This window comes from Microbacterium sp. X-17 (genome assembly GCF_039615055.1).
Genome location: NZ_JBDHNI010000001.1, coordinates 954,404 through 1,010,337, shown reverse-complemented (window position 1 = coordinate 1,010,337; position 55,934 = coordinate 954,404). Strand labels below are relative to the sequence as shown.

Genomic DNA, 55,934 nt, shown 5'->3' with positions numbered 1-55,934 from the left:
GGCCAGCGGTGGCGGATGAGGACGTCCTTGAACGGCACCAGCAGCGCGGCGAGGAGCACCGCCACCAGCACGGGGACGACGATCAGCCGGAGCTGGACGATGAGGAAGACGACGACCGCGATCACCGCGCCGATGACGAGCAGGCGCCACGACCAGGCCCCGGCCAGGCGCACGCCGCGCGGCAGGGACGCGTCGACCGGTGCGGCCTCCTCGACCCGGGCCGCGAGGTCGCGCCGGCGCTTCAGGAAGCGCGCCCGGGCCGGCGGGACGGACGGGTTCTGCGGTGCCGGAGCGTCGCTGTCTGCCATGCCCGTCAGTCTAGGTGCGCGGCCCGGCGCATCCTGAAGGATCGCTCAGGATCGTTCAAGTGGCCGGGCCGCGTCACGGATCAGGGCTCGAACACCAGCGGCGGGTGCTCGATGGAGGTCGAGAACCACTGCCAGGCAGGCCCGGAGGACGTCTGCTGGATCGAGGCGTAGGTCACCTGACCCGGCGGGACGTTGTTGAGTCCGACCGAGACCGACACATTGCCGTTCACGGTCTTCGCGCCGGCGCCGGTCACGCTGCCCGCGCCCGCGTACCCGCCGACCGTGAGCGACACCGGCCCGCTCGTGGCGATGAGGAACTCCACGACGTAGCTCGCGACCGCGGTGGCCCCGTACGCTCCCGGGTCGAAGTGGACGGAGACGCCCGGGCCGCCGGACGGGACCTGGCGGAAGCTGAACGACGCGTACGGCGTGCCGGTCGTGTCGGTCTGCATGATGTCCGACGCGATCAGCGTCAGGTTGGTGCGGCCTTTGCCGACCGTGTGGGTCGGGCTGATGGTGTCGATGGGGAAGAAGAAGGGCGGCCACCAGTGGATGTCGCCCGGACGGATCCGAGTGACCAGGTCACTCGGCGAGAGGGTCTTCACGAAGGTTGAGGGGTCGATGGCGTCCGAGTACTCGGCGTCCGCCCCCGGGACGATACCAGACATGAGAATTACTCTAGAACGCCGTCCGGCCTCGCACACCCGTGCCTCCACTGATCTCGAGGGGCACGTAGACGCCCCTAAAACGGCGTTTTAGGGGCGTCTACGTGCCCTTCGGCGGGCGGCGGGGCGGGTTACGGGGCGGGAGTGACGGTGAGGGGGGTGCCGGCGAGGGCCAGGTGGATGCGCTCGCCAGCGACGGGGAGGTCGCGGGCGGCGTGCTGGACGGCCACCTCGGAGCCGTCCGCGAGCCGCACCCGGGTGCGCCGCAGCGCGCCGAGGAAGCTCGTGGTGAGCACCTCGGCCGGGACGCCGTCGGTTGCCAGCAGCAGGTCCTCGGGGCGCACGTACGCCACCACCGGCCCGTCGGGCGCGGGCGACGCGAGCGGCGCCGTCTGCCCGAGGACGCGCAGGACGCCGTCCGCGACTGTGCCGGGCATCCGGTTGGTCAGGCCCACGAACTCGGCCACGAACGCGGTCGCCGGGCGGTGGTACAGCTCCTCCGGGGTGCCGATCTGCTCGATCGCACCCGCGCGCATGACCGCGACACGGTCGGCGACGGCGAGCGCCTCCTCCTGGTCGTGCGTCACGAAGAAGGTCGTGATCCCGAGCTCGGTCTGGATGCGGCGGATCTCCTCGCGGAGCTGCACCCGCACCTTCGCGTCGAGCGCGGAGAGCGGCTCGTCGAGCAGGAGGACGCGCGGCTCGGTGACCAGCGCGCGGGCGAGTGCCACGCGCTGCTGCTGCCCGCCGGAGAGCTGGTGGGCGTAGCGGTCGGCGTGGTGGTCGAGCCCGACCAGGTCGAGGGCCTCCGCCGCCCGACGTCGCCGCTCGGCGCCCGCGACCTTGCGCATCCGCAGCCCGAACTCCACGTTCTGGCCGGAGGTCAGGTGCGGAAACAGCGAGTACGACTGGAACACCATCCCGAGGTCGCGCCGGTTCGTCGGCTCGTCGGTGACGTCCCGGCCGTCGATGAGGACGCGGCCGGAGTCGACGCGCTCCAGTCCGGCGAGCGCGCGCAGCGCGGTGGTCTTGCCGCAGCCGGACGGCCCGAGCAGGGCGATGAACTCCCCCGGGCTCGCCGCTAGCGAGAACCCGGCGAGGCCGGCGCCGCCGCCGAAGTCGCGCACGACCCCGTCCAGCTCGACGGTGGAGCCGACGCGGGCGCCGGCGACGGTGGATTCGAGGACGGTCATGGAGTGCCTTTCACAGGACGCCGCGCACGGCGGCGGGCGCCGACGACGCGGTCGACGACGACGAGGAGGACGAACGCGAACACCAGCGCCAGCAGCGCGAAGATGACCGCGACGAACGGGTCGGACTGGGAGACCAGCAGCAGCGAGGTCTGCAGGTTCACCCGGCTGAGCAGGGACGCGATCGTGAACTCGCCGAGCACGACCGCGATCGAGAGCGCGGAGGCGGCGAGGATGCCGCGGCGCAGATTCGGCGTGAGCACGCGCCAGAACACCGTGCCCCAGCCCGCGCCGAGCGACCGGGCGGCCTCGCTCAGCGTCACCATGTCCACGGCGGCGACGTTGCTCTGGAGGGCGCGGTACGCGTACGGGAGCACCGTGATGCCGTAGGCGAACGCGAGCGTCCACGCCCCCGATCCGAAGACGCCGGTCACGACCGCGTAGGTCGGCGCCAGCCCCACCACCATCACGATCGCCGGGATCATGACCGGGAGCAGGCAGACGGCCTCCAGCAGGCGGCGCAGCTTCGCGAAGCGCAGCTCCACCAGCACGATCGTCGGCAGCAGCACCAGCAGCACGATCGCCACCGTCACGGCGGCGAGCACGAGCGAGTTGCCGAGGCCCTGGTACACGCGGTCGTAGCGCGTGGTCCCGCCGCCGAAGACGGCGATCCAGCGGTCGACGCTGTAGACGCCGGGCTTCGCGGTGCGCAGGGTGAACTCCAGCATCGAGAGCAGCGGGATGAGGAAGAACGCGCCGAGGACCACCCAGATGACGGTGCGGACGACCGGGCCGGGCCCGAGCCGCAGCGGAGCGCCCCCGCTCATCGCTGCCACCGCGCGGTCCGGCGCACGAGCGCCGAGTAGGCCAGCATCACGACGATCATCACCACGAGCATCCCGAGCGCCATCGAGCCGGCCAGGTTCGCGCGGCCGAGCACGGTCTCCGAGATGAGCGCCTGGCGGATCTGCAGCGACACGATGTTGTTGGCCTGGCCGACCAGGGCGGCGGCGGTCGCGTACGACGAGAAGGCGTTGGCGAACAGCAGCAGCAGGCTCCCGAGGAACGACGGCAGCAGGATCGGGCCGCCGACGCGGGTCCAGTAGGTCCAGCGCGTGCCGCCGAGCGTGGCGGTCGCCTCCAGCCACTGCGGGCGCAGGCCCTCCAGCGCGGGGAGGAAGGTGATGACCATGAGCGGGATCTGGAAGTAGAGGTACGGGAGGATGAGTCCGGGCACCGTGTAGAGCCAGACGCCGTTCGCGTAGATGTTGACGTGGAAGGCGTTGCGGAGCAGGACGGTGACGAGTCCCTGCGCGCCGATGGTCGCGATGAAGGCGAACGCGAGCATGACGCCGCCGAACTGGGCGAGCACGCTGCTGGCGGAGCCGACGAGCGAGCGCGTGACGCCGCCCGGGCGGGCGCCCAGCATCGCGAAGCAGAGCGCGGCCCCGGCCACGGCGCCGACGATGGCGGTCACTGCGGACAGCCAGAAGGCGCCGAAGAACGAGCCGGCGATGGCGGGCTCCGTGAGCCCGGTGAGGTTGGACACCGTGAAGCGGCCTTCGCCGTCCACGAAGCCGCTGCCCACCGCGACGAGCGTGGGGACGGCGAGGAAGATCACGACGTAGAGGGCGAACGGGGTGAGGCCGAGTGCGGCGGCGAGGCCACGCGGTCGGCGTCGGCTCCCGGCTCCGGACGGGGAAGCCGACGACGGCTGCCGCCGGGAGTCGCGCGAAGCGATCCCGGCGGCAGCGTCGGCCGCGGGTGCGGCGATGGTCTCGGTCATCAGCCGACCGCGTTGGCCCACTTGGCGTTGAGGAGCGTGCCGGCGTCGGTGGCCTGCTTGTCCGTCATCACGGCCACCTTGTCGAGCTTGCCCGGGAACTCCTTGGTGTCGAGCGTCCCGGCCTTCTGCATCGCGTCGACGCGCGCCGGGTAGGCGCCACCCTTCAGCCAGGCGTTCTGCGCGGCGTCGCTGTAGAGGTACTCCTCCCACAGGCGCGCGGCCGCGGGGTGCGGGGCGTCCTTGTTGATGGCCTGGTTGTAGTAGCCGACGTACGCGGTGCCGGGGAGCACGGTGTACTTCCAGTTCACGCCGCCCGACTTGATGGTGTCGGAGGTGGTGTAGCCCTTCTGGTTGAACGACCAGTCGAGCAGGACCGGGGTCTCGCCCGAGGCGATGGTGTTCGGCTTGCCGTCGGCGGCGTCCCAGTTGCCCGCGGCCTTCAGCTTGGTGAACCAGTCGATGCCCTTGGTCAGGTCGTCGAGCGTGCCGCCGTTCTGCAGGTCGGCGTACGCGACGGCGCCCGCGGCGGCCGCGGCCTGGGTCGGGTTGCCGTTGAGCGCGACGGCGCCCTTGAACTCCGGCTTCAGCAGGTCGGAGAACGACTTCGGCGCGGTCTTGATCTTGTTCGCGTCGTAGCCGACCGACATGACGCCGTAGTAGCCGACCTTCCAGAGGCCGTCCTTCTCCTTCTGCGCGGCCGGGATGTCGGCGAAGCCGGTGGGCTTGTACGGCGCGAAGTACTGGGTGTTCGCGAGCGCGACGGACGAGCCGATGTCGAAGGTGTCGGGAGCGGTGTCCTGGCCCTTCAGCTTCTTGGCGGCGTCGATCTCCTCCTGGCTGGAGGCGCTGTCCTGGCTCGGGTTGATCGTGATGCCGTACTTCTTGGTGAAGCCGTCGAAGATCTCCTGGTAGTTGGCCCAGTCGCCGGGCGTCGCGATGATGTTGAGGCTGCCCTCCTTCTTCGCGGCGGCGACGAGAGCGGCCATGCCGCCGGCGGAGGCGACGTCGGTGGCCGTGGCGGCCGAGGTGCTCGCGGTGGGGCTGCTGGCGTCGGCGCCGCCGGAGCAGGCGGCGAGCGAGAGGGCGACGACGGTCGCCGCGGCGGCGAGTCCGGCGATGCGGGCGCGCGTGTTGATCACGGAATGTCCTCCAGGTCGGGTTGACAGCCGGGCTGTGCGAACCGGCTCGTCGCCACGCTAGGGAGGCCGGGATACCAGTGGGCCAGCGGGAAGTGTCCACTCGGTGAACGTGCAGTGTCGGACCTTGCCGCTAAGGTCGATCCGTGGTCGAACAGCTCTCCCCCGCCCTCGCGCGCCGCATCGCGCTCGCCGCCCAGGGCTTCGGGCGCCCGCGCCCGGCGGTGGTGGGCACGCGTCAGCTCAACGGGCTGATCGACCGCATCAACCTGCTGCAGATCGACTCGGTCAACGTGTTCGAGCGCAGCCACTACCTCCCGGCGTTCGCCCGGCTCGGCGCCTACGACCGCACCCTGCTCGACCGGCTGACCTTCGACGCGCGCGGACCGCACACCGAGTACTGGGCGCACGAGGCCGCCTTCGTGCGCAAGGAGGACTGGTCGCTGTTCCGCTGGCGGATGCGCCAGTACCGCGAGCGCTACGGCACCGGCAACGCGTGGTTCGCCGCGCACGACTCCACACTGTCCTGGCTGCGCAGCGAGCTCGCCGCCAAGGGTCCGCTCGCGGCGAGCGAGATCGAGCACGACGCCAATCGCCGCTCCGGGCCGTGGTGGGGCTGGTCGGAGGTCAAGCGGGCGCTGGAGCGGATGTTCCTGTTCGGGGAGGTCGCCATCGCCGGGCGCACGCGCTTCCAGCGCCGGTACGGGCTGGTGGACGACGTCCTCCCATCGAGCGTGCTCGACCGCACAGTGAGCGACGCCGACGCCATCCGCGAGCTGATGCGCCGCTCGGCCGTCGCCCACGGCATCGGCACGCTCCGCGACTTCGCCGACTACTACCGGCTCAAGGGCCCGGCCGTCGCCGTCGCGATGCAGGAGCTGGAGGACGCGGGCGAGGTCGTCCCGGTGCAGGTGGCGGGCTGGACCGGGGCCGGCGACCGCCCGGTCAAGGCCTGGCTGCACCGCGACGCGCGCCGGCCGCGCACCATCGACGCCGCCGCTCTGCTGTCGCCGTTCGACCCGGTGGTCTGGTTCCGCGACCGGGCGCTGCGGACGTTCGGCTTCCACTACCGCATCGAGATCTACACGCCCGCCCCGCAGCGGGTGTACGGCTACTACTCGCTGCCCATCCTGCTGGACGACGAGCTGGTCGGCCGCATCGACCTGAAGAGCGACCGCCAGGCCGGCGTTCTCCGGGTGCAGTCCGCGTGGACGGAGGCCGGCGACGGCGGACGGGTGGCTGAGCGGCTGGTCCCGCTGCTTGGCGAGACCGCGGCCTGGCAGGGCCTGGGCGGCGTGGAGGTGGCGGAGGGCGCACGCGGCGACCTCGCGCCCATGCTCGCTGCGGAGCTCGCCCTGGCCGCGCCCACAGCCTTCTGACGCCGCCCTCGCGGCAGCGCGGGGTGCGGGGGTAAGGTGCGGGACATGAGTTCACCGCTGGAGTATCTGGACGCCGACGGGGCCGACGAGGCCGACTACGAACAGCCCATGCGCGAGCTCTTCGCGTACCGCGACGGCGAACGCTGGCTCGACGGCATCGTGACGGGTGTGAAACGGGGACCGGACGGCCGCGCGCACGTGCAGTTCGACAACCGCATGTGGGTGACGACGGACGACGTGCGCGAGTCGAGCCACTACATCGCCGTGCTGCTCAACCCGGACTCCACGGTCTACGCGGAGGTCATCACGGGCTACCGCGACGGCGCCCCCGCCGACCTCATCCGCGACATCGACGTGGTCGACGGCGCGAACAACGCCGGCACCGAGTGGCGCCCGCTGGACGAGCGCGCCGTCGGCACGCGCGTCCGCTACCGCTACACCGGCACCGCCGAACTGGAGGCCGCCGAGGCGTAGCCGCGCCTAGAAGGTGGAGCCCATCTTCTCGAGGCGGTCGACGCGCTCGGGGATGGGCGGGTGCGTCGAGAACAGCCGGCTCATCAGGCTGGGCCGGAGCGGCTCCGCGATCCACAGGTGCGCCATGCTGCTGTTCTGGCGGCGCATCGGCCGGCCGTAGTCCTGCAGCTTGAGCAGCGCGCTCGCGAGCGCGTCCGGGTGCCTCGTCGTCATCGCCCCGGTGGCGTCGGCGAGGTACTCGCGCTGGCGGGAGACCGCGAGCTGCACGAGCGTCGCGACCAGCGGCGCGATGATCGCGGCCACGAGTCCGAACACCAGCACGATCGGGTTGCCACCGCCGCCGTTGTTGTTGTTGCGGTTGTTGCCGCCGAAGAACGCCATCCGCACGAAGATGTCGGCGATGAGCCCGATCGCGACGGTCAGCCCGAACACGATCATCGACAGCCGGATGTCGTAGTTGCGCACGTGACCGAGCTCGTGCGCCATGACGCCCTCCAGCTCGGCGTCGTTCATGATGTCGAGCAGGCCGGTGGTCGCGGCGACGGAGGCGTGCTGCGGGTCGCGACCGGTGGCGAACGCGTTGGGCGCCGGGTCGTTGATGATGTAGACCGCCGGCATGGGCGTCCCGGTCGTGATCGAGAGGTTCTCCACGACGTTCCAGAGCCGCGGGTTGTCGGCCTTGGTGATCGGCACGGCCCCGGACATGCTGAGCGCCTGGCTGGAGGCCATGAAGTACTGGAACACGGCGTAGACGATCGCGCCGATCCCGACCCAGGCCAGGATCGCCCAGCTGTTGTAGATGACCGAGAACAGCCAGCCGAGCGCACCGATGAGGATCAGGAACAGCAGGATGATGAAGACGGTGTTGCGCTTGTTCCTGGCGATTGCCCTGTACATCGACGCCCTAGAACTGAACGCGCGGCGGCTCGGCGATCGCCGCCAGGTTGTCGACCTCGAAGAACTCGCGCTCGCTGAAGCCGAGACGGCGGGCGAACAGGTTGTTCGGGAACACCCGGATCTTGGTGTTGAACTCGCGCACGCCGCCGTTGTAGAACCGGCGCGAGGCCTGGATCTTGTCCTCGGTGTCGACCAGGTCGGCCTGCAGGCGCAGGAAGTTCTGGCTCGCCTGCAGCTGCGGGTAGGCCTCCGCCACGGCGAAGATGCTCTTCAGCGCGGTCTGCATGTGCCCCTCGGCCACGGACGCGTCGCCCGGCGTCTGCGCCGACAGCGTCTCGGCGCGGGCCTTGGTCACCGACTCGAAGACCCCGCGCTCGTGCGCGGCGTAGCCCTTGACCGTCTCGATCAGGTTCGGGATGAGGTCGGCACGACGTTTGAGCTGCACCGTGATGTCGCTCCACGCCTCGTCCACCCGCACCTTGAGCGTGATGAGCGAGTTGTACGTTGCCCAGAAGTAGATTCCGATGATCGCGACGAGCACGACGACGATGATGACCGGAATGAGCCATTCCATTGCGGGAACTCCTAAGCGTGTATGCGCCGATCGACTGCGCTGAACAGCATCCTAACCGGGACGGATGCGCCTCCCACGGGCTTCCCATCACACTCGAAGCAACCGCAATGCGGATGGACAGGGCACCAGGTCCGGGGTGCACAATGGCACTCGTGAGTGAGCTCGCCGAACGCCGCAGGAGGGGCCGGCCGCGCAAGGAGCGCGGGGCGGCCTCCACCCGTTCGGCCATCGTGCGCGCGGCGGCCGACGAGTTCACCGAGCGCGGCTACGAGGCGGCTTCGCTGCGCGCCGTCGCGCGCCGCGCCGGCGTCGACTCCGCGCTCGTGCACCACTACTTCGACGACAAGGCCGAGCTGTTCGCGGCCACGCTGGAGGCTCCGCTGCGGCCCGACCGGGTGCTGGACGTCGTCCTCGGCGCACCCAGGGAGCAGGTCGGCGAGACGCTGGTGCGCTACCTGCTCACCCAGCTGGAGGACGAGCGGGCGGCCGGGCGGATGGTGCTCATCCTCCGGACGGTGCTGAGCAGCGGTCCGGGCACGCGGATGCTGCGCGAGTTCCTCACCCGCGAGGTGTTCGCCCGGCTGGCAGCGCTGACGCACTCCGACGACGCCGACCTCCGCGCCGACCTGGCCGCGTCGCAGGTGGTCGGGCTGATGATGACGCGCTACGCGCTCAAGCTCCAGCCGGTCGCGAGCGCGGCCCCCGACGAGCTGGCGCGCCGGGTGGGGCCGGTCATCCAGTGGCATCTGTTCGGGGATATTGACGGAGGGCGCGGTCCAGGCGAATAATTCATCACATGATGAATTCATCGTCCTCCGTGCGCGACGACGTCGTCAGCGACGCCGCCGTCGTCATCGACGGGCTGCGCGTGAAGCGCGGCCGGACGACCGTGCTCGACGGGCTCGACCTGCACATCCCGCGCGGTCAGGTCGTCGGCCTGCTCGGGCCGAGCGGCTGCGGCAAGACGACGCTCATGCGCTCCATCGTCGGCGTCCAGCGCGTCGCAGGCGGCCGGGTGGAGGTGCTCGGCCAGCCCGCCGGCTCGGTCGCCCTGCGGCACAGGGTCGGCTACGTGACCCAGGCGGCGAGCGTCTACGACGACCTGACCGTGCGGCAGAACCTGGCGTACTTCCGCAGCGTGCTCGGCGCGGGCAAGGCGGACGTCGAGCGCGCCATCGAGGCGACGGACCTCGGCCCGAACGCCGGGCGGCTCGTCTCCACGCTCTCGGGCGGCGAGCGCAGCCGGGTCTCGCTCGCCGCGGCGCTGCTCGGCTCCCCCGACCTCCTGGTGCTGGACGAGCCGACGGTCGGCCTCGACCCGCTGCTGCGCGTCGAGCTCTGGACGCTGTTCCACCGGCTCGCGGACGGCGGCACCAGCCTCCTGATCTCCAGCCACGTCATGGACGAAGCGACCCGCTGCGACCGGCTGCTGCTGATGCGGGAAGGCGCGATCCTGGCGGACACGACCCCGGAGGAGCTGCTCGCCGAGACCGGCGCGGCGGACGCGGAGGGCGCCTTCCTGACGCTGCTGCGCAGGCATCACCCGCGGCACGCGATCGGCGAAGGGACCGAGGACGGCGAGCACGAGAGCACCGAGCACGGGGAGGCCGCGCGATGAACCCCACCCGCACCCTCGCGACCGCCGGCCGCGTGCTCACCCAGATCCGGCACGACCCGCGCACGATCGGCCTGCTGGTGGTCGTGCCGAGCCTCCTGATCGGCCTGGTCGCCTGGATCTTCACGGACACGCCGGTGTTCGCCACGATCGGGCCGGCCATCGTGGCGCTGTTCCCGTTCATCGTCATGTTCCTGGTCACCAGCATCACCACGCTGCGTGAGCGCCGCACCGGCACGCTGGAGCGGCTCCTGTCGATGCCGCTCGGCCGCGGCGACTTCATCCTCGGCTACACCCTCGCCTTCGGGCTGCTCGCGATCGTCCAGTCGCTGGTCGCGGTCGGCTACGCCGTGTGGGTGTGCGGCCTGGAGATCAAGGGCGACCCCTGGCTGATGGTGGCGGTCGCGGTCACCGACGCGGTGCTCGGCAGCACGCTCGGCCTGTTCGCGAGCGCGTTCGCGCGCACCGAGTTCCAGGTGGTGCAGTTCATGCCGGTGATCGTGTTCCCGCAGATCCTGCTCGGCGGGATCTTCATCCCGCGCGACCAGCTCCCGGACGGCCTCCGCCAGATCAGCGACTGGCTGCCGCTCTCGCACGCGGTGGACGCGCTCAACGCGGTCTCCACGGACTCGCACGACGCCGCGTACATCGGCGGCCAGCTCCTCATCATCGGCGGCTTCGCCGTCGCCGCCGTCGTCGTCGGAGCCCTCACCCTCCAACGCCGCACCCCCTAGCCCCCGTCGAGGCGGCACAAACTCGCCCCGAACGCGCCGAGACGGCGCATTTTCCGCCGCCTCGCCGGTCGGGCGCTGCGCCGAGGCGGCGCAAAGTGGGGCTGGAGACGCCGAGGCGGCCGATTATGCGCCGCCTCGGCGGCGGTCAGGGGCCGAGGACGCGGCGGAGGTAGGCGTTGTCGAAGCGGCGGTCGGGGTCGAGGCGGTCGCGGGCGGCGAGGAACGCGTCGAAGCGGGGGTAGGCGTCGCGCAGCGACTCGGCGTCGCGGGTGTGCAGCTTGCCCCAGTGCGGGCGGCCGGCGTGGGCGGTCATGATCTCCTCGACCGCGGCGAAGTACTCGGTCGGGTCCTCCCGGTAGTACCGGTGCACCGCGATGTAGCCGGTCTCGCGGCCGTGCGCCGTCGAGAGCCAGTTGTCGTCGGCCGCCGCCGAGCGCACCTCGATGGGGAACGAGATGCGCCAGCCCCTCCGCTCGATGAGGGCCTTCACCTCGGCGAGCGCGCCGGGCACGGCCTCCCGCGGCAGCGCGTACTCCATCTCGCGGAAGCGCACGCCGCGGTTGGTGACGAACACCCGCGGCGAGTGGTCGGTGAAGTCCCGGTTCCCGGTCAGCTTCTGGGCGAGCCGGCTGAACGGCGGGATGATGCCGGGCACCACCGTCCCGACCGCGCAGACGCCGCGGTAGACGCCGTTGGCCAGCAGTTCGTCGTCCAGCCAGCGTCCGGCCGCCGACAGCGGGGCGCGCGGCTCGGTGAGCGGCAGCCGGGTGTTCGTCTTGGTCAGGCCGGTCTCGGTGTGCGGGAACCAGTAGAACTCGAAGTGGTCCTCGCGCGCCGAGCGCTCCAGGTAGCTGTCGAGCACCTGCTGCAGCGGCTCCGGACGCTCGACCGCCTTGAGCAGGTACGCCGGGACGCACTGGACGGTGATGTCCACGATGACCCCGAGCGCACCGAGGCCGAGGCGGACCGCGGGCAGCAGGTCGGCGTTCTCGTCCTCGCTCACGGTCAGCAGCTCGCCGGTCCCGGTGACGAGCGTGACCGCGACGATCTGGGTCGCCAGGCCGCCGAAGGAGCCGCCCGTTCCGTGCGTACCGGTGGAGGTCGCCCCCGCGATGGTCTGCCGGTCGATGTCGCCCATGTTCTGCAGCGCCAGCCCGTAGGGGCGCAGCAGCCGCGGGAGCTGGTGGAGGCGCGTGCCTGCGGCCAGGCGCACCCGGCCGCGTTCGAGGTCGACGTCGAGGACGCCGCTGACGTCCTCCAGGTCGAGCAGCACGCCGGGTGCGGCGGCGATCCCCGTGAAGCTGTGCCCGGCGCCCACCGCCTTGATCCGCATCTCCTGTTTCGCCGCCGCCACGACCGCGCGCTGGACGGCCTCGGCGTCGCGCGGGCGCTCGACGCGCTGCGGACGGATGGACTCGCTGCGGCCCCAGTTACGCCAGACACCGTTGCGCCAGACGGCTCCGTTCGCGGTCACAGGAACACCTTCCCCTCGCCGCGGTAGCTCGGCACCGAGCCGACGACCGCGGAACGGCCCTCCACCGTGTCCACCAGGTGGAAGTCGTCCACGTGCTCGCTGAGCTCGCCCGACTTCGTGTGCCGCAGCCAGACCCGGTCCCCGACGCGCAGGATGCCCGCCGCCGCACCCGTGACCGGGGTCTGCACCTCGCCGGCCATCTCGCGGTCGACCATCGACAGCCCGGTCGGCCACTCGATCTTCGGGAGCCTGTCGGGTCCGGGAGGGCCGGAGGCGATCCAGCCGCCGCCGAGCAGCGTGGCCGTGCGCTCGTCGGGGCGGCGCACCACCGGGAGCGCGAACGACGCCGCGGGCGCGGGCCGGAAGCCGCGGTAGGTGTCGAACAGGTGACCGCCGAACAGCCCGCTCCCGGCGGCGATCTCGGTCACGGACGGGTCGGAGGACGTGAACTCCAGCGAGCCGGTGCCGCCGCCGTTCACGAACGCCAGGTCCGCGATCGCGCGCACGGCGGCCACGGCCTCCCCACGGCGGGCGATCAGCTCCTCGCGCGAGTTCTTCTGCATCCAGCGCAGCGTCGCGCCCCACGCCGGACGCCCGGGCGGGTTGTCGCCCTGCCCGGCGATCTGGGCCTCGTAGCCCATCATCCCCACCAGCGCGAAGCCGGGACGCCGCACGATCGCCTCCGCGACCGTGCGCACCGTCTCGACGCTGTGCAGCGGCGAGCGGTAGACGCCGACGTGGCCGAGCACGGGGGCGTCCCAGGAGGAGTCGAGCTCCAGGCAGAGCCGGATCGTCTCCCGCTGCGCCGGCGGGACGACCGCGTCGATGAGGTCGAGGTGCGCGACCGAGTCGACCATGAGCGTGACGCGGGAGGCCAGCTCGGGCGATGCGGCCAGCTGCGCGATCGCGGCGCGGTCGACGGTCGGGTAGCCGACCACGACGTCCTCGATCGGCGCGTGCTCGGCGTCGCCCTCGGCCAGCCACAGCGCCTCCGGCAGCGTGTAGGCGAGCACGCCGGCGTAGCCCGGGAGGGCGAGGACGGCGTCCAGCACCGCGCGCACCCGCACCGACTTGGAGGCCACCCGGATCGGCTTGCCCGCGGCGCGGCGGAGCATGTCGTGCGTGTTGTGGCGCAGCGCGGGCAGGTGCAGCACGCCGAACGCCGGGTCGAGGCGGGCGGTCGCGGCGCTCAGCGCGGGCCAGAACACGTCGGGCGTCGTCCAGGTGCGCTCGGCGGCGGACGGCTTGGCGGTCAGCTCGATCGTGGTCATCAGCGCACCGCCTTCACCCGTGCGACCGCGAGAGCGCCCGCGAACGCGAATACCCCGGAGAGCACGAACAGCCCGACGAACCCGCCCAGCGCCGCGACGATCCCCGCGCCGAACAGCGGCGCCATCGCCTGCGGCACGGCCGTCGCGATGTTCATGATGCCGAGGTCCTTGCCCCGGTTCTCCGGGTCGGGCAGCACCTGGGTGGCGAGCGCCTGGTCCACGGAGAGGAAGCAGCCGTAGCCGAGGCCGAGCAGGCCCGCCGCGACCATCGCGACCGACAGCTCCGGAACGAACGCCAGCAGCAGCGCGGCGACGCCCTGAAGCGCGGACGACACGAACACGAACGCCTTGCGCCTCCCGAGCCGGTCGGAGAGCCGACCGAGCGCGAGCGAGGCGACGATGACGAACACCATGTAGATGAGGATCAGCACGAGGAGGTCGTCGTCGGCGTGCTTGTCGTGGAGCCCGAACTCCAGGAAGTACAGCAGCAGCGACGTCCCGAACGCGTTGCCGAAGTTCACCAGCACCCGGCTCAGCAGCGTCCAGCCGAAGTCGGGATGCTCGCGCGGGCTGATCCAGAGCCCCTCGATCACGCCGCGGAACGTCATCCGTTCACGCAGGTGCGGCGGCAGCACCGCGTCGGGGAGGAACAGGAACGGCAGCACGAGCAGCACCAGCAGCACGGCCATCGCGGTGTAGCCGACCAGGGCGCCGACGAACACGTAGGTGACGAGTGAGACGCCGAGGATGATCCCGATCGCCTGCGGGGCGCTGATCCAGCCGGAGACGTAGCCGCGCTGGCCGACCGGCACCTGGTCGGAGATGGTCGCGGTCAGCGCCGCCGTGAGCACGCAGAACCCGGTGAGCGCGAGCGACCAGAACACGCCGATCCCGACCATGGTGGTCTGGAGGCCGAGCAGGACGAGCGACACCGCGAACAGCGCCGCTCCCCCGGCGACCCACGGGCGCCGGCGACCGTACCGGCTGGTGGTGCGGTCGGAGAGCGCACCGGTCAGCGGGTACGCGACGATCGCGCAGACGCCGGAGATGCCGGAGATGATGCCGAAGGCGACGACGTTGTCGACCCAGTAGGTGGTGTGCAGCTGCGCCTGCACCTGGTCGGGCAGCAGCTTCTGGATGGGCGCGAGCTGCGCCATCCACACGCCCAGCCAGGCGACGGCGAAGGCCGCGATCCAGCGGCCGGGGACGCGTCGGGTGGGTTCGGCGAAGACGGCCGGCGTCGAGGTGTGGGTCATCGGGCACCTGCGTTCGGGTCGGGGGCGGAGGGGGCGGGGACGGGTCGTGGGGCGTCGGCGAGCGCGGCGAGCGCGTCCGCGGCGAAGTCCAGGCTGCGCTCGGCCGCGGCGTCGTCGCGGGTCACCAGCCAGGCGATGGTGAGGCCGTCGGTGAGGGTCACCAGCAGCCGGGCGACCTCGGCGACGGGGAGGCTCCAGGCGCTGCCGGTCAGCTCGGCGGCGTCGCGCGCGGCGCGTTCGGCGAGCTCGTAGTAGCGGTCGTACTGACGGCGGGCGAGCGGTGCGAAGCCGGGCTCGCGGAGCGCCCACTGGGTCAGCTCGAACATCGCCTTCTCGCGGTCGGGGTCGGCCCGCACGCCGTCGAGGTAGTGCTGGAGGCCGGAGCGGATCGCGGCGCGGAGCTCCAGCGGGGCCGTCGCGGGGTCGAGCGCGGGCTCCAGATCGGTCTGCTCCCCCGCCACCACGGTGCTCACGAGCTCGGCCATCAGCTCGTCGCGGGAGGCGAAGACGTAGTGGAAGCTGGCCAGCGGCATCCCGGCCTCGGCGACGATGCGCCGGGTGGTGGCGGCGGCCACGCCGTCCCGCGCGATCACCCGCAGGGCCGCCTGCACCAGCGAGGCGCGCCGTGCTGCCGGGGCGATGCGCGTCATCGAAGCTCCTCACGGTGCCGTCGCGCGTCCTCGCGCGGAGTGGGACAGTTGACCCACTTGTCAGTATGCCGTAAATCCGGCCCGGTGGTTTGACAGGAGGCGTGTCCTGCCCCTCAAATGGGGTGGAATGCGGGTATTTACGTCGGACGTGTCTCCACCAGTCCGGCCCAGGGGGGCGACCGGGCTGGTCGTCGCTGTGCTGTCCGGATTCGTGGTCGGCGCGCTCGCCTTCGCCGTCGGGTCGATCGCGGGGCTCGCCCCTCCGGCGTCGGCACAGACCGGCTCCGCATCCAGCGCGTCCCGCAGCATTCCCACCCGCACAGCACCCGCGGAGGTCACCGGTTCGTCCCTCGCAGACGCGACCGCACCCGCCGACAACTCCGCACCGGCCGACACCCCGACCCCGACACCGACGCCGGGGCCGCCGACACTCGACCCGCTGCCGAGCGGCCTGGTCACGACCTTCCCGCTGACCGTGTCCGGAACCGCCGACCCCGGCGACGTCATCGACGTCTCCGGCGGCTCCTCGGCGAGCGCCGCCGGCGCCTGCACCGTGACCGCTGCGGCCGACGGGACCTTCCGCTGCGCCCTGCAGCGCCTCCCTGACGGTCCGGGCGTGCCGGTCCGCGCCGTCTCCCGCTCCAGCGGACTCGCCAGCAGCGGAAGGGTCGACGTGCTCTCGCCGCCGACGATCGTGTCCGCTCCGGGCGGGACCAGCGGAGGCGGCGTCCGCGGCACGGCCTACCCCGGCGCCTCGGTGACGGTGACCGCCGAGACCGGCGCCTCGTGCACGTTCCCCGCGGACAGCGCGGGCAACTGGGGCTGCGTCCTCCCGGGGCTCGGCGACGGCCGGCACACGGTCACCGCCACCCAGGTGGCCCCGTTCTCATCCACGCGATCGGCCCGGAGCCCGGCCGTGGGCGTCGTGGTCGACACCGTCGCCCCGCCGGCGCCGACCATCAGCTCGCCCGCGCCGGGCACGTCGGTCGCCGCGGGCGGCACGATCGGCTTCGGCGGCGCCGGCGAGTCGGGCGCCACCGTGTCCGTCTACGCCAGCACCTCCGCGGGCACGACCGTGGCCTGCACCGCGACGGTCGCCGGCGGCGCCTGGTCGTGCGCCGCGACCCTCCCCGCGGGCGACTACCTGGCCTCCGCGCTGCAGCGCGACGCCGCGGGGAATGTGAGCGCGGGCAGCAACCCCGTCGCCGTCACGGTGGAGGCCGCAGGCGGCGCGACGACGCCGCCGCCGAACCGGACCAGTCCCGCCCCGAACCCGGCGCCGGCGCCCGCGGTGCCGCCGACGACCACGGCCCCACCCTCCGCGCCGGCCGCGCCGACGCACCCGAACACGAAGGGCTGGACCTCCACCCCGTTCACGACCGCCTCGGCGCCGGTCGTCACGGCCTCGTCGCTGCCCGGCTGGCTGCGCTCGGTCGGGCTGGCGGTCGCCGCGCTGCTGCTGCTCGTGCTGCCTGCGCGGCTCCTCGTCGTGTCGCTGGCGCGCCCGCGGGAGCAGGGAGCGGAGCGCGCCTCGATCTTCGGCCGCAACCGGGCCGCCGCGGAGCTCGGCGAGGCGGACGCGCTGCTCGGCGGGCGCGCGGCGGTCCCGGGCGGCGGGGCGCACGCCGCTCCGGACGGCGCAGCCGCGGAGGGCAGACAGCCGGTCTGGCTCGCGCCGGTCGTCGGCGTGGCCGCGGCGACGCTCGTGACGCTGTCCACCTCCGTCCACGACGCCTCCGCGTACGTCCGCCTCCTGGTCGCCGTCTCGCTCGCGATCGTCGGGGTCAACGCGATCTGGGTCCTCTCCGCGCGCGGCATGACCCGGCACCTGGGCGTGGCGGTGGCGCGGACGGTCGTGCGGCCCGGCCTCCTCGTGATCGTCGCGGCGGCCGCGATCGGCTCACGGCTGCTCGGCCTGGAGCCCGCCCTGCTGTTCGGCCTGGTGCTCGGGGCGGTGCTCCCGGAAGGGCTGGGGCGCGTCGAACGCGGGCGGACCGCCGCCGTCCAGCTCTCGGCGGTCGCCGCCTTCGGTGTGCTGGCCTGGCTGACCGTGGGCGTCCTCCCGACCCCGTCCGGCGCTGTCTCGGCGTTCCTGGTGGAGCTGGTGAACGCCGTGGCCCTGGTCGCGATCGGGTCGACCGCCCTCGCGCTGCTGCCGTTCGGCCGCCTCGCCGGGCGCGCCGTCCTGCGGTGGTCGCGGCCGCTCTGGCTGGCGATGGCACTCGTGGTCTATACGGTGCTGTTCGCCCTGCTGCTGCCCGTGTCGTCGCTGGCCGAGACCGGGGCCGGGGTCGTCGCCGTCGTGGTCATCGCGGTCGTGTTCGCGGCGGTGGCGCTGTCGGTGTGGCTGTGGGAGCGGTACGTGGAGCCCGTGCGCTGACGCTGCCCGCACGCGCTCAGAGCGCGTCGACGTAGAACCAGTCGCCGCCCTCCCGGACGAACCGGGACACCTCGTGCAGGCTGCCGCGTTCGGCGCCCTTGTAGTACGCGGTGAACGCCACGACGCCGTCCGCGTCGAACGGGCCTCCCCGCTCGGTCGACTCGATGTCCAGCCGGTACCAGCGGAGACCGTCGTCCAGGTCGAGGGCCTCCGGGCGGGTGGACGGGTGCCAGCTGCGGAGCAGGTAGGCGGCGTCCCCGAGCGCGAACGCGCTGAACCGCGACCGCATCAGCCGCTCGGCGGTCGGCGCCGGGGCTCCGGCGTGCAGCGGACCGCAGCAGTTCGCGTAGGTCTCGCCGCTCCCGCAGGGGCATCGTGTGTCGGTCACCCGGCGAGCCTAGCCGACGCGCTGCGGGCATAAAGGACCCGGCCGGAGCCTTGCGTCGGGGGATCTCGGGCTCCAGCCGGGTCGGAGGACACCTCACCAGAAAGGGTGTCGGGACCTAGTCTGCACGGCCCGGGTGGGTGCACCCTTGGGGCGGCCTGAGGGACCTCTCAGCGCAGCGGGCATCCGGAACGCGCACTCACGAGGAGGACGCGGCGGCCTCCCCGGCGGCGACGACGCAGAACCGGTTGCCGTCCGGATCGGCGAGCACCACGTAGTCGGCGCCCTCCTCGTAATCCCACGCGACGTCTTCGGCCCCGAGCCCACGCAGCCGCGCCGCCTCGGCCTCCTGATCGTCGGCGTACAGGTCGAGGTGGTGCCGCGGCGAGGGATTCGCCTCGCTACCGACGAGCTTGAGCGCGAGCTGCGGCCCCGCCCCGGCGACGGGGACCAGGATCGCCCAATCGACGTCCGGCTCCCGCAGCGGCCGGTAGCCGAGCGCCGCCGACCAGAACGCGACCGCGCGCGGGAGGTCGCGCACACCCCACACGATGGAACCGATCCGGATCATGCCCCACCCTCCGCCCGTGTCGCCCGGCCGACAAGAGCCACGCCCGGCCCGGACGCGTATATGGTTGGACGCATGGAAGGCGTGCTCATCGGATTCATCTGGACGGTCATCATCGTCGGCGGCGCTCTCGCGTTAGGCGCCATCGTCCAGATGGTGAAGTCGCCCTACCGCGACCGCTGACGTCGAGCCGCTTCCGCGGACGGATCGCCCCTATAGCCCAATTGGCAGAGGCAGGCGACTTAAAATCGCCCGAGTGTGGGTTCGAGTCCCACTGGGGGCACTTCAGCACTTCCGTGCTATGACTGGGATCGGGGGCTATCCGATGCGCCTGATCTGCGTTTTTGGCAAGGAATTGGCAAGGTTCGTCGGGGCGCTGAAGACGTCACCGTAGGCCGAATCCATCGCGATGCCCACCTCATCGAAGCACCCCAACTGGGTACGTGCTCCGGTTGCGCCGGAGGGGTAGCCTCCCGCGCATGGCAAATCAGTTTGAGGTGATGTTCGAGGTCCTGGCGGGTCCGGATGAGGCGCTCGCGCTCAACGGCGGGCACTTCATCGGCGTGGGGAGCCGGGAGCGCGCTGAGGAGATCGCGGCGCGTCTGCGGACTCCGGAGGGGGCGGCGGAGAAGGTCGCTGAGCTTCGCGAGCAGGAGGATTACTCCGGCTATGCGGACCTTCGGATCGGTGCGGTGACGGTCCACGGTCCGGAGGCGTAGTGGCGGGCTCCGGAAATTGGCAAGAAAATGACAAGAATCGTCCGGAATTGCTTGTTCTCGCAGTAACCCAAAAACCCCGGAAACACGCGGAAGTTGAGGGCTGTCCGCGTGTTTCCGGGGCTGCAAATGGGGTTCGAGTCCCACTGGGGGCACTCTGAGCTTCGGCCGGGGCGCGTGGCTGTGCAGGAAGACATGTCGGGATCTCCTTCAGGACGGGCATCTGAAGGAGTTTCCTCGGCGAGTCGGCCGAATCCTCCTGCCCGCGAGAGGGCCGGGGGCATGCAGAAGGCCCGGTCCTGGGGACCGGGCCTTCTGGGTGGCTTACTTGGCTGCGGCGGGTTCCTTCGCGACGGCCTTCTTCTTGGGGGCCTCGGCCGGGGCGGTCTCGAGGGCCGGCTTCGGGCGGGCGGCGAACTCCTCGAACGCGGCGCGCGGGGCCTGGAGGGCCTCCAGCGACACGATGTCGCGGCCGAGCCAGAAGTTGTTCCACCAGCCCCACAGCACGCGCCACTTGCGCTCCCAGCTCGGCATCGCCAGGCCGTGGTAGCCGCGGTGCGCGAACCAGCCGAGGACGCCCTTGATGGCCAGCTTGCCGGACTGCAGCACGCCGATCCCGAGGCCCAGACCCGCGACCGCGCCGAGGCTCTTGTGGTAGTACTGGCGCGGCAGCTCGCCGCGGAGGTCCGCAATGATGTTCTTCGCGAGCAGCTTGCCCTGGCGGACGGCGTGCTGGGCGTTCGGCACGCAGTAGCCGCCGACGCCCGCGCCGGTGAGGTCGGGGACGGCCGAGACGTCGCCGGCGCCCCAGGCGTCCACGACGATCTCCTCGTCGGTGCCCACGCGCAGGTCGGCGCGCACGCGCAGCCGGCCGCGCTCCTCGATCGGGAGGTCGGTGTGGCGGACCACGGTCGGGTTGGCCATGACGCCGGCCGTCCAGACGATGAGGTCCGTCTCGAAGCTCTCGCCGGTGGACAGCTCGATACGGCCGTCGACGGCGCTGGTGAGCTGCGTCTCCAGGTGGATCTCCGCGCCGCGCTCGGCGAGGTTCTTGATCACCCAGTGGCTGGTGGGGAGGGAGACCTCCGGCATGATCCGGCCCATGGCCTCGATCAGGTGGAAGTGCGTGTCCTCGAACGACAGCTCGGGGTACTTCTTGAGCAGGGCGCTCGCGAAGGAGCGGAGCTCGGCGAAGATCTCGATGCCCGCGAACCCGCCGCCGACGACGGTGACGGTCAGGAGGCGGTCGCGCTCCGGGCCGGCCGGGAGGGTCGACGCCTTGTCGAAGTTCGTGAGCATCTTGTCGCGGATGTACACGGCCTCCTCGATCGTCTTGAGGCCCACGGCCTGCTCGGCGACGCCCGGGATCGGGAAGGTGCGCGACACAGCGCCGGCGGTGACAACGACGATGTCGTACTCGAACTCGTACGGCTCGCCCGCCGCCGGGTGGATGGTCGCCGTCTTGTTCGCGTGGTCGATGTAGCCGACCTTGCCGCTGACGATGTTCGTGCTCGTGAGGTGACGGCGGTGCGAGACCACCGCGTGGCGGGGCTCGATGGAGCCGACGGCCACCTCGGGGAGGAACGGCTGGTACGTCATGTACGGCAGCGGGTCGACCATGGTCACTTCGGCCTCGCCCGAGCGGAGCTGCTTCTCGAGCTCCCACGCGGTGTAGAAACCGGCGTATCCTCCGCCGACGATCAGGATTTTGGGCACAGTAATGCGTCTCCTCAACACGAAAGTATGGGTGTTAATCTACCCCCTGCTACGCGCTCGCCTGAAATGCAGCCACGCACCCACCCCGCCGAGGGCGAGGAGTGTGACGAAACCGGACATCAGACCGAACGGCAGCCAGAAGGCGGTGAGGACGCTCCATTGCGGCCAGAAGAACGATGTCCATGCTACAGGGCGTTCCGGGCTGAGCTTCGCGGGCGCCGGCGCGGCCTGGGCATCCGGCGCCTTCGGGACGGCCGTGGCGGGGGTCTCCGCCCGGCGGTGGATGTGGACCCACTGGGCCAGGTCGCCCATCGGGTTCGCGGTGACGTGCGGGACGGTCGCGGTCACCGCGGCCGCAGCGTCCAGCAGCCCGTACCCGTAGACCGGGCTCGGGACCGTCGTGACGCCGGTGGGCTTCCGCGCGGTGCGGATGATCCGGTTGATGACGTCCGGCGCCTTCAGCTCGGGATGCGCGGCCCGCACGAGCGCGACCGCCCCGGCGACCAGCGGCGCCGCCCCGCTGGTGCCCGCCCACTGCACGTAGCCTCCGCCCGGGTTCGCGCCGACCAGCTCCTCGCTCGGCGCGGACACGCCGATCGTGATGCCCTGCGACGACGCGTCGAAGGAGGCCTGCCCGGCCCGGTCGACGCCCGCGACGGTGAGGACGCCCGGGATGGTGGCGGGCGCACCGACCTCGGTCGTCCCGCTCCCCCGGTTGCCGGCCGCCGCGACGATCACCACGTCGTGCGAGAACGCGTACTGGAACGCGTCGTCCCAGCTCGTCGGCCAGTCGAGGGTGTTGCGGGTGAGCGAGATGTTGATGACGGAGGCGCCGCTGTCGACCGCCCAGCGCACCGCCTTCGCGATCTGGTCGTCGTTGTCGACGTTCCCGGTCGCCTTGCCGAGCGCCACGGAGGCGCTGAGGATACTCGCCTGCGGCGCCGCGCCCAGCACCCCGGTGTCGGGGCCGGTGCCGCGCCCGGCGAGCAGGGAGGCCACCCAGGTGCCGTGGTTCGCGGCGTCGCCGTCGCCCAGCGGCTTCTGGCCGTTCGCGGCGCCGACGCCGGACACGTCGGTGCCGTCGGTCACCGCGCCGGCCAGGTCCGGGACCGTGCCATCGACGCCGGTGTCGATCACCGCGACCTTCACGCCCGCGCCCTTGGTCGTCTGCCAGGCCTGGGCGAAGCCGTACTCGGTCAGCCAGTACTCCATGTCGCGCACCTGGTCGGCATGCGCGGGGGTCGCGGGAGCGATGCCGACCACGAGCGCGGCCGCGAGCGCCATCGCGCCCGCAGCCAGGGTGCGGCGGAGCCGGGTCAGCCGGCCTGGATGCGGCACTCGCACACCTCGGGCGACCACCCGCCCCGCGCGAGCGCCAGGTCGCCGATGGGGTTGACTCCGGGGCCGGCGGCGAGCGCGTGCGCCGCGAGCGCGTGGAGGCACTTGACGCGGGTCGGCATCCCGCCCGCCGAGACGCCGGCGAGCTCGGCCACGACGCCGACGGACTCGCGGTCGGCGAGGTACTGCTCGTGCGCGGCGCGGTACTGGTCGCGCACGTCCTCGTCCTCCGCCAGGAGGTCGTTGTACTCGTTCATCACCTGGGTGGCCTCCAGCTGCGACATCGCGGCGGTCGCGGCGGGGTGGCTCAGGTAGTAGAAGGTCGGGAACGGCGTGCCGTCGTCCAGCCGCGGGGCGGTCGAGACGACGGTCGGGCGGCCGCACACGCAGCGCGCGGCGATCCCGACGACGTTGCGCGCCGGGCGGCCGAGCTGCTCGCTCACGGCGGCGATGTCGGCGTCGGTGACTGGGTCGAACGGGGGTCTGGTCATGTCGTGCCTTGCGTTTCTGCGCTACTTGCTCGGTGCGGGAGTCGGGGTTGGGGCGGGCGCCGGCGTGTTGCCGAGCTGCGCCGGGGTGGCGTCGGTGAGCCCGGCGCCCATCAGCGAGCCGAACAGGGAGCCGACCCAGTCGGTGCGGGTCTTCTGGAGCTTGGAGCTCACCGGGGTGGTGTCACCCTTCGCCGCCGGGGCGCGGTCGTCGATGACCAGGTAGCTGGTCTCCCCCGGCATCACGTAGTACAGCCGGTCGCGGGCCTGCGCGCGGATGTAGCTCGGGTCGTTCCAGCGGGCGCGCTGCTCCTTGAGCGCGTCCACCTGCGCGGAGAGCTGCTGGACGGCCTTCTGCTGGTCCGCGATCTGCTGCCGCTGCGAGAGGTAGCCCTGCAGCGACGGCGCCAGGATGACGACGGCGAGCACGACGGCCCCCATCATCACGAGGGAGAAGGCGGAGAAGTGCAGGCCGCGCAGCCAGCGCCCGGTCGCCGTCGGCTGCTCGAAGGAGGCGGCGACGCGCTGCGTGCGCGGCTTCGGCATGGCCCCTCCTGCGGTTCTGGGCGGACGTGGAGGACCGGGCGTCCCCGCTGACAATCGTAGGCGATCCGCCCTGAGCGGCAGCCGCGCGGCCGGGGTGTCGCGGGGTGCTCAGTGCGCTGTCAGCATGACGACGAGCCGCACGGCGCCGACCGCGACCAGCCCGAGCCCGCCGAGCGTGAACACCAGCCCGATCGCCCGGGCGTCGCGCGGCCGGAACCGTTCGCGCGCATCCCGGTCGGCGAACAGCGCCGCCGCCCGCTCGGGCCGCCGCAGCAGGTACGCCCCGAACACCACGAACAGCCCCGCCAGCAGGAGGAACACCCCCAGCGGCACAACCTCCCCCGAAACCCCCACCCCCACATCCTCCCAGCTACGACGAAGGGTGAGTAGTCGCGGAAATCCGTGACGGATAACCGCGATTACTCACCCTTCGGCGGTAGGTCAGCCCTGGAAGCGCGGGAAGGCGGTGCGGCCGGCGTAGACGGCGGCGTCGCCGAGCTCCTCCTCGATGCGGAGGAGCTGGTTGTATTTGGCGACGCGCTCGGAGCGGGCCGGGGCGCCGGTCTTGATCTGGCCGGCGTCGGTGGCGACGGCGAGGTCGGCGATGGTGGTGTCCTCGGTCTCGCCGGAGCGGTGCGAGAGCACGGCGGTCATGCCACTGCGCTGGGCCAGCGACACCGCGTCGAGCGTCTCCGTGAGGGTGCCGATCTGGTTGACCTTCACCAGGATGCTGTTCGCGGCCTTGGCCTTGATGCCCTGGGCGAGGCGCTTCGGGTTGGTGACGAAGAGGTCGTCGCCGACGAGCTGCAGCTTGCCGCCGAGCTCGGCGTTGAGGAGGGTCCAGCCCTCCCAGTCGTCCTCGGCCAGCGGGTCCTCGATGGAGACCAGCGGGTAGTTCGCCGCCAGCTCCTGGTAGTAGGCGCTCATCTCGGCCGCGGTGCGGTTCTGGCCCTCGAAGCGGTAGACGCCGTTCTCGAAGAACTCGGTGGAGGCCACGTCGAGACCGAGCGCGATCTGCGAGCCGACGGTGAAGCCGGCCTTCTCGATGGCCTCGGAGATGAGGTCGAGCGCCGCGCGGTTGTGCTCCAGCTCGGGGGCGAAGCCGCCCTCGTCGCCGAGGCCGGTGTTGAGGCCCTTCGACTTCAGCAGCGACTTGAGCGAGTGGTAGGTCTCCACGCCCCAGCGCAGGCCCTCGGAGAAGGTCTCGGCGCCGATGGGGAGGACCATGAACTCCTGGATGTCGACGCCGGTGTCGGCGTGGGCGCCGCCGTTGATGATGTTCATCATCGGGACCGGGAGGACGTGCGCGTTGGGGCCGCCGATGTAGCGGAACAGCGGCAGGTCGGCGGAGTCGGCCGCGGCCTTGGCGACGGCGAGGCTGACGCCGAGGATCGCGTTGGCGCCCAGGCGCTTCTTGTTGTCGGTGCCGTCGAGCTCGATCATCGCCTCGTCCACCAGGCGCTGGTCGCTGGCCTCGAAGCCCTCGATCGCCGGGCCGATCTCGTCGAGGACCGCGTCGACGGCCTTCTCGACGCCCTTGCCGAGGTAGCGGTCCTTGTCGCCGTCGCGAAGCTCGTAGGCCTCGAAGGCGCCGGTGGAGGCGCCGGACGGGACGGCGGCACGGCTGACCGTGCCGTCCTCCAGCAGCACCTCGACCTCGACGGTCGGGTTGCCACGGGAGTCGAGAATCTCGCGAGCGCCTACAGCTTCGATCTGAGCCACAACAGTCTCCTTGGTGGTTTTCGTGGGTGTCCGAATCAGTCTAGTGACGTCGGGTTAACGGCATTAACGGGGTGGCGGGATGCTTGCGACAAATGGCGCGGGAGCGCGGGCTGCGCCACCGGGCTATCACGCCGCTCCGCTCCCGGCATCCGCACCGGAGCGAATCCTTCGGATGAGAATCGCCGGCGCGCCCCCGCCTTGCGCCGGATTCGCGCGCCATCCCCTTGCGAAACACTGGAAATGCAGTATGTCAAGCATTTCCGATCGTAAGGAGATCCAATGAACAACCAGTCAGACGAGAACACACGACCCGACACCGGCGGCCCCGCGCCCGGCATGTCGCGGAGGTCGGTCGCGGCCACCGCCGCGTGGAGCGTACCGGCCGTCGCGCTCTCCGTGGCGTCGCCGGCGCACGCCACCAGCCCGTCGCCCTCCATCGAGATCACCGGAACGCCGCGCAGCGTGGCCTCCGGCTCGATCGTCATGGGCGCGACGGTGGTCGCAGCCGGGAACGAGCGCGCGGAGGTCCGGGTCGTGCTGTCGGCGGGCTTCGCCTGGGTCGACGGCGTCACCACGACGCTGCGCGTCATCGGCATCGGCCCCGGCGTGCACGAGGTCCCCGCGTTCACCACGAGCGGCGCCCCCTCAGCCGCCAGCGGCATCTTCGCCGAAAGCGCCGGCGCCAACGCCTGGTCGCCGATCGGGATCGTCGTCGGGGTCTACGAGCTGTCCGTGCTCGGCGCGATGGGGATCATCTGCCGCGGACCGGACGAGTTCCGGGCCGACCTCTCCGTGACCGTGCCCCGCGGTGTGCGTCCGGCGACGATGGAGTACCGCTTCTACCCGACCGTCGTCGACGGCAAGATCGGCACGCGCCTGACCCTGGTGGAGGACGACATCCGCGCGTACACCACGCAGCGCTACGCCGTGGTCCACGTCGAGGACCTCGGCAACGGCGAGGAGCGGCTGTTCCTGAGCTGCCGCGGCGACGCGCACACGGAGAACGTCGCCACCGCGGGGTACCGGTGGCCGATCCGTGCCACCTGGCCGGACGGCACCGAGTCGGTGGTCGAGTTCCCCATCCTGCATCAGCACCGCGGCAGCGACGGACGCCCGGTGGCGATCAACGCCTGGGACTACACGACCTCCGGCCTCCCCGGGTACGACTCGACTCTGTGCTCGCAGGCGGCGTGGGGCAACGTGGTGCGCGCGGACACCCTCGCGACACTCGACGGCAACTGGTTCCACGTCGATGCTCTGGACTCCGGCCGGAGGGCGACCGACGGTAACGACGAGACCACGCTGGTCTACTACCAGTTCGTGCACGAGGACGGCACTCCCGCCTCCGTCACCCCGAAGCCGAAGGCCGCGGTCATCCCGAGCCACTCGGGCGAGATCAGCGTGCGAGGCGTGCTGCTCGGCGCGCCGGAGCACCTCGGCCGCGCGTTCACCCTGGACAAGCCCGGGTACTGGAGGCTGTTGGGCTGGCCGCAGTCGAACAACTCGCGGGCGGGCCTCGGCATCACTCCGGACGGCGTGGCCTGGAACCCGGCGAGGGATCCGGGCCATCAGATCGGCTCGGTTTTCTGGAAGCTCCCGCGCGCGGCCGGGAGCTGAGCCGCAGCCGCTAGGACAGCGGCTTGAACTCCAGCGCGGCGGCGTCCGCGGTCTCCGGTCCGACGAACGCGAACGACCGGAACCCGGCCGCCGCCGCGCGGTCCAGCACGCCCTTGAGGTTCTTCGCGCGCCGGTCGAGCCGCACCCGGCGGCCGGAGGCCACCAGCTCGGACTTGATCGCCATCAGCCGGTCGAGCGGGACGCTCGGGTCGTGGACGAGCACCACGGTGTCGAGGGCGTCGTCCTCGGGGACGTCGATCAGGTCGACCACGCGCTCGAAGCCGATCGAGAACCCGCACGCCGGGACGTCCGTGCCGAGGAAGCGGCCGATCATCCCGTCGTAGCGGCCGCCGCCGCCCACCGAGCTGCCGGAGCCCGGGTGCGCGATCTCGAAGATCGTGCCGGTGTAGTAGCCCATCCCGCGCACCAGGGTGGGGTCGAACCGCAGCGCCACGCCCTCCGGGAGGGTGTCGAGCGCGTGCGCGAGCGACTCCAGGGCGGCCACAGCGTCGGTGTCGATCCCTTCGGGCAGGATGCCGGAGATGGCCTCGACGGTCAGCTCGACGCCGCCCTCGGCGAGGTGCGGCTCCAGCGCGGCGAGGATGCCGCCGAGCACGGCCGCGGAGTCCGCCCCGCCCTCGCTGAGCTCGGCGACCACGCCCTCCGCGCCGATCTTGTCGAGCTTGTCGATCGAGATCAGCACCTGCGGCCACCGCGCCTCGGCGAACCCGCAGTACTCCAGCAGGCCGTTCAGGATGCGGCGGTCGTTGATCCGGATGGTGCAGCCGGTCAGGCCGAGCGCCTCCAGGGCGGCGGCGGTCGCGGTGATCAGCTCGACCTCCGCGAGCTGCGAGCCCTCACCGATGATGTCGATGTCGCACTGGACGAACTGGCGGTAGCGGCCCTTCTGCGGCCGCTCGGCACGCCAGACCGGGGCGATCTGGATGCTGCGGAAGACGGGAGGCAGCTCGGCACGGTGGGTGGCGTAGAAGCGGGCCAGCGGCACGGTGAGGTCGAAGCGGAGGCCGAGGTCGCAGAGCGCGAGGGTGTCCCCCGACTCGATCGCGGCGCGCAGGTCGTCGCCGCCGAGGCCGCGCTTGAGCACGCTGAAGGCGAGCTTCTCGTTGTCGCCGCCGAGGCCCGAGTGGAGGCGCGCGACGTCCTCGACGACCGGGGTCTCGATCTCGTCGAAGCCGTGCGCGGCGAAGCTCCGGCGGATCACACCGAGCGCATGCTCGCGGCGGGCCTTCTCGGCGGGGAGGAAGTCGCGCATGCCGCGGGGCGGGGTGATCGGGGAAGCCATGCGACGATTCTTCCAGATGGAGGGGTCGGGATGCCGCCCCTCCGATGCCGCCCGGGGGGATCGCGGGAGGGACCGCCGGAGTCGTAGACTTCCCCCGTTGCCACCCTGATGTCGTGCCGACCCCGCGCGATGCGGTGGTGTCCCAGTGAGGACCTGGCATGAGCCGCAGTCGTCCGACCACGTCGGCTGCGTTGCCAGACACACGACAACGCGTCCGCCCCGGACCGGGATGATTGCGCCGCCGGCCGGCGCCGTCGGTCCCGATCGGCGGCCCGGGTCCCCCGGCGGGCGCGCTGCCGGCTTGACCGCGTCTATCCGCCGCCCGGCTCCGGTCAGGTGATGATTCGGGATGCTCCTATCGACGCGAGTACGACGGTGTGAGAATCTTCCGCGCATCGCGCATCGCGCGGGTGCGTGCCCTCCAGAAGAAGTGCCGGGCGCGCTCAGCCTTCAGAACCGGGTTGATCGGCTCGCGAAGCAGGTCGCCCTCGCCGTGGGAGATCATCGTGCGGAACAGTTCGTGCGCGGGCGGGATTCGATCCGCCGGAGCCGCAGCGAGCATGCGCACCAGAAGACGACGATCGTTGTACGGTGTGAACGCCTCCTGCGCGATGTCCCATTCGAGCTGGCTCTGCGCCTGCCACGTCCCCAGCTGGTGCTCCCAGTGGAACAGCAGGTCCATGTCCCAGCCGAGCTCACGGGAGACGGGAAGGGTCGCGTCGAACCAGTGCTGCATCGACTCCATAATGAACGGCACGGTGTCCCAGTGCGGAATGATGCGGGTGATGTCTGTCACCGACCGGATGTCAAGCGGCAGCCCGTCGATGTTGTAGTAGCACCGGACCAGTTCTGCGATGTTGCCCTTGACACCGACGAACTCGGACGGGAACGCGCGCGTGAGGCCGTACGCGATCGTCGCATCGTTCGGATGCGCCATCGGCGAGTTCGCTTTGTATCGCTCCACGAACTCCGCCGGTGGCGGCGTCTTGGCATCGAAGATGTGGTGCTCGTGCTCGAGGCGCCCCAGGAGCGAGGCTGGAATGGTGAGATCCGGCGACCCGTCCCCGAGCCACCGGTAGAGCATGGTGTACGTCCAGATCCCGTCCAGTTGCGCGCTGGCGGCCGCGAGGAGCGATCGCGAATCCTGACCGGCGGTGACAGGGAGCGCGAGCTTGAAGCGCTCCTTCGCTGCGGCGATCTGCGCGCGGAGCATTTCGAAGGACTCAGCGGCGACCTCGGCAGTGGGCGTCCCACCGATCGTGAGCGGCTCGACCGGCCAGTAGCGCTCGTGCACACGCTCCGCGGCCTTCAGCACGTGGTTGGGAACAAGCCGGTCGACGCCGTCGAACAGTGTCGTGTCGGCCGTGAGGTGGTCCTCGCGCACATTGATCCCGTAGTGCGAGCCGATGTACTCGCGATACCGCTTCCCACGGCCGACCGGTGCGACGAGCGCCAGCAGATTCGACTGCGACGCGACGTGGAACCCGTCCACGAATGTGTACTCGGCTGTCCGCAGGCCGCAGGGGTCGTGCATGACCTCGATCTCGTCGCCGTCGAAGACGAACAGGACGAAACGGCCGGACAGATCTGAGAACGCCGGCCACCACTTTCCGTCTTTTCGGGACGCCGCCAGTGTCGCCAGGAGGTCGGCGTCCGTCGCCTTCGGCCGATCGCGGTCGATCGCGAACCCGAGCAGCAGCAGCGTCACGCCGGTCTTTGCGTCCTCGTGAACGGTGACACCCAGTTCCGGATGGCTGTACAGCGTGTGGCCCCCGGGCATGGAGCGAACAGGCCAGCCGGGAAGCTCATCGGTGCTACCCGAGGTCAGCAGGAACTGGCGTCGAAAGGCCAGAATGTCGTAGGTTTCCATAGACCGCTTAGCATAGCGACTCAGGCATCCAAAATCTCCACAGTGGTATTGACATTTCCACCCTGATCGGCCGACAGACCACCTCAGGCCGTGTGATGGCGCCCGAGCGGGATCACCAACGGCGTGTCGGTGACGGGATCGGGCACGATCACCGACGTGACGCCGAACACGTCGTGTACGAGGTCGGCGGTGACCACCTCCACAGGGTCGCCCGACGCGACGATCGACCCCGCCCGCATCGCCACCAGGTGGTCGGCGTAGCGCGCGGCGAGGTTCAGGTCGTGCAGCACCATGACCACCGTCGTGCCGCGCGCCGCGTTCAGGTCGAGCAGCAGGTCGAGCACGTCGAGCTGGTGGCTGATGTCGAGGAACGTGGTCGGCTCGTCCAGGAGCAGGATGCCGGTCTGCTGCGCGAGCGCCATCGCGATCCAGACACGCTGGCGCTGGCCGCCGGAGAGCTCGTCGATCGCTCGGTCCGCCAGCTCGGCGACGCCGGTCGCGGTCATCGCCTCCTGGACGGCCGTGTCGTCCTCCGCCGTCCAGCGCCGGAACCAGCCCTGGTGCGGGTAGCGGCCGCGCGAGACGAGGTCGGCCACGGTGATCCCGTCGGGCGCGGTGGGCGTCTGGGGCAGCAGGCCGAGCCGGGTGGCGACCTCCTTGGTGGGCAGCGACCGGATGTCCGCACCGTCGAGCAGCACGCTGCCGGAGGCCGGGGCGAGCAGGCGGGACAGCCCGCGCAGCAGTGTCGACTTGCCGCAGGCGTTCGGCCCGACGATCGCCGTGACGCGGCCGGGCGGGACGTCCAGGTCGAGGCCGTCCACGACGACGCGGCCCTCATAGGCAAGGGTGAGGTCGCGCGCGGCCAGGGTCTGTTCGGTCATGCGAGTGTCCACTTCTCTCAGCCTCCCCGGCCGACGCGGTTGGTCCTGGTGAGCTGCCAGAGCAGGTAGGGCGCCCCGACGATCCCGGTCACGACGCCGACCGGGAACACGACGCCGGGCACGGCGAACTGGGCGACGGCGTCGGACAGCACGAGTACGAGTGCGCCGACGAGCGCCGCGGGCAGGAGGGCGAGCGAGCCTCGTCCCACGAGCCGGCGTGCGACGGGGGCCGCCAGAAGCGCGACGAACGCGATCGGCCCCGCGACGGACACGGCGACGGCGGCGAGCGCCACCCCGACGCCGATGCTCACGATGCGCGTGCGCTCGGGGCGCACGCCGATCCCGGCCGCCAGGTCGTCGCCGAGCCCGAGCGCGGCGAGCGGCCTCCCGACCAGCAGCGCCGCGGGGACGAGCACGACGGCGGAGACCGCCAGCACGGCCAGCGACGTGCCGTCCACGCTGTTCAGGCTGCCGGTGATCCAGACCAGCGCCTGCTGCACGTCGCGCAGGTCGGCGCGGGTGAGCACGTAAGAGACGATCCCCGCACAGACCGCGGCGAAGCCGATCCCGACCAGGACGAAGCGGTAGCCGCTCACCCCGTTCCGCCAGGCGAGCAGGTAGATCAGCACGGCGGCGACCAGCGTGCCGGCGAGGACGACTCCGGAGAGCGCGAGGCCGGTGATCCCGAACCAGACCAGGGCGATGGCGCCGGTCGCGCTCGCGCTGGTCGTGATGCCGATGATGTCCGGGCTGGCGAGCGGGTTGCGGGCGACCGACTGGAACAGCGCGCCGGACAGGCCGAGGCACGCGCCGACCAGCACCGCGGCGAGCAGGCGCGGCAGCCGGAGGTCGAGGATGACGAACGACGTGAGCCGGTCGGCGCGGCCGACCAGGGCGGCGAGCACGTCGGAGGGCGCGACGCCGGCGTCCCCGAGCGTGAGCGACACGGCCGAGACCAGGACGACGAGCACGGTGAGCACCAGGGAGACCCGGAGCGCGCGGGCGTGCCGGTTGCGGCGGTCGAGGGCGACGCTCGATGCGACCGGGGATGCCGCGGTCTGCGCGCTCACAGCCCCACCGGCTTCCTGCGCCGCACGAGCGCGATGAACAGCGGCGCCCCGACGAACGCCATCACGATCCCGACCTGCAGCTCCCCCGGCGGCGCGACGACGCGGCCGATCACGTCGCAGGCGATCAGCAGCGCGGGCGCGATCACGGCGGAGAAGGCGAGGATGCGGCGGTAGTCCGCGCCGACGACCCAGCGGGCGGCGTGCGGCACGACGAGCCCGACGAACGCGATCGGGCCGACCGCGGCAGTGGCCGACCCGCAGAGCAGCACGATCGCGACGGCTGACAGCGCCCGGGCGAGGCCGACCCGCTGGCCGAGGCCGCGCGCCACGTCGTCGCCGAGTGCGAGACCGTTGAGCAGCCTCCCGAGCCCCAGCGCGAGCACCGCGCCGACGAGCAGCGTCGGCAGCACCTGCCAGAGCACGTCGAGGCCGGGTCCGGCGAGCGAGCCGACCTGCCAGAACCGCATCTGGTCGAGCGAGACTCGGCTGGTGAGCATGACCGCGGTGATGAGCGAGCCGAGCGCCGCGGAGACCGCCGCTCCGGCGAGCGCGAGCTTGACCGGCGTCGCGCCCTCCCGGCCCACCGCGGACACCGCGTAGACCAGTCCCGCGGCGAGCGCCGCCCCCGCGAAGGCGAACCAGACGTACCCGGACACGGTCGTGACGCCGAGGAACGCGATCGCCACGACGACCGCCAGCGACGCGCCGAAGTTCACCCCGAGGATGCCGGGATCGGCCAGCGGGTTGCGCGACAGCCCCTGCATCACCGTGCCGGCCAGGCCCAGCGCGAGCCCGGCGGCGAGGCCGAGCAGCGTGCGCGGGAGGCGGCTGCCGACGACCACGAGGGAGTCGGGGTCGCTCCCCGAGTAGCGCGTCAGCGCGTGCAGGACGTCGGCCGGCGCGATCGTCCGGGCGCCGACCATGAGGCTGAGCACGCACACAGCCAGGAGGACGACCACCGCGATCAGGAAGCCCAGGAGGGTACGCCGGCGCCGCCGGACGTGCGCGGGGACCTCCCCGGCACGCCCGGCGGGCGCGGTGGCGACACCGGTCGGCATCGGCGGGCTACTTGACCTTCGCGGCTGCGGCGGCGAGCTGCGGCACGTAGCGGTCGAGCATCCACGGGATGCTGAGCACGCTGGGCGCGCTGGTGGCGGCGACGAACGACTCGCCGACGATCGGCGCGAAGCGGCCCTCCTTCACGGCGGGCATGGCGGCGACCAGCGGGTCGGCGGTGAACGCATCGACCGAGGACTGCGTGTCGAAGTACATGACGAGCAGGTCGGTGTCGATCTTCGACAGGTTCTCGTAGCTGAGCTGGTAGAAGAAGCTGCCGTCGCCCTTCGAGGGGTCGAGGGAGACGATGCTCGGCGAGTTCTTCATCCCGAGGTCGTTCAGCAGCTGCACCCGGGGGTCCTCCGCGCGGTAGACGTTGAGCACGCCCGGCTGGTTGGCGGCGGCGTAGAAGAAGGTCTTGTCCTTGATCGCGGGGTTCTTGTCGGCCAGGGCGGCGACGGAGGACTCGGTCTTCTTCACGAGCGCGTCGGCCTGGGACGTCATCCCGAGCGCCTTGCCGACGATGGCGGTCTGGTCGCGCCAGCTCGTCGCCCACGGCTTCTCCGGGTACGCGACGACCGGCGCGATCTTGCTGAGCGTGTCGAACTCGGTCTGCGTGAGGCCCGAGTATGGGGCCAGGATGACGTCGGGCTTGGCCTTCACGAACTGCTCGAACGGCACCTCGCCGGAGTCGGCGTCGAGGAGTTGCGGGGTCTTCCCCTTCAGGGCCGCGATCTTCTCGGCGTCCCACGGCAGGACGCCCTTCGCGTCGCCGCCGTAGCTGAACTTCGGCATCGCGACCGGGACGACGCCGAGGGCGAGCGCGATGTCCTGCGCGCCCCAGCCCCAGGTCGCGACGCGCTTCGGGGCCGCGTCGATGGTGGTCGTGCCGAGCGCGCTGTCGATCGTCACCGGGAAGCTGCCGCCCGAGCCCGAGGACGAGGGTTCGTCAGCCTGTCCTCCCGCCGAACAGCCGGTGAGGACGAGGGCGGCCGCGGAGGCGACGGCGGCGAACGACAGGACCAGGCGTGAGCGGGCGGAAACGGGCATGACTCTCCTCAGGAGGGTGCCGATGGCACGGAGTGGGAAGCGTGCCGACGTGGCACGTTAGGTAAGCCTAACCTAAACCGATGCTTCCTGCTCGCGGATCTCCCCCTGCAGCTCGCGGAGCGTCGAACGCAGCGCGCGCTCGGCGTCCAGGCCCTGCGCCTTCGCCGACGCGACGATGGCCAGCAGCAGCGGCCCCAGCTCGTCCTCGCTCTCCACCTGCACGCCACCCGACTCGCTCAGGTCGATCAGGCCGACCTTCTCGGCCCGGCCCAGCAGCTTGTCGGCCAGCGCGAGGGAGGGCATGGCCTGCGGGATGCCGTCCAGCACGCTGGTGCGGCCCGGCTTCTCGGCCTTCTTGAGGTCGTCCCAGAACCCGACGACGTCGTCCGCGGTCTCCGCCGTGCGGTCGCCACCGAAGACGTGCGGGTGCCGGCCGACCATCTTGCGGGTCATGTTCTCGGCGACGTCCTGGATGTCGAAGTCCTCGCCCGGGGTGTGCGCGGCGATGTCCGCGTGGAACAGCACCTGGTAGAGCACGTCGCCGAGCTCCTCCAGCATCTCGTCGCGGTTCCCCGTCTCGATCGCCTCGATCAGCTCGTAGGTCTCCTCGATGAGGTACTGCACCAGCGACTCGTGCGTCTGGGCGGCGTCCCACGGACAGCCGCCGGGAGCGCGCAGCTGCGCCATCACGGCGACGAGCTCGTCGAGTCTGGTGGGCGCCGCGTCGGTCATGGGATGCTCCTCCCGTCGGGGACAGGTTCATCCTCTCACCGGAACCGATCGGTAGACTGGGATCACTGGTGTGCCGGGAAGTCTGGTCGGCGAATTCGTTCCTCCCTTCCGCGCGTCGGCGCGAGATTGGCCACCGATGAGCATCATCCGCTCCGAGCGCACCGCCGCCGGGCTCCTGCTGGGCGCCGCCGCGCTCGGCCTCCTGCTGGCGAACACCGCGATCGGTCCGGCCCTGCTCGACCTCCAGCACGCCCACCTCGGCGGCGGCCTCGTGGACCTGAGCGTCGGGCACTGGATCAGCGACGGACTGCTCGCGGTCTTCTTCTTCATCGTGGCGGTCGAGCTCAAACATGAGCTGGTGGCCGGCGAGCTCAACTCGGTCGCGAAGGCCGTCCACCCGGCGATTGCGGCGGCGTGCGGCGTGGCCGTGCCTGCGCTGATCTACCTCGCGATCACGGCGGGCTCCGGCCTGTCGGACGGCTGGCCGATCCCGACCGCGACCGACATCGCCTTCGCGCTCGGCGTGCTCGCGGTGTTCGGGCGCGGGCTGCCGAACCGGCTGCGGGTGTTCCTGCTGGCGCTCGCGGTGCTGGACGACCTGGTGGCGATCCTGATCATCGCGGTGTTCTTCACGACGGACCCGAACCTGCTGGAGCTCGGCGCGGCCGCGGTGGTCGTGGTCGCGTTCGGGCTGCTCAGCCGGATGCTGCGCGGGAGGCTGCGCTGGCCCATCGGGGTGCTGATGGTGCTGCTGGCGGTGCTGACCTGGTGGCTCGTCTACGACTCCGGTGTACACGCCACGATCGCGGGCGTCGCGCTCGGGCTGGTCATGGCGCGGGCGCCCGGCCGTCGCACCGCGCACGCGCTGGAGCCGTGGTCGAACGGGCTGATCCTGCCGCTGTTCGCGTTCTCTGCCGCGCTCGTCGTCATCCCGGCGGTGTCGCCCGCAGAGCTGTCGCCGGCGTTCTGGGGAATCCTGGTCGCGCTCCCGGTAGGAAAGCTGGTCGGGATCGCGCTCGGCGGGTGGCTCGGGTCGTTCACGCGGCCGAAGGCGGAGCGTGCACGCATCCCCGTGCTCGGCCTGGTGACGGTCGGGGCGCTGGGCGGCATCGGCTTCACCGTGTCGCTGCTGATGAACGAGCTGGCGTTCGCGGGCTCGGCCACCGTGCGCGCGGAGGGCACCCTCGCGGTGCTGCTCGGCTCGGCGGTGTCGATCGTGCTCGCCGGGGCGCTCGTCACCACGCTCGCGCGCCGCAACCGCCGCCTCCACCCGCACGCGATTCGTGCCGAATCGCGCGAATCGACGCGCGAAACGCCACATTCGTGACGAATCCCGCGAATCCAGGTGCGACGACATTCGTGCCGAATGGCGCGAATCGGCGCGCGAGACGCGCCATTCGGCACGAATCGCGGCGCGTCAGCGCAGGAGGGCGGGGAGGGTGATCGCCGCTGCGAGGAGGAGCAGAGTGACGACGCCGATGGCGATGCCGCCGGGGTGGCCGAGGTTGAGCGTCACACCCACGCCGAAGCGCTTCGGGACGAAGAGCGCCGGGTCGGCGGAGTTGACGTAGATCAGGCCGCCCTTCCAGTGGCGGTCGTCGTCGCGCGGGTCGACGGCGTCGCGGGCGGCGCTCGGCGCGGTCGCCCCGCCTCCGACGGGCACCGCGGCTCGGGCGGCACGCGTCCCGTTGACGAGCCGGAGGGCGTAGACGCCGATCACCACGAAGATCACCACCAGCAGCGCCACCGTGACGATGCCGATCCCGGCGCTCGGCTGATTCGAGCCGTCGTGCAGCCAGCCGATCACGGACAGCGCGGCGATCGCGGCGGACACGACGAACGCCATCCAGCCGAGCAGCGACTGGGTCAGCTCGGCCTGCAGCGCCGCGATCCGCTCGGCGACCTCCGGCGACTCTCCCCCACCGCGTCGCCACGGGACGGCGCGGAGCACGAACGCGATCCCGACCATCAGGGCGAGCACTCCGAACGCGATCAACAGCGGCCCGAACACGGCCAGCACCGTCTTCTCCGCGAAGCGGTCCGGCTGGCCGCTCGCGTTCCAGTGCACCGCGATGGACGCCGGCAGGCTGTCGTACAGCGCGACACCGACCGCCCCGGCCGCCAGCAGCGCCACCAGCGCGGCCACGAACCAGCCGAAGGCCGGCTGCGGGCGCGCGCCGGAGTCCGGCGTGAGGCTGCCGCTGATCCGCACCGGCGCGTCGTCCAGCCAGCCGCCTACGCGCTTGGCCGCCTGGATGCTCCGGCGGCACAGCACGTAGCCCGCAATGGAGCCCGCCAGCAGGACCAGCGTCGCGACGAGCGCGGGCGCGGCGGGACCGACCGGGATGACGAGCGCGGCCGCGACGAGCGCGACGACATAGGAGGCCACGACGACGACACGGAAGCGCCGGATCGCGGCGACCACGACCGGGTCGGCCACGCGACTGCGCGGCACCAGCACGCCGAGCGGCAGGGTGGTGCGGCTCATCGCGGGCAGCATCAGGAGGATCGCAGCGGTCAGCGTCGTCACGGCGAAGGTGCTCAGCAGGACGGCGGTCATGGGGTGTTTCCTTTCCTGTCCCCGGCGCCAGGTTCGGCGCCGGGCTGTTCCGCGGCATCGTGCTGCGCGCTGGCCTGGTCGAACAACCAGGCGATGGCGGAGGTGCGAGACTCCAGCTCCGACCGCTCCACGCCGTGGGCGATGCCCTCCGCGATCAGAGCGCTCAGCCGCGCCGACCAGTCCGAGAGGAACCGCTCGTCCGGCGGCCCGCTGGCGGCGTCGCGCGCGATCACCGAGCCGGAGCGCCGGCTGGTGCGCACGATGCCCTCGGCGCGGAGCGCGTCGTACGCCTTGACGACGGTCGCGGCGTTGATCCCGAACCGCACGGCGAGCTGCCGCACGGAGACGAGCGCGTCGCCCTCGCGCAGCTCACCGCGCGCGATGGCGTCGATGACGCGATCGTGCAGCTGCTGGTAGAGCGGCGTCTCCGCCGTGGGATCGAGCTCGATGCGCACGCGACGCCCTCCCATCTGTATCGGTAGCTATAGTACAGCCGATACAGAACCGCGAGCAATTCCGGAGACCCGGCCGCGTGGCGCCGCGATGTCCGTACGAACGGGCATCCGTAGGGCGTGTCACGCGAAGTCTCCGGAGTTGGCGGCGGCGCTGGCAACTCCGGAGACTTCGCGACGGCGACCCCGGAAATCACCGTAACTCCGGAGATCGCGGCCGAACGGGCGGAGATCTCCGGAGTTACGGGAGGGCGCGAAGCGTGTCAGGCGGCGGGTTCGGTCGCCGGCTCCGGGGTCGGGAACAGGGCGCCGAGCAGGCTGCCCACCCACTCGATCAGGCCCGCGTCGTCCAGCGCCTCGCCGTTCACCCGCGGCAGCGGGACCGTCGCGACCTTGGGCGCGGCGTGGTACTTCGACCCCGGGTACATGCGCTGCAGGCGCACCTGCAGGGAGTCCGGGAGCAGCGCGGGCGCCAGGCGCAGGTTGGAGCCCATCGCCACGACCTCCCCCAGGCCGGCCTTCTGGGCGGCCCGGCGCAGGCGCGAGACCGCGATCAGGTTCACCACGGGCTGAGGAGGCTCGCCGTAGCGGTCGGCCAGCTCCTCCAGCACCAGGTCGATCTGGCCGTCCTTCGCGGCGGGCGAACTCGCGGTGGACAGCTTCTGGTAGGCCTCCAGGCGCAGCCGCTCGCTGTCGACGTACTCCTCGGGGATGTGCGCGTCGACCGGCAGCTCCAGGCGCAGTTCGGTCTGGCCCTCGGCGACCTCGCCGCGGAACGTGGAGACGGCCTCCCCGATCATCCGGAGGTACAAGTCGAAGCCCACGCCGGCGATGTGGCCGGACTGCTCGCCGCCCAGCAAGTTGCCCGCGCCGCGGATCTCCAGGTCTTTGAGCGCGACCTGCATGCCGCTGCCGAGGTCGTTGTTCGCCGCGATCGTGGACAGCCGGTCGTGCGCCGTCTCGCTGAGCGGCTTGTCCTCGTCCCAGAGGAAGTACGCGTACGCCCGCTCGCGGCCACGCCCGACCCGGCCGCGGAGCTGGTGGAGCTGGCTCAGCCCGTACTTGTCGGCGCGGTCGATGATGATCGTGTTGGCGTTGGAGATGTCGAGGCCCGTCTCGATGATGGTGGTCGAGACGAGCACGTCGAACTTGCGCTCCCAGAAGTCGACCACGACCTGCTCCAGCGCGTGCTCGTTCATCCTGCCGTGCGCGACGGCGATCCGGGCCTCCGGCACGAGCTCCGCCAGCTTGGCGGCCGTCGCCGAGATGGACCCGACCCGGTTGTGCACGAAGAACACCTGGCCCTCCCGCAGCAGCTCGCGCCGGATCGCGGCGGCGACCTGCCGCTCGGAGTACGGCCCGACGAACGTGAGGATCGGGTGCCGGTCCTCCGGCGGGGTGGCGAGCGTCGACATCTCGCGGATGCCGGTGACCGCCATCTCCAGGGTGCGCGGGATCGGCGTCGCGCTCATCGCCAGGATGTCCACGTTGGTCTTCAGCTTCTTCAGCTGGTCCTTGTGCTCGACGCCGAAACGCTGCTCCTCGTCGATGATCACAAGGCCGAGGTCCTTGAAGGTGACGCCCTCCGCGAGGATGCGGTGCGTGCCGATCACGACGTCCACGGTGCCGTCGGCCATGCCGCGCAGGGTCTCGCGCGCCTCCTTGTCGGTCTGGAACCGGCTGAGCTGGCGCAGGTGGATCGGGAAGCCGGCGAACCGCTCCTGGAACGTCTCGGCGTGCTGCTTCACCAGCAGCGTGGTCGGCACGAGCATGGCGACCTGCTTGCCGTCCTGCACCGCCTTGAACGCCGCCCGGATCGCGATCTCGGTCTTGCCGAAGCCGACGTCGCCCGAGATGAGCCGGTCCATCGGGATCGGCCGCTCCATGTCGGCCTTCACCTCGTCGATGGTCTGGAGCTGGTCGTGCGTCTCCGCGAACGGGAAGGCCTCCTCCAACTCGCGCTGCCACGGGGTGTCCGGCCCGAAGGCGTGGCCCTTGCTGGCCATGCGCGCCGAGTAGAGCTTCACGAGCTCCACGGCGATGTCGCGCACGGCACGACGGGCCTTGCCCTTCGCCGCCGACCAGTCGCTGCCGCCCATCTTGGACAGCTGCGGGGCCTCGCCGCCGACGTAGCGGGTGAGGAGGTCGAGCTGGTCGGTCGGGACGAACAGCTTGTCGCCCGGGTAGCCGCGCTTGGACGGCGCGTACTCCAGCACCAGGTACTCGCGCTTGGACTTCACCGCGTTGCGGCCGCCGCTGGAGACCTCCCGCTGGGTCAACTCCACGAACTTGCCGATGCCGTGCGTCTCGTGCACGACGTAGTCGCCGGGCTTCAGCGCCAGCGGGTCGACCACGTTCTTGCGCCGGGTGGCGAGCTTCTTGACCTGGCGCGACTCGTAGCCGACCGAGCGGCCGTAGAACTCGCTCTCGCCGATCAGCGCGAGCTTCTCCTCCGGGAACTCGAAGCCGTGCTCCACGTTCGCGCGCAGCAGGTAGGCGACGCCGGGCTCCGGGCTCTCCGGGAAGGAGTCGACCGGGCGCGCGGGCAGCTCGGCCTCCGACAGCACCTGCGCGGCACGCTCGACCAGGCCGGCGCCCTCGGCGACGATGGCGACCCGCCAGCCCTCGCGCAGCCGCTGGGCGACGTGCTCGACGGCGCCGGTGACGTTGCCCGCGAAGCTGGGCACGGCCTCCGCGGCGACGCGCACCTGGAGGTACTCCTCGACCTCGCGCTCCAGCAGCGGCTCGTCGGCGGCGTCGGCCTGGAAGCCGGAGAAGGTCCACCACGGATGGTCCAGAGCGGGCTGCCCTGGCCGGCTGAACTTCACCGAGTCCTTGAGCTTCTGCAGGGTGAGGAAGTCGCCGGCCGCGAGGTCGATCGGGGCCGCGGCGCCCACGGTGGCGGCGCTCCAGGCGGCGGACAGGAACTCCCGGTTGGTCTCGGCGAGGCTCACCGCGCGCGAGGCGACGCGCTCGGGCGACAGCACCGCGACGGCCGCGCCGTCCGGGAGGTAGTGCGTGAGCGGCACCAGCCGGTCCACGAGCGCGGGCGCGAGCGACTCCATGCCCTCCACCGGGATGCCCTCGCCGATCTTCGCGAGCATCGCCGACAGGCTCGGGAACTCGTGCTCCATCTCGCGGGCGCGCTGACGCACCGGCTCGCTCAGCAGCAGCTCGCGGCTCGGCGGGAGGATCACGGCGGGGATCGGCTCGGGCAACGAGCGCTGGTCGGCGACCGAGAACGCCCGGATCTGCTCGACCTCGTCGCCGAAGAAGTCGACGCGGTAGGGGTGCTCGGCGGTCGGCGGGAAGACGTCGAGGATGCCGCCGCGCACCGCGAACTCGCCGCGGCGGGTGACCATGTCGACGCGGGCGTAGGCGAGGTCCACGAGCTGGAGGGACAGCCCGCCCAGGTCGAAGCCGCGGCCTCCCGCGGTCAGCTCCACGGTGCCGTAGTCGGTGAGGTTGTCGGCCAGCGGCTGCAGGGCGGCGCGCACCGAGGCGACGAGCACGAACGGATGGGAGGCCTCCCCCGCCTCGCGGGCGGCCGACCAGTCGGCGAGCCGGCGCAGGGCGAGGAGCCGCTTGCCGACGATCTCGGGGCTGGGACTCAGGCGCTCGTGCGGCAGCGTCTCCCAGGCCGGGAACTCCACGATCTCGGCGTCCGGGAGCACGCACGGCAGGGCGGCGCGCACGGACTCGGACTCGCGGCCGGTCGCCGTGATGACGAGCACCGCCTCGGAGGAGCCGGACGCGGCGCGCTTGCCGATGAGGCCGGCGAGGAGCGGCACCCGGAGGCCGTCGGTGAGCGAGAAATCGGCGTCGCGACCCGCATAGGCCAGAGCGTCGGCGTACGTGGAGGCGCGCTGAAGCGCCGCGATCAAGCCCTGCAGTATCACTCGGGAGAGTCTACGCGGGGCTGCCGACAGCGCGATCGGGCACGGGGACGAGCTCACCGCGGTCGCCGAGGGTCGCCCAGCGCGCCGGCTCGACGGTCGCGGCGGCCGCGATCGCGCCGGGGAGGCTCCGGGAGCTCAGCAGGAGGCCGGCGTGCGACGGGCGCAGCGCGTCCGGGGCCGTGAGGACCTCCAGAGCGGCGAACCCGTCCAGGCGTGCGGCCCCCGCCTTCACGCAGGCCTCCTTGGCGGTCCACGCCAGCCGGAAGGCGCGCGCCGGGTCCACGGCCGCAGCCACGAGGGTGCGCTCTGCCGGAGTCAGCGCGTCGGCGAGATTCACCTCGCCCTCCGCCTCGACGTCCACGCCGAGACGCGACGGCGACGTCCCGGCGGCCACCCAGCCGGCGGCGTGCGACCAGCTCACGTGGCGGCCGGCGACCGGGAGCGGGAGGCCGTGCTCGCCGCCGCAGACCTCGCAGCGCTGACGCAGGTCGGCGGGCGCCGCACGAAGCAGGTGCGCGGCGAGCAGGCGGGCGGCGGTGAAGTCGTCCCGGTCCGCCGGCGAGCGCAGCCTCGCCAGCCGGGACTCCGCGGCGGCTCCGAGCGGCGCAGGCGGGACGGCGGCCAGCACCTGCCGAGTCGATGCCACGACGACCGCGCTCTGCTCCATCCGCTCAGGCTAGCCGCGTCAGATCCAGCCGCGTCAGATCCACCCTTCGAGCGCCTCCATGAACCCGTCGTGGTCGTCGCGGTTGATGACGTGGCCGCTGCCCTTCACCACGCGGACATCGAAGCCGGTGTCGCGCAGGCGCTCGGCGATGTGCGGCTTCACCAGGTAGGAGTTGTCGGCCAGCATCACCAGCGACGGCACCGCCATGTGCTCGGGCGCCCGCATCACGCTCGGCACGAGCACGGCCGGGATGGCCGCGCGGTCGAACGACTTGAACGTCTCGACCTCGATCGCGACATCCGCCGGGTCCCAGCGCGGGTTGCGCTTGGCGATGCGCGCGGCGGACTGCCGGGCGAGCGTCTTCAGGAAGGCCGGCGCCAGCATCCTCTGAAACCAGTTGGCGGCCGGGCAGGAGAAGGCGGGGTCGATGTAGACCGCGCGCTCCGGGTGCAGGCGGTCGACGGCGAGGCTCACGGTGAGACCGCCGAGCGAGTGGCCCATCACGAGCTCCGGGGCGTACGGGACGGTGTCGACGATGTCCTCCGCCATCAGCTCGGGGGTGTACTCGTCGGTGCGCGGACTGTGACCGTGGCCGCGGAGGTCGACGGCGACCACGTGGTAGCCGCGCTCGGCGAGCACGGGGCCGACCCGGCGCCAATTGCGCGAGTCCGACATGACGCCGTGGACGAGGACCGCGTACCGGTCTCCTGCGCCCCACTCGCGCGTGTACAACTTCATGGTCTGCGACGGTACCGTGTCGCCCTGGGCCGACGCCCCACGTCAGCTACGCTCTGGCTGAACGTCCGGCGTGAGTCGCCGGGGAGGGGGACCACGATGAGCTTTCAACCGCAGCCGGTCTACGGCCCGCCCGGCTACTACGCCGCGCCGCCCGCCCCACCCCGGCCGAGGACGCTCGGCGCGTTCTCGATGGGCATCGCGCTCGGCGTCTTCGTGCTGTCGGTGGTGGCCTCGGTGTACATCGGGATGACCGCGGGACCGGTCACGCACAGTATCGCGAGCTCCTCGGCAGGCGGCTCGTCGCACCTCTCGTCTGGGCAGATGGCTGCGTTCGCGCCGATCGGGATCGTGACGGCGGCGCAGATGATCTTCGGGACGGTGCTCGGCATCCTTGCGCTCGTGCTCGGGATCATCGCGGTCGCAACGAAACGCGGTCGCGCGTTCGGCGTCGTCGGCATCGCAGTGGCGACCGCCGCGCCCGTCGTGTCGTTCATCGTCTACACGGCCACGCTGACAGCGTCGGTCCCCCACGCCTAGCGCCGAGGGGCAGGCGGCGTCAGCGCTCGGTGTGGAAGTGGTTCTGGGCGGCGGTGAGGCCGTCCGTGGCAATGCGCTCGACCGCGTCGGCGGCGTCGCCGACCAGGATCGGGAGGTTCTTGCGCTCCTCCGCGCTGAAACCGGCGAGCACGTGGTCCGCAGCGGCACGGGAGCCGGGCGGCCTCCCGACTCCGACACGCACCCGGGTGAAGTCGCCGGTGCCGGTCGCCGCGATGACGTCGCGCACGCCGTTGTGGCCGCCGTGGCCGCCGCCGAACTTCAGCTTGAGGGTGTCGAACGGGATGTCGAGCTCGTCCTGCACCACGATCAGGTGCGCGGGGTCGAGCGAGTAGAACCGCAGGAGCTGCGACACCGGGCCGCCGGACACGTTCATGAACGTGTTCGGCTTGGCCAGGATGAACCGCGGCCCGCCGGGGGCGAGACGCCCCTCGGCGACCGTGGCGTTCGTCTTGTGGGTCTTGAAGGTGAGACGGCCGCGCGACGCGAGCTCGTCCAGCACCATCTGCCCCACGTTGTGACGCGTGGCCGCGTAGCCGGGCCCGGGGTTACCGAGCCCGACCACGAGCCAGGGGCCCTCTGAAGAGAGAGGACTGGCCATCGGGGGTGATTACTCCGCGGACTCTTCGGCGGCGGCCTCCTCGGCAGCAGCCTCCTCGGCGGCCTCGGCGGCAGCCTCTTCCTCTTCCTCGTCGGCGCGCGCAGCGGCCGGGACGACGACGTTGAGGATGAGCAGGTCCTCGTCCTCGGCGAGCACGGCGCCCGACGGGAGGGCGAAGTCCTTGGCGTGGTACTGGGTGCCCTCCTCGGCGTCGGTCACGTCGATGACGATGCGCTCGGGGATGTGGGTGGCCTCGACCTCGAGCTTGATGGTCGGGATGTCGAGCACCGCGATGGTGCCGGAGAAGGGCTCGCCCTCGACGTGCACGGGGACCTCGACGGTCACCTTCTCGCCGCGGCGGACGATGATGAGGTCGAGGTGCTCGATGATCTGGAGCACCGGGTCCTTCTGGACGTCCTTCACCAGGGTGAGCTGGCTCTTGCCGTCGATGTCGAGGTCCAGGATGGCGTTGGCCTTGCGGAGCAGCAGGCCGACCTGGTGGGCCGGGACCGTGACGTGCACCGGGTCGGTGCCGTGGCCGTAGATGACCGCGGGGATCAGGCCCTTCGCGCGGATCTTGCGGGCAGCGCCCTTGCCGAAGCTGTCGCGGATCTCCGCGACGACCTTGTTGGACTCGTCAGCCATGATGTCTCCTCGCCGGCGGGGCCGGCTGTCAGGCGAGCCGGAGGGCTCGCAGTATGGGGGGTGTCGACTCGAACGCATCGAGGTGCGCGAGGAAAGACTGCGAAGCCTGCTCCACCGCGTCGATAACGGATGCGCGAACGCATCCCTCGCCGAAGTTCAGTTGCCCAGTCTACCCGACAGCCGAGCGCACGTCGTCCACGATCGCGGCCACGAGGTCCTCCGGGGGTTCGGCGACGTCGAGCCGCACGCCGTCCTCCCCCGGCTGGAGCGGCTCCAGTGTCGCGAGCTGCGAGTCGAGCAGGGAGGCCGGCATGAAGTGGCCTGGCCGGATCATCCGCTCGGCGAGCAGGGCGCGGTTGCCGTCCAGCTCGGCGAAGTACGTGCCGGGCGCCTCCGACCGGATCAGGTCGCGGTACGTGCGCTTCAGCGCCGAGCACGCGACGACCATCCCGGCCGGACCCGCATCCGCGAGCGTGCGCCCGACCGCGCGCAGCCAGGGTTCGCGGTCGTCGTCGGTCAGCGGGATGCCCTGGCTCATCTTGGCGACGTTCGCGGGCGGGTGGAGGTCGTCGCCGTCCACGAACCCCGCGCCGAGCGCGTCGGCGACGAGCCTCCCGACCGTCGACTTGCCCGACCCGGACACGCCCATCACCACGACCCTCACTGCCATGTCTCCATTCTCCTGCGGTCGTCGGTCACCAGTCGTGCATCGAGCCGTCGAGGAGACGGTTCACCGGGAGGTACGCGGCCTCGTACGGGAAGGAGTTCGCGACGACCTCGTCGTAGTCGACGCCGATGCCGGGCTGGTCGCCGGGCTTCAGCATGCCGTCCTCGAAGGTGTACGTGGTCCGGAACACCTCGTGGGTCGCGGGGCTGTGCTTCATGTACTCCTGGATGCCGAAGTTCGGGATCGCGATGCCCAGGTGAATGGCCGCCGCCAGTCCGACCGGGGAGACATCGGTCGGGCCGTGGACGCCCGACTTGATCTGGTAGACCGCCGCATAGTCGAAGATGCGGCGCAGCCCGGTGATCCCGCCGGCGTGGGTGACTGGGGAGCGCACGTAGTCGATCAGCTGCTCCTCGAACAGCTCCCGGTAGTCCCAGATCGTGTTGAAGACCTCGCCGATCGCCAGCGGCGTCGTGGTGTGCTCGCGCACCCGGCGCAGCACGGCCTGATTCTCGGCCGGGGTGACATCCTCCAGCCAGAACAGGTCGTAGGGCTCCAGTGACTTGCCGAGCTTCGCCGCCTGGATGGGCGTCAGCCGGTGGTGCGCGTCGTGCAGTAGCGGCAGCTCCGGGCCGAACTCGTTCCTCACCGCCTCGAAAACGGTCGGCGCGTGCCGGAGGTACGCGCGGGTGTCCCAGGACTCCTCCACCGGCACGGCGCTCCGGCGAGCGGGCTCGTAGTCGTAGCGGGCGTCGGAGCCGGTCCCGGCTCCCGCAGCGGCGTTCTTGCTCGACGCAACGCCGTACACCGACGGCAGCCCGGGGATGCCGGTCTGCACCCGCACGGCGCGGTAGCCCTCCTCCAGGTGCTCGTTGATCGAGTCGAACAGCTCGGGCAGCTCGGCGCCGGAGGCGTGGCCGTAGACCAGCAGACCCTCGCGGCTGCGCCCGCCGAGGAGCTGGTAGAGCGGGAGGCCCGCGACCTTGGCCTTGATGTCCCACAGCGCCGTGTCGACCGCGGCGATGGAGGCCATCGTCACCGGCCCGCGCCGCCAGTACGCGCCGCGGTACAGGTACTGCCAGGTGTCCTCGATCGCGTGCGCGTCCCGGCCGATCAGCAGCGGGACGACGTGCTCGCTCAGATAGGCGGCGACGGCGAGCTCGCGCCCGTTCAGGGTCGCGTCGCCGAGACCTGTGAACCCGTCCTCGGTCGTGATCCGCAGCGTCACGAAGTTGCGGCCCGGGCTGGAGACCAGGACGTCGGCAGCGGTGATTCTCATGCGTGTGCTCCTTGGTGCGTGGCTGGCTCGCTCGCGGCGATGCGCTCGGCGAGCGGTTCGGTCAGGTCGGTGAGGTCGGGGGCGAGCGCGGCCAGCACGGCGGCGGCGCGGTCGCGGGGGCTGTGCGCGTCGCGGATGCCGGCGATCAGCTCGGCGGCTCCCGGGTCGCGGACGTCCGGTCCGGCGAGGTGGCGGCTCCACGCGGCGAGCACGCCGAGCTGCGCGGCGCCGGGCCCGCGTCCGGCGGCGAGCCGGGAGCGCAGCGGGTCGAGGATGCGCGGGCCGAGCTTCTGCGAGCCGTCCGACGCGATCTGGGCCAGGCGGTGCTCGATGCGGGCGTTGCCGAAGCGCGCGCGCAGGGCCGCGAGCGCGTCGTCCACGGTGGCGGCGTCGAAGGGCAGCTCGGTGCGCTGCTCACTCCAGAGCCGCTCCAGTTCGGCGGAGAGCGCGGGATCGGCGACCGCCTCGGCGACCGTGCGGTGGCCCGCCGCGAGGCCGTGATAGGCGAGCAGCGAGTGCCCGGCGTTGAGGAGCCAGAGCTTGCGGCGCTCGTACGGGGCGATGTCCTCCACGAACTGCGCCCCGGCGGCCTCCCAGGCCGGGCGGCCCGCGGGGAAGTCGCCGGCGAGCACCCACTCCGCGAACGGCTCGGTGACGACGGGCGCGGCGTCCGCCAGGCCGGTGAGCCGCCGCGCGGCCTCCCGGTCGGCGTCGGTGGTCGCGGGCGTGATGCGGTCGACCATCGAGGAGACGAAGGAGACCTCGGCGCGGATCCAGGTGTCCAGGGCGGAGCCGGGCTCGGCGAGGGCGAGCACCGCGTCGCGGATGACGGCGCCGTTGTCCGGGAGGTTGTCGCAGCTCACGACGGCGATGCCGCCCGCACCCGCCTCGAACCGTGCCCGCAGGCCGTCGAGCACGCGCGCCGGGGCCGACGAACCCGGGCGGTAGCCGGCCTCCGTCACAGTGAGCGTCAGCACGCCGACCGCGGGATCGGCGAGGACGCGCCGCCACGCTGCCGTGTCGGCGCCGTCGTGGACGCTGCTCAGCGCCTCCACGACGGTCGCGGCGTCGCCGTCCGGGCCGCGCTCGATGAGCGTGTAGACGGCGTCCTGCGCGGCGAGCACCCGCGCGGCGTCGGGGCTGCGGCCGGTGAAGGCGGCGATGCCCCAGCCCTCTCCCCCCGCGGCCTCGTTGGCCCGCTGCGTGTACCAGGCCTGGTGCGCGCGGTGGAACGCGCCCAGCCCGAGGTGCGCCACCCGCACGGGGTGGCGCACCTGACGGGCCGATGCGATGGATGGGACGTCGGTCATGCCGGCACCGCGCTGCGCGTGCGCGCCTCCACGTCCCGGAGGTAGGCCAGATTGCCGCGGGTACGCTCCTCGAGCGGCAGCGCGGTGGAGAAGTCCTCGCAGGTCACCCACCCGTCATAGCCGAACTCGTGCAGCGCGCGGAAGTAGGCGTCCACATCTCCCACGCCCTCGCGCAGCGGCGCCCAGTCGTGCCGCCAGCGCACGGTGCCGTCCGCCTCCGGCTCGCCGCGCAGCCACTGCACGTTCTTGACGTGCACGTGCGCGAGGTACGGGCCGAGGAGCTGGAGGGCGGAGAGCGTGCGCTCCTGGCCCTCGATCAGCAGGTTGCCGAGGTCGTGGATGACGCCGACCGCCTCCGGGTCGAGCCCGTCGAGCAGCCGGAGGGCGGCGGAGGCCGAGGGCGTGATGGTCTCGTGATGCAGCTCCACCAGGGCCTTCACGCCCAGCGACGCGGCGACCGAGGCCGCGCGCTCCATGTCGCGGCGTGCGGCGGCGAACAGCTCGCGGTAGTCGCCGAGGTCGGAGCGCGGCATGGTGACGCGCACCTGGCGCGCGCCGAGCTCGGCGGTCGCGGCGAGCATCCGGTCGACGTTCGCGTGGTCGCCGCAGCCCGCGTAGCCGCCGAGGCCGGAGAACTCCAGCCCGGCCTCCCGGGTCAGGCGGGCGATCTCGGGGAGGGACTCCTCCAGCCCGGTCAGCGGCCAGGTCGCGCGGTTGCCCGCCCAGAAGCCCGGCTGGTCGGCCGGCTGCTGGTCGACCACGCGCCACTCGATGCCGTCCCAGCCCTGCGCCGCGATGGTGCGCGCGGCCTCCTCGGGGGTCCAGTCCGGCGTGGAGGCGGTGAAGACGGAGAACTTCATGCGCGCACCCCCGTCGTGACCTCGACGTCGTCGAGCGAGCCGTCGAGCACGTCGTCCAGCAGCACCGGGCGGCCGAGGGTGGCCGACAGGTAGACCGAGCGGACGACCGCCAGCGAGAGGAACGCGTCCGCCACGGTGACCCCCGGCGCACGGTGCTCGCGGATCGCGGCCACGATGTCGTCGTACTGCCGGAAGTGCCCGATCACGAACTGGTCGGGGCCGCGGTCGCCGCCGCGCAGGTCGCTCGCCGGCACGAGGTCGGCGGCACGGTTGCCGTCGGTGCCGGCCGTGCCGAAGTACTCCAGCTGGTCGTCGTCGATGATCGCCGAGCCGCGGTCGCCGTGCACCTGCAGGCGCACCGAGAGGCCGGGGTAGGCGGCGGTCGTCGCGTGCAGCACCGCCAGCGCGCCCGACTCGAAGCGGATCGTCGCCACGGCGATGTCCTCGACCTCCACGCGCTCGTGGGCGAGGAGGGCGGTCCGGGCGTCGATCTCGACCGGCCGGCCGAGGAACCAGACGAGCAGGTCGACGGTGTGGACCCCCTGGTTCATCACCGCTCCCCCGCCGTCGAGCTCCCAGGTGCCGCGCCACTGCCCGGAGTCGTAGTACTCCTGGCTGCGCCACCAGGCGACGGAGGCGAGCCCACTGGTCATGCGGCCGAAGGCGCCGGAGTGGGCGGCCTCGGCGACGACCCGGGAGGCCGGGTCGAACCGGTGCTGGCTGATCACCGAGACGACAAGGCCGTCCTGCTCGGCGCGCTGCGACAGCGCCAGGATCTCGCGGGCGCGCGGCAGCGAGACGTCGAGCGGCTTCTCGATCACGACGTGCTTGCCCGCGGCGAGCGCCTCCTCCGCGAGCACGACGTGGAGGCCGCTCGGCGTGCAGATGACGACCACGTCCACCGGCGCTCCGGCGAGCGCGTCGGTCAGCGAGTCGAACTCGGCGACGCGGCCTGCCCCGTACTCCGAGACCAGCTGGTCGGCGAGCGCCGTCGCGGCCGCCGGGATCGCATCGACCAGCGCCGACAGCGCCAGCCCGGGATGCCGGAGGATGGCCCGGGCGTGGTTGAGGCCGATGATGCCGCAGCCGACGATGGCCACGTTCAGGGTGGTGGGTTCCATGCTCATGCGAGGGTGACTCCGATCCGGTCGGTGAGGCGGCGGAGGGCGCGGCCGGCGACGCCGAACGCCGCCGGTCCCGAGAAGCCGCCGAGGGCGTTGACGTCGGTGAGGTGGGGCTCCAGCGAGGCGAAGCCGGTGTAGCCGTCGTCGCGGAGCGCGGTGAGGGTCTCCAGCAGCTGGCCGTCGCCCTCCCCCGCCGGGGTGACCTCGGACGTCGCCGCGAGCGCGTCCTTCACCTGCAGGTACTCCAGGTGCGGGCGCAGCAGCGCGTAGCCGTCGGTGAACGGGCCGGGCACGCCGACCTGCACGAAGTTGGCGCTGTCCCACGCCAGCTTCAGCGCGGGCGACCCGACCGACTCCACGATGTCGAGACAGCGCTCGGGGGTGTCGCCATAGATGTCCTTCTCGTTCTCGTGCAGAAGCACCACGGCCTCGGCCTCGGCCGCGTCGGCGAGCGCCCGCATGCGCGTCAGCACGGCGTCGCGGATGTCCTCCACCGGCACGCCCTCCGCACGGTAGAAGGAGAACAGCCGGATGTAGCGGGCGTCGAGGCGCTTCGCCGCGGCGATCGCGCGCCCCAGCCGCTCGACCTCGTGCTCGATGGGCAGCGCCACGTCGACCTTGCCGATCGGCGAGGCGATCGCCGAGACGCGCATCCCGCGTTCGGCGAGGATGCCCGCGAGCCGGTCGAGCTGCGCGTCGTCGAGGTCGACGATGTTGACGCCCCACGCGCTGCGCACCTCGATGTGGTTGGCGCCCAGCGCCTGCAGGACCGCGATCTGCACGGCAGGGTCGGGGTCGATCTCGTCGCCGAAGCCGGATAGCGCCCAGGTGGGTCGGATTGTCTCAGTCACTCTCTCTCACTCACTCTTTCGTCCTCTTCTTCACTTAACGCCGCCCGCGGTCAGCCCGCCGACGAGGTAGCGCTGGAACACCAGGTACAGGGCGACGACCGGCACCGCGCAGATCAGCGAGGCCGCCATCATCTGCCCGTAGAGCGGCAGGGCTCCACCCTCCTGCGCCACGGTGAACACCTGGAGCGCGACGGCCGCCGTCCGCGTGTCCGGGTTGGTCATCACCGAGGCGAACAGCACGTCGTTCCAGCCGAGCAGGAAGGCGAAGATGCCGGAGACGACCACTCCCGGCCAGCTCAGCGGCAGCACGATCCGGGTCAGGATGCGCCACGACGACGCCCCGTCGATGCGCGCGGCCTCCTCCAGCTCGCGCGGCAGCCCGCGCAGGTAGGTCACCATGACCCAGGTCGAGAACGGCAGCGCGAACGTCAGGTAGGTGACGAACAGCGACCACCGCGTGCCGATGATCGGGATGCCGAGCGCGCTCGACGCCGAGGAGAACAGCACGAACACCGGCAGCAGCATCAGCGTGCCGGGGATCGACTGGAGGCCGAGCAGGCTGCGCAGGAACGTCAGCCGGCCGCGGAACGCGAACCGCACCAGCACGTACGCGGTCGCCACCGCGAGGAAGGCGCACACGATCGCGACGCCTCCGGCGACGATCACGCTGTTCATCAGCCCGTTGCCGAGCGCGACCGTCGACCACACCTTGACGTAGTTGTCGGGGTTGAACGAGCTCGGGAAGAACTCGCCGCTCGCGACGCCGATGTCGGAGTTCACCGACGACAGCAGCACGTACACGATCGGCAGCAGCGCGACGCAGAGCAGGATCGCGATGATGACCGCCTGCAGCGGACGGGGCAGCAGCCGGTAGACGTCTCCCGTGCCGCGGCGTCGTGGGCGGACGGTGGGGGCGGAGGCGCTCATGCCGTCTTCTCCTTCCGGTCGTCGCCGGTGTCGAGGCGGACCGCCTTCAGGTAGACGAACAGCGGGATCGCGATGAGGATCAGCGAGAACACCGCCATCGCCGCGCTCAGCCCGAAGCGGAAGCTCTGGAAGCTGGTCACGTAGGTCAGCACGGGGAGGACGTTGACGTCCGCCGGAGCCGGCACCCCGAAGAGCACGAACGGCAGCGTGAAGCCGTTGATGTTGTGCAGCAGGGAGATGATCAGCGCCAGCGCGATCGGCCCGCGCAGGTGCGGCAGGATGACGTAGCGCAGCTTCGCCCACCAGCCGGCGCCGTCCAGCGCCGCGGCCTCGTGGACCTCGTTCTCGACCGACTGCAGGCCGGCGAGGACCAGGAGGTAGAAGAACGGCCAGGACGACCAGATCTGCACGCCGATCAGCGTCCAGTAGCTGAGCGGGCCGTTGAGCCACAGCCCGGTGTGGATGCCGAGGTTGCCGAGGACGGTGTCCACGATCCCGTGCGGCTGCAGCATGGTGTGCCAGAACGTGCCGACGACGAAGCCGGGCAGCACGTACGGCACCAGGAACAGCGAGCGCACCAGCGCCCGGCCCCGGAACGCGTTCTGCGTCGCCAGTGCCGCGGCGACGCCGATCGGCAGGGTCACGACGGCCGCGATCACGGCGAAGGAGACGCTGATCCAGATCGACTGCAGCAGCGAGGAGGAGGTGATCGCCTCGATGTAGTTCCCGAGCCCGATGAACGGGGCCGAGACCCAGTCGCGCAGCGTGTACATGTCGAGGTCGAGCGTCGAGATGACGATCGCGAACACGAACGGGACGATGATGACCAGCAGCATGAGGACGCCGCCGGGCAGCAGCATCCAGAGCGGCCGGTTGCGCTGCTGCACGGTGCGGCGGCCCCGGCGGGGCGCCCCGCCCGCCCGCGGAGGGGTCGCCTCCGCGGGCGGGCGGGCGGTCGCGGCCGGGGCCGCAGTGTCGGTGGACATGATCGGCCCGCTACTTCTTGGCCTTGTCCAGCGAGCCCTGGGCCGTCGACTGCGCGGTCTTCAGCAACTGCGACAGCTGGGAGCTGCTGACCGACCCGCTCGACAGGTTCGGGATCGACTGCACCACCACGTTGGTCAGCGCGAGCTGCGTGTCGCCCCAGGCGCCGCTGAACGGCGTCGCCACGGACTTGCCGATCGCGTCGACGATCGGCGCGATGATCGGGGTGGACTTCTGCAGGTCGTCGGCGGCCTTCGCGTTCGACGGCAGGTCGCCGAGGAGCTTGAACTCCTTGGTCTGCATGTCGGCGCGGGTCACCATGTTGATGTAGGCGAAGGCCAGGTCCTGGTTCTTCGAGTACGAGGCGACCACGAGGTTGTCGCCCGAGACGATGCTCGCCGCCGCTTTGCCGTTGGACGGGTTGGAGGCCTTGCCCGGCGTCACGGTCGGCATCAGCGCGTAGGCGTACTTGCCGGCGACGGCGGAACTGTCCAGTGCCTCCATCGAGCTGGCCGACACCATCGGCAGGTAGGCGGCCTTGCCCGCCGCGAACGCCGCGACGGCCTGCGGGTTCTTCCAGCCGACCGCGGCCGGGTCGACGGCCTTCTGCTCGGTGAGCCAGCCGAAGTAGGTCTCGTAGGCCTTCTGGGTGATCGGGTCGTCCAGGCGCGCCTTGTTCGACTTCAGGTCGAGGATCGGGTTGCCGCCCTGCTGGGACATCGCCCAGACGAACTTCCACGGGTCGTAGTTGTCCGCGTAGCCGACCGCGACGCCGTAGGTGCCGCCGGTGGTGAGCTTCTTGGCCTGGCTGGCGAAGTCGTCCCAGGTGGTGGCCGGCTTGTCGATGCCGGCGGCCTTCAGGAGGTCCTTGTTATACGCCATCACGAACGGCCGCTGCGCGAGCGGCACCGCGATCTGGTTCTTGGCGTCCGGCCCGGACATCCCGAGCGAGGCTGGGACGAAGCGGTCGCGGCCGCCCACCTTGGCCCAGTCGGCGTCGGTGAGCTTGACGAACGCGCCCGTCGCGTAGGCGGTCGGCGTGAAGGTCGTGCCGAGGGCGTAGACGTCCGGGCCCTGCCCGGAGACGACCGAGGTCTGGATCTTGGTGAGCTCGTCGTTCGAGCTGGCGAAGCTGTCGAAGGCCAGGGTCGCCCCGGTCTCCTTCTTGAACTGGGCCTGGAGCTCCGAGAACCACTCCTTCTGCTGCTGCGGATAGAGCCCGCTCACCCCGGTGTAGACGGTGAGGGTGCGCCCTTTCCCGTCGACGGCCGTGGAGCTGGGGTTCGATCCGCCGCCGGACGACGAGCATCCGGTCAATGCGAGGCCGAGGGCCGCCAGGCCGGCGACCGCGCCGAGCGCGAAACGTGATCTCATACGTGACTCTCCTTTGAGGACGGTTGATCTGGTGGATCGTGTCCCCCGGACGAGGTGCGCACCGGAGGACTGCCGCCGAGCCTAGGGAGGGCGGCAATGCAAGTGCAAACGATTGCCAAAAATTGCCATCGTGTGCTGTGATGGGCGCATGAGCCCTCAGCTTCGCGGGTACCCGGACGGGACGGACCGCCCCGCCACCCTCGCCGACGTGGCCGCCGCCAGCGGTGTCGCCACCTCGACGGCCTCCCGCGCGCTCTCCAATCCGGGCCGGGTCAACGCCCTCACGCGCGAGCGCATCGAGCGCGCCGCCCGTGACCTCAACTACATCCCGAACTCGCAGGCCAGGGCCCTCACCAGCGGCCGGACCCGGTGCATCGCGGTGCTGGTCTCCGACGTCACGAACCCGTTCTACTTCGGCATCATCCGGGGCACGCAGCAGCAGCTCAAGGCCGCCGGCTACACGCAACTCCTGGTCGACACCGAGGAGTCCGACGAGCTGGAGGACGGGATGCTGCACAAGCTGCGGCCGTCGTTCGACGGCGCGATCCTCGCCGCCTCCCGCCTGACCGACCGGCGCCTGACGGCGCTCGCGGCCGAAATGCCCATCGTGGCGGTCAACCGGCAGACCCGCGGGGTCGCGAACGTCTTCATCGACACCCCCAACGGCGTCGAGCAGGCGGTCGGGCACCTGGCGTCGCTCGGGCACCGCTCGATCGTCTACGCCTCGGGCCCGGAGACCTCCTGGTCGAACGAGCGCCGCTGGCGCGCGCTCGTCCACGCGGCGGAGCGCTACGACGTGGAGACGCTCCGGGTCGGCCCGTTCGCGCCGCGCCAGTACGCCGGAGCGGCGGCGGCCGACGCCGTGCTGCACGCCGGAGCGACGGCGTGCGTCGCCTTCAACGACCTCCTGGCGATCGGGATGCTGGCACGCTTCCGCGAGCGCGGCGTCGACGTGCCGGGCGACGTCTCGCTCGTCGGCTGCGACGACATCTTCGGCGCCGACTTCTGCAACCCGCCGCTGACCACCCTGACCGCGCCGATCGAGCAGGCCGGCCGCACCGCGGTCGCCATGCTGCTCGCCCGGCTGGACGAGAGCGCCGCTCCGGTCAGCAGGCAGGCGGCGACGCTCCCCACGCACCTCACAGTCCGGGCCTCCACCGGGCCCGCGCCCGCCTCGCACCGCACGACGAAAGGACGCGGATGACCGCGCTCGCCCCGCACCCCGACCGTCTCTTCCCCGCCGACCCCGCCGAGCGCGACCTCGCAAGGCGGCTGCACGCGGCCGTCGCCGGCGCGCCGATCTACTCCCCGCACGGCCACGTGCCTGCGGCGATGCTGGCCGACGACGAGCCCTTCCCGGACCCGGCGGCGTTGCTGATCACGCCGGACCACTACGTGACGCGGATGCTGCACGCGGTGGGCGTCCCGCTCGGCGACCTCGGGCTCGCCCGCGACGGCGTGCCCTCCCCCGCCTCCGGGCGCGCGATCTGGCGCACTCTTTGCGAGCGCTGGGACGTCTTCCTCGGCACCCCGGTGCGGTTCTGGTTCGAGTCCGAGTTCAGCGAGGTGTTCAGGCTCACCGAGCAGCCGTCCG

At 71.7% G+C, this 55,934-nt stretch carries 55 protein-coding genes and 1 tRNA gene (2 of these 56 running past the window's edge); 13 read left to right on the top strand and 43 right to left on the bottom strand.

From position 1 onward, the window contains the following. From ABCS02_RS04925 to ABCS02_RS04900, 6 genes are all read right to left on the bottom strand, one after another. A protein-coding gene (locus ABCS02_RS04925; RefSeq protein ID WP_345834480.1) for an AI-2E family transporter crosses the window boundary here: on the bottom strand, positions 1–308 show its 5' portion. The gene continues 931 nt to the left of window position 1, outside the view; 308 of the gene's 1,239 nt are visible here — the first part of the coding sequence; its start codon is at positions 306–308; its stop codon lies beyond the left edge, outside the window. Positions 309–388: 80 nt separating this feature from the next. Further along, entirely contained in the window at positions 389–976 is a 588-nt protein-coding gene (locus ABCS02_RS04920; protein WP_345834479.1) for a hypothetical protein, read from the bottom strand. Between the two features lie 128 nt (positions 977–1,104). Beyond that, positions 1,105–2,166: an ABC transporter ATP-binding protein gene (locus ABCS02_RS04915; protein WP_345834478.1), complete on the bottom strand. Its 1,062-nt coding sequence runs from the start codon at positions 2,164–2,166 to the stop codon at positions 1,105–1,107. Further along, positions 2,163–2,990 (bottom strand): ABC transporter permease subunit, encoded by an 828-nt coding sequence (locus ABCS02_RS04910; RefSeq protein WP_345834477.1) that lies wholly within the window; start codon positions 2,988–2,990, stop codon positions 2,163–2,165. The genes ABCS02_RS04915 and ABCS02_RS04910 overlap by 4 nt, the downstream gene beginning before the upstream one ends. Continuing rightward, a complete protein-coding gene (locus ABCS02_RS04905; protein WP_345834476.1) occupies positions 2,987–3,970 on the bottom strand; it encodes an ABC transporter permease in 984 nt (327 codons plus the stop codon). Before ABCS02_RS04905 ends, ABCS02_RS04910 begins: the two co-directional genes overlap by 4 nt. Next, a complete protein-coding gene (locus tag ABCS02_RS04900; protein WP_345834475.1) occupies positions 3,949–5,088 on the bottom strand; it encodes an ABC transporter substrate-binding protein in 1,140 nt (379 codons plus the stop codon). Before ABCS02_RS04900 ends, ABCS02_RS04905 begins: the two co-directional genes overlap by 22 nt. Before the next feature lie 143 nt (positions 5,089–5,231). Here ABCS02_RS04900 and ABCS02_RS04895 point away from each other — a divergent pair, with 143 nt between their 5' ends. Together ABCS02_RS04895 and ABCS02_RS04890 are read left to right on the top strand one after the other, a co-directional pair. After that, positions 5,232–6,464, top strand: coding sequence for a crosslink repair DNA glycosylase YcaQ family protein (locus tag ABCS02_RS04895; RefSeq protein WP_345834474.1), 1,233 nt, complete (start codon positions 5,232–5,234; stop codon positions 6,462–6,464). 45 nt (positions 6,465–6,509) lie between these two features. Further along, positions 6,510–6,938 (top strand): hypothetical protein, encoded by a 429-nt coding sequence (locus ABCS02_RS04890; protein WP_345834473.1) that lies wholly within the window; start codon positions 6,510–6,512, stop codon positions 6,936–6,938. A 6-nt stretch (positions 6,939–6,944) separates the two neighbouring features. Here the strand turns inward: ABCS02_RS04890 and ABCS02_RS04885 are convergent, their stop codons facing one another. After that, positions 6,945–7,835, bottom strand: a complete 891-nt coding sequence (locus tag ABCS02_RS04885) for a M48 family metalloprotease (protein ID WP_345834472.1) — start codon at positions 7,833–7,835, stop codon at positions 6,945–6,947. Positions 7,836–7,842: 7 nt separating this feature from the next. Continuing rightward, positions 7,843–8,409: a LemA family protein gene (locus tag ABCS02_RS04880; RefSeq protein WP_345834471.1), complete on the bottom strand. Its 567-nt coding sequence runs from the start codon at positions 8,407–8,409 to the stop codon at positions 7,843–7,845. A 152-nt stretch (positions 8,410–8,561) separates the two neighbouring features. Between ABCS02_RS04880 and ABCS02_RS04875 the strand changes: the two genes are divergently transcribed. Genes ABCS02_RS04875 through ABCS02_RS04865 form a run of 3 tightly spaced genes read left to right on the top strand, consistent with a single transcriptional unit; the run spans position 8,562 to position 10,758 of the window. Then, positions 8,562–9,197, top strand: coding sequence for a TetR family transcriptional regulator (locus tag ABCS02_RS04875; RefSeq protein ID WP_345834470.1), 636 nt, complete (start codon positions 8,562–8,564; stop codon positions 9,195–9,197). An 8-nt stretch (positions 9,198–9,205) separates the two neighbouring features. Then, a complete protein-coding gene (locus tag ABCS02_RS04870) occupies positions 9,206–10,027 on the top strand; it encodes an ABC transporter ATP-binding protein (protein WP_345834469.1) in 822 nt (273 codons plus the stop codon). Further along, positions 10,024–10,758 (top strand): ABC transporter permease, encoded by a 735-nt coding sequence (locus ABCS02_RS04865; protein ID WP_345834468.1) that lies wholly within the window; start codon positions 10,024–10,026, stop codon positions 10,756–10,758. The genes ABCS02_RS04870 and ABCS02_RS04865 overlap by 4 nt, the downstream gene beginning before the upstream one ends. A gap of 145 nt (positions 10,759–10,903) precedes the next feature. Here ABCS02_RS04865 and ABCS02_RS04860 read toward each other — a convergent pair whose 3' ends face one another. From ABCS02_RS04860 to ABCS02_RS04845, 4 genes are read right to left on the bottom strand one after another with little or no spacing between them, the layout of a single operon-like run. Further along, a complete protein-coding gene (locus tag ABCS02_RS04860) occupies positions 10,904–12,232 on the bottom strand; it encodes a D-arabinono-1,4-lactone oxidase (protein WP_345834467.1) in 1,329 nt (442 codons plus the stop codon). After that, positions 12,229–13,503 carry an amino acid deaminase/aldolase gene (locus ABCS02_RS04855; protein WP_345834466.1) on the bottom strand — a complete coding sequence of 425 codons (1,275 nt, stop codon included), beginning with the start codon at positions 13,501–13,503 and terminating at the stop codon, positions 12,229–12,231. The genes ABCS02_RS04860 and ABCS02_RS04855 overlap by 4 nt, the downstream gene beginning before the upstream one ends. Continuing rightward, complete coding sequence (locus ABCS02_RS04850) at positions 13,503–14,759, bottom strand: MFS transporter (protein WP_345834465.1); 1,257 nt, start codon at positions 14,757–14,759, stop codon at positions 13,503–13,505. The genes ABCS02_RS04855 and ABCS02_RS04850 overlap by 1 nt, the downstream gene beginning before the upstream one ends. Continuing rightward, positions 14,756–15,409, bottom strand: a complete 654-nt coding sequence (locus ABCS02_RS04845) for a TetR family transcriptional regulator C-terminal domain-containing protein (protein WP_345834464.1) — start codon at positions 15,407–15,409, stop codon at positions 14,756–14,758. Before ABCS02_RS04845 ends, ABCS02_RS04850 begins: the two co-directional genes overlap by 4 nt. Before the next feature lie 148 nt (positions 15,410–15,557). Here ABCS02_RS04845 and ABCS02_RS04840 point away from each other — a divergent pair, with 148 nt between their 5' ends. Beyond that, a complete protein-coding gene (locus tag ABCS02_RS04840; RefSeq protein ID WP_345834463.1) occupies positions 15,558–17,789 on the top strand; it encodes an Ig-like domain-containing protein in 2,232 nt (743 codons plus the stop codon). 16 nt (positions 17,790–17,805) lie between these two features. Here ABCS02_RS04840 and ABCS02_RS04835 read toward each other — a convergent pair whose 3' ends face one another. Together ABCS02_RS04835 and ABCS02_RS04830 are read right to left on the bottom strand one after the other, a co-directional pair. Next, positions 17,806–18,177, bottom strand: coding sequence for a YchJ family protein (locus tag ABCS02_RS04835; protein WP_345834462.1), 372 nt, complete (start codon positions 18,175–18,177; stop codon positions 17,806–17,808). A gap of 196 nt (positions 18,178–18,373) precedes the next feature. Beyond that, complete coding sequence (locus ABCS02_RS04830; RefSeq protein WP_345834461.1) at positions 18,374–18,745, bottom strand: VOC family protein; 372 nt, start codon at positions 18,743–18,745, stop codon at positions 18,374–18,376. 206 nt (positions 18,746–18,951) lie between these two features. On the opposite strand from ABCS02_RS04830, the gene ABCS02_RS04825 reads away from it, so the two are divergent. Then, a tRNA-Leu gene (locus tag ABCS02_RS04825) sits at positions 18,952–19,025 on the top strand. 196 nt (positions 19,026–19,221) lie between these two features. Beyond that, positions 19,222–19,461 (top strand): hypothetical protein, encoded by a 240-nt coding sequence (locus tag ABCS02_RS04820; RefSeq protein WP_345834460.1) that lies wholly within the window; start codon positions 19,222–19,224, stop codon positions 19,459–19,461. Between the two features lie 321 nt (positions 19,462–19,782). Here ABCS02_RS04820 and ABCS02_RS04815 read toward each other — a convergent pair whose 3' ends face one another. From ABCS02_RS04815 to eno, 6 genes are all read right to left on the bottom strand, one after another. Further along, entirely contained in the window at positions 19,783–21,174 is a 1,392-nt protein-coding gene (locus ABCS02_RS04815; protein ID WP_345834459.1) for an FAD-dependent oxidoreductase, read from the bottom strand. A gap of 39 nt (positions 21,175–21,213) precedes the next feature. After that, on the bottom strand, positions 21,214–22,458 hold the full coding sequence (locus tag ABCS02_RS04810) for a S8 family serine peptidase (protein WP_345835167.1): 1,245 nt from the start codon (positions 22,456–22,458) through the stop codon (positions 21,214–21,216). Between the two features lie 32 nt (positions 22,459–22,490). Beyond that, positions 22,491–23,003, bottom strand: coding sequence for a DUF501 domain-containing protein (locus tag ABCS02_RS04805; RefSeq protein WP_345834458.1), 513 nt, complete (start codon positions 23,001–23,003; stop codon positions 22,491–22,493). Between the two features lie 21 nt (positions 23,004–23,024). Further along, positions 23,025–23,546, bottom strand: coding sequence for a septum formation initiator family protein (locus ABCS02_RS04800; protein ID WP_345834457.1), 522 nt, complete (start codon positions 23,544–23,546; stop codon positions 23,025–23,027). 108 nt (positions 23,547–23,654) lie between these two features. After that, positions 23,655–23,900, bottom strand: a complete 246-nt coding sequence (locus tag ABCS02_RS04795) for a hypothetical protein (RefSeq protein ID WP_345834456.1) — start codon at positions 23,898–23,900, stop codon at positions 23,655–23,657. 87 nt (positions 23,901–23,987) lie between these two features. Then, positions 23,988–25,268 (bottom strand): phosphopyruvate hydratase, encoded by a 1,281-nt coding sequence (gene eno, locus ABCS02_RS04790; RefSeq protein ID WP_345834455.1) that lies wholly within the window; start codon positions 25,266–25,268, stop codon positions 23,988–23,990. A 279-nt stretch (positions 25,269–25,547) separates the two neighbouring features. Here eno and ABCS02_RS04785 point away from each other — a divergent pair, with 279 nt between their 5' ends. Next, on the top strand, positions 25,548–26,885 hold the full coding sequence (locus ABCS02_RS04785) for a hypothetical protein (protein WP_345834454.1): 1,338 nt from the start codon (positions 25,548–25,550) through the stop codon (positions 26,883–26,885). Between the two features lie 10 nt (positions 26,886–26,895). Here ABCS02_RS04785 and hisS read toward each other — a convergent pair whose 3' ends face one another. The 7 genes from hisS to ABCS02_RS04750 form a co-directional block, all read right to left on the bottom strand. Next, a complete protein-coding gene (hisS, locus tag ABCS02_RS04780; RefSeq protein WP_345834453.1) occupies positions 26,896–28,188 on the bottom strand; it encodes a histidine--tRNA ligase in 1,293 nt (430 codons plus the stop codon). Between the two features lie 355 nt (positions 28,189–28,543). Continuing rightward, entirely contained in the window at positions 28,544–30,058 is a 1,515-nt protein-coding gene (locus ABCS02_RS04775; RefSeq protein WP_345834452.1) for a hypothetical protein, read from the bottom strand. Positions 30,059–30,141: 83 nt separating this feature from the next. Next, positions 30,142–30,939, bottom strand: coding sequence for an ABC transporter ATP-binding protein (locus ABCS02_RS04770; RefSeq protein WP_345834451.1), 798 nt, complete (start codon positions 30,937–30,939; stop codon positions 30,142–30,144). Between the two features lie 17 nt (positions 30,940–30,956). After that, positions 30,957–32,009: an iron chelate uptake ABC transporter family permease subunit gene (locus ABCS02_RS04765; RefSeq protein WP_345834450.1), complete on the bottom strand. Its 1,053-nt coding sequence runs from the start codon at positions 32,007–32,009 to the stop codon at positions 30,957–30,959. Then, on the bottom strand, positions 32,006–33,067 hold the full coding sequence (locus ABCS02_RS04760; RefSeq protein WP_345834449.1) for an iron chelate uptake ABC transporter family permease subunit: 1,062 nt from the start codon (positions 33,065–33,067) through the stop codon (positions 32,006–32,008). The genes ABCS02_RS04765 and ABCS02_RS04760 overlap by 4 nt, the downstream gene beginning before the upstream one ends. Positions 33,068–33,074: 7 nt before the next feature. Then, the gene (locus ABCS02_RS04755; protein WP_345834448.1) at positions 33,075–34,115 is read right to left on the bottom strand and encodes an iron-siderophore ABC transporter substrate-binding protein; all 1,041 of its coding nucleotides are present in this window, start codon (positions 34,113–34,115) and stop codon (positions 33,075–33,077) included. A gap of 72 nt (positions 34,116–34,187) precedes the next feature. After that, positions 34,188–34,847 (bottom strand): MazG family protein, encoded by a 660-nt coding sequence (locus ABCS02_RS04750; protein WP_345834447.1) that lies wholly within the window; start codon positions 34,845–34,847, stop codon positions 34,188–34,190. Positions 34,848–34,983: 136 nt separating this feature from the next. Here ABCS02_RS04750 and ABCS02_RS04745 point away from each other — a divergent pair, with 136 nt between their 5' ends. Next, entirely contained in the window at positions 34,984–36,174 is a 1,191-nt protein-coding gene (locus tag ABCS02_RS04745) for a Na+/H+ antiporter NhaA (RefSeq protein ID WP_345834446.1), read from the top strand. 90 nt (positions 36,175–36,264) lie between these two features. On the opposite strand, the gene ABCS02_RS04740 is transcribed toward ABCS02_RS04745, so the two are convergent. The 5 genes from ABCS02_RS04740 to ABCS02_RS04720 all read right to left on the bottom strand — a co-directional run bounded on the left by ABCS02_RS04740 (position 36,265) and on the right by ABCS02_RS04720 (position 43,163). Continuing rightward, on the bottom strand, positions 36,265–37,407 hold the full coding sequence (locus ABCS02_RS04740) for a DUF1648 domain-containing protein (RefSeq protein ID WP_345834445.1): 1,143 nt from the start codon (positions 37,405–37,407) through the stop codon (positions 36,265–36,267). Continuing rightward, positions 37,404–37,877, bottom strand: a complete 474-nt coding sequence (locus ABCS02_RS04735; protein WP_345834444.1) for a GntR family transcriptional regulator — start codon at positions 37,875–37,877, stop codon at positions 37,404–37,406. Before ABCS02_RS04735 ends, ABCS02_RS04740 begins: the two co-directional genes overlap by 4 nt. Positions 37,878–38,122: 245 nt before the next feature. After that, complete coding sequence (mfd, locus tag ABCS02_RS04730) at positions 38,123–41,758, bottom strand: transcription-repair coupling factor (protein WP_345834443.1); 3,636 nt, start codon at positions 41,756–41,758, stop codon at positions 38,123–38,125. A gap of 10 nt (positions 41,759–41,768) precedes the next feature. Next, positions 41,769–42,425 (bottom strand): 4'-phosphopantetheinyl transferase superfamily protein, encoded by a 657-nt coding sequence (locus ABCS02_RS04725; RefSeq protein ID WP_345834442.1) that lies wholly within the window; start codon positions 42,423–42,425, stop codon positions 41,769–41,771. Between the two features lie 33 nt (positions 42,426–42,458). Beyond that, positions 42,459–43,163, bottom strand: a complete 705-nt coding sequence (locus ABCS02_RS04720) for an alpha/beta hydrolase (RefSeq protein ID WP_345834441.1) — start codon at positions 43,161–43,163, stop codon at positions 42,459–42,461. Between the two features lie 96 nt (positions 43,164–43,259). Here ABCS02_RS04720 and ABCS02_RS04715 point away from each other — a divergent pair, with 96 nt between their 5' ends. After that, positions 43,260–43,700, top strand: a complete 441-nt coding sequence (locus ABCS02_RS04715) for a hypothetical protein (RefSeq protein WP_345834440.1) — start codon at positions 43,260–43,262, stop codon at positions 43,698–43,700. A 19-nt stretch (positions 43,701–43,719) separates the two neighbouring features. Here ABCS02_RS04715 and pth read toward each other — a convergent pair whose 3' ends face one another. From pth to ABCS02_RS04660, 11 genes are all read right to left on the bottom strand, one after another. Further along, the gene (gene pth / locus ABCS02_RS04710) at positions 43,720–44,319 is read right to left on the bottom strand and encodes an aminoacyl-tRNA hydrolase (RefSeq protein WP_345834439.1); all 600 of its coding nucleotides are present in this window, start codon (positions 44,317–44,319) and stop codon (positions 43,720–43,722) included. A 9-nt stretch (positions 44,320–44,328) separates the two neighbouring features. Further along, entirely contained in the window at positions 44,329–44,964 is a 636-nt protein-coding gene (locus ABCS02_RS04705; protein WP_345834438.1) for a 50S ribosomal protein L25/general stress protein Ctc, read from the bottom strand. 169 nt (positions 44,965–45,133) lie between these two features. Continuing rightward, complete coding sequence (locus ABCS02_RS04700) at positions 45,134–45,634, bottom strand: gluconokinase (RefSeq protein ID WP_345834437.1); 501 nt, start codon at positions 45,632–45,634, stop codon at positions 45,134–45,136. Positions 45,635–45,659: 25 nt separating this feature from the next. Then, positions 45,660–46,910: a D-mannonate dehydratase ManD gene (manD, locus tag ABCS02_RS04695; RefSeq protein WP_345834436.1), complete on the bottom strand. Its 1,251-nt coding sequence runs from the start codon at positions 46,908–46,910 to the stop codon at positions 45,660–45,662. Beyond that, complete coding sequence (locus ABCS02_RS04690) at positions 46,907–48,220, bottom strand: mannitol dehydrogenase family protein (RefSeq protein ID WP_345834435.1); 1,314 nt, start codon at positions 48,218–48,220, stop codon at positions 46,907–46,909. Before ABCS02_RS04690 ends, manD begins: the two co-directional genes overlap by 4 nt. Further along, a complete protein-coding gene (locus ABCS02_RS04685; protein ID WP_345834434.1) occupies positions 48,217–49,080 on the bottom strand; it encodes a sugar phosphate isomerase/epimerase family protein in 864 nt (287 codons plus the stop codon). The genes ABCS02_RS04690 and ABCS02_RS04685 overlap by 4 nt, the downstream gene beginning before the upstream one ends. After that, entirely contained in the window at positions 49,077–50,207 is a 1,131-nt protein-coding gene (locus ABCS02_RS04680) for a Gfo/Idh/MocA family oxidoreductase (RefSeq protein ID WP_345834433.1), read from the bottom strand. The genes ABCS02_RS04685 and ABCS02_RS04680 overlap by 4 nt, the downstream gene beginning before the upstream one ends. Then, positions 50,204–51,055, bottom strand: coding sequence for a sugar phosphate isomerase/epimerase family protein (locus ABCS02_RS04675; protein ID WP_345834431.1), 852 nt, complete (start codon positions 51,053–51,055; stop codon positions 50,204–50,206). Before ABCS02_RS04675 ends, ABCS02_RS04680 begins: the two co-directional genes overlap by 4 nt. A gap of 30 nt (positions 51,056–51,085) precedes the next feature. Further along, the gene (locus ABCS02_RS04670; protein WP_345834430.1) at positions 51,086–51,982 is read right to left on the bottom strand and encodes a carbohydrate ABC transporter permease; all 897 of its coding nucleotides are present in this window, start codon (positions 51,980–51,982) and stop codon (positions 51,086–51,088) included. Next, positions 51,979–52,968, bottom strand: a complete 990-nt coding sequence (locus ABCS02_RS04665) for a sugar ABC transporter permease (protein WP_345834429.1) — start codon at positions 52,966–52,968, stop codon at positions 51,979–51,981. Before ABCS02_RS04665 ends, ABCS02_RS04670 begins: the two co-directional genes overlap by 4 nt. A 10-nt stretch (positions 52,969–52,978) precedes the next feature. After that, the gene (locus ABCS02_RS04660; RefSeq protein ID WP_345834428.1) at positions 52,979–54,340 is read right to left on the bottom strand and encodes an extracellular solute-binding protein; all 1,362 of its coding nucleotides are present in this window, start codon (positions 54,338–54,340) and stop codon (positions 52,979–52,981) included. Between the two features lie 148 nt (positions 54,341–54,488). On the opposite strand from ABCS02_RS04660, the gene ABCS02_RS04655 reads away from it, so the two are divergent. Further along, positions 54,489–55,544 carry a LacI family DNA-binding transcriptional regulator gene (locus ABCS02_RS04655; protein WP_345834427.1) on the top strand — a complete coding sequence of 352 codons (1,056 nt, stop codon included), beginning with the start codon at positions 54,489–54,491 and terminating at the stop codon, positions 55,542–55,544. Then, positions 55,541–55,934: the 5' portion of a glucuronate isomerase gene (gene uxaC, locus ABCS02_RS04650; protein ID WP_345834426.1), read on the top strand. 1,022 nt of this gene lie beyond the right edge of the window; 394 of the gene's 1,416 nt are visible here — the first part of the coding sequence; the start codon lies at positions 55,541–55,543; the stop codon falls past the right edge of the window. The genes ABCS02_RS04655 and uxaC overlap by 4 nt, the downstream gene beginning before the upstream one ends.

Bases quoted from the DNA above. Each gene is read 5' to 3' on its own strand.
- ABCS02_RS04910 (WP_345834477.1), bottom strand. From the start codon at position 2,990: ATGAGCGGGGGCGCTCCGCTGCGGCTCGGGCCCGGCCCGGTCGTCCGC.
- ABCS02_RS04800 (WP_345834457.1), bottom strand. From the start codon at position 23,546: ATGCCGAAGCCGCGCACGCAGCGCGTCGCCGCCTCCTTCGAGCAGCCG.
- ABCS02_RS04745 (WP_345834446.1), top strand. From the start codon at position 34,984: ATGAGCATCATCCGCTCCGAGCGCACCGCCGCCGGGCTCCTGCTGGGC.
- pth (WP_345834439.1), bottom strand. From the start codon at position 44,319: ATGGCCAGTCCTCTCTCTTCAGAGGGCCCCTGGCTCGTGGTCGGGCTC.
- ABCS02_RS04785 (WP_345834454.1), top strand. From the start codon at position 25,548: ATGAACAACCAGTCAGACGAGAACACACGACCCGACACCGGCGGCCCC.
- ABCS02_RS04775 (WP_345834452.1), bottom strand. From the start codon at position 30,058: ATGGAAACCTACGACATTCTGGCCTTTCGACGCCAGTTCCTGCTGACC.
- ABCS02_RS04830 (WP_345834461.1), bottom strand. From the start codon at position 18,745: ATGATCCGGATCGGTTCCATCGTGTGGGGTGTGCGCGACCTCCCGCGC.
- ABCS02_RS04670 (WP_345834430.1), bottom strand. From the start codon at position 51,982: ATGAGCGCCTCCGCCCCCACCGTCCGCCCACGACGCCGCGGCACGGGA.
- ABCS02_RS04715 (WP_345834440.1), top strand. From the start codon at position 43,260: ATGAGCTTTCAACCGCAGCCGGTCTACGGCCCGCCCGGCTACTACGCC.
- ABCS02_RS04890 (WP_345834473.1), top strand. From the start codon at position 6,510: ATGAGTTCACCGCTGGAGTATCTGGACGCCGACGGGGCCGACGAGGCC.
- ABCS02_RS04685 (WP_345834434.1), bottom strand. From the start codon at position 49,080: ATGAAGTTCTCCGTCTTCACCGCCTCCACGCCGGACTGGACCCCCGAG.
- ABCS02_RS04770 (WP_345834451.1), bottom strand. From the start codon at position 30,939: ATGACCGAACAGACCCTGGCCGCGCGCGACCTCACCCTTGCCTATGAG.
- ABCS02_RS04755 (WP_345834448.1), bottom strand. From the start codon at position 34,115: ATGCCCGTTTCCGCCCGCTCACGCCTGGTCCTGTCGTTCGCCGCCGTC.
- ABCS02_RS04680 (WP_345834433.1), bottom strand. From the start codon at position 50,207: ATGAGCATGGAACCCACCACCCTGAACGTGGCCATCGTCGGCTGCGGC.
- ABCS02_RS04880 (WP_345834471.1), bottom strand. From the start codon at position 8,409: ATGGAATGGCTCATTCCGGTCATCATCGTCGTCGTGCTCGTCGCGATC.
- ABCS02_RS04655 (WP_345834427.1), top strand. From the start codon at position 54,489: ATGAGCCCTCAGCTTCGCGGGTACCCGGACGGGACGGACCGCCCCGCC.
- ABCS02_RS04845 (WP_345834464.1), bottom strand. From the start codon at position 15,409: ATGACGCGCATCGCCCCGGCAGCACGGCGCGCCTCGCTGGTGCAGGCG.
- ABCS02_RS04665 (WP_345834429.1), bottom strand. From the start codon at position 52,968: ATGTCCACCGACACTGCGGCCCCGGCCGCGACCGCCCGCCCGCCCGCG.
- ABCS02_RS04870 (WP_345834469.1), top strand. From the start codon at position 9,206: ATGATGAATTCATCGTCCTCCGTGCGCGACGACGTCGTCAGCGACGCC.
- ABCS02_RS04660 (WP_345834428.1), bottom strand. From the start codon at position 54,340: ATGAGATCACGTTTCGCGCTCGGCGCGGTCGCCGGCCTGGCGGCCCTC.
- ABCS02_RS04850 (WP_345834465.1), bottom strand. From the start codon at position 14,759: ATGACCCACACCTCGACGCCGGCCGTCTTCGCCGAACCCACCCGACGC.
- ABCS02_RS04760 (WP_345834449.1), bottom strand. From the start codon at position 33,067: ATGCCGACCGGTGTCGCCACCGCGCCCGCCGGGCGTGCCGGGGAGGTC.
- manD (WP_345834436.1), bottom strand. From the start codon at position 46,910: ATGAGAATCACCGCTGCCGACGTCCTGGTCTCCAGCCCGGGCCGCAAC.
- ABCS02_RS04720 (WP_345834441.1), bottom strand. From the start codon at position 43,163: ATGAAGTTGTACACGCGCGAGTGGGGCGCAGGAGACCGGTACGCGGTC.
- ABCS02_RS04915 (WP_345834478.1), bottom strand. From the start codon at position 2,166: ATGACCGTCCTCGAATCCACCGTCGCCGGCGCCCGCGTCGGCTCCACC.
- ABCS02_RS04705 (WP_345834438.1), bottom strand. From the start codon at position 44,964: ATGGCTGACGAGTCCAACAAGGTCGTCGCGGAGATCCGCGACAGCTTC.
- ABCS02_RS04750 (WP_345834447.1), bottom strand. From the start codon at position 34,847: ATGACCGACGCGGCGCCCACCAGACTCGACGAGCTCGTCGCCGTGATG.
- ABCS02_RS04690 (WP_345834435.1), bottom strand. From the start codon at position 48,220: ATGACCGACGTCCCATCCATCGCATCGGCCCGTCAGGTGCGCCACCCC.
- ABCS02_RS04740 (WP_345834445.1), bottom strand. From the start codon at position 37,407: ATGACCGCCGTCCTGCTGAGCACCTTCGCCGTGACGACGCTGACCGCT.
- ABCS02_RS04725 (WP_345834442.1), bottom strand. From the start codon at position 42,425: ATGGAGCAGAGCGCGGTCGTCGTGGCATCGACTCGGCAGGTGCTGGCC.
- ABCS02_RS04735 (WP_345834444.1), bottom strand. From the start codon at position 37,877: ATGGGAGGGCGTCGCGTGCGCATCGAGCTCGATCCCACGGCGGAGACG.
- ABCS02_RS04805 (WP_345834458.1), bottom strand. From the start codon at position 23,003: ATGACCAGACCCCCGTTCGACCCAGTCACCGACGCCGACATCGCCGCC.
- ABCS02_RS04865 (WP_345834468.1), top strand. From the start codon at position 10,024: ATGAACCCCACCCGCACCCTCGCGACCGCCGGCCGCGTGCTCACCCAG.
- ABCS02_RS04820 (WP_345834460.1), top strand. From the start codon at position 19,222: ATGGCAAATCAGTTTGAGGTGATGTTCGAGGTCCTGGCGGGTCCGGAT.
- ABCS02_RS04920 (WP_345834479.1), bottom strand. From the start codon at position 976: ATGTCTGGTATCGTCCCGGGGGCGGACGCCGAGTACTCGGACGCCATC.
- ABCS02_RS04700 (WP_345834437.1), bottom strand. From the start codon at position 45,634: ATGGCAGTGAGGGTCGTGGTGATGGGCGTGTCCGGGTCGGGCAAGTCG.
- ABCS02_RS04855 (WP_345834466.1), bottom strand. From the start codon at position 13,503: ATGACCACGATCGAGCTGACCGCCAAGCCGTCCGCCGCCGAGCGCACC.
- ABCS02_RS04810 (WP_345835167.1), bottom strand. From the start codon at position 22,458: ATGGCGCTCGCGGCCGCGCTCGTGGTCGGCATCGCTCCCGCGACCCCC.
- ABCS02_RS04885 (WP_345834472.1), bottom strand. From the start codon at position 7,835: ATGTACAGGGCAATCGCCAGGAACAAGCGCAACACCGTCTTCATCATC.
- hisS (WP_345834453.1), bottom strand. From the start codon at position 28,188: ATGGCTTCCCCGATCACCCCGCCCCGCGGCATGCGCGACTTCCTCCCC.